The sequence below is a fragment of the Bacteroidia bacterium genome (genome assembly GCA_019695265.1).
Taxonomy (GTDB): domain Bacteria; phylum Bacteroidota; class Bacteroidia; order JAIBAJ01; family JAIBAJ01; genus JAIBAJ01.
On the sequence record JAIBAJ010000017.1, the window covers coordinates 1 to 45851 of the forward strand.

At 40.9% G+C, this 45851-nt stretch carries 41 protein-coding genes, 1 tRNA gene and 1 pseudogene; 33 read left to right on the top strand and 10 right to left on the bottom strand.

Translation table 11 applies throughout. From position 1 onward, the window contains the following. From K1X82_04440 to K1X82_04495, 12 genes and pseudogenes are all read left to right on the top strand, one after another. A partial coding sequence (locus tag K1X82_04440) for a hypothetical protein (protein ID MBX7181340.1) occupies positions 1-254 on the top strand: 254 nt, incomplete at its 5' end. Position 255: 1 nt separating this feature from the next. Then, positions 256-2145 (top strand): phytanoyl-CoA dioxygenase family protein, encoded by a 1890-nt coding sequence (locus K1X82_04445; GenBank protein MBX7181341.1) that lies wholly within the window; start codon positions 256-258, stop codon positions 2143-2145. 7 nt (positions 2146-2152) lie between these two features. Next, positions 2153-2545 (top strand): FdtA/QdtA family cupin domain-containing protein, encoded by a 393-nt coding sequence (locus K1X82_04450; protein MBX7181342.1) that lies wholly within the window; start codon positions 2153-2155, stop codon positions 2543-2545. 25 nt (positions 2546-2570) lie between these two features. After that, entirely contained in the window at positions 2571-3494 is a 924-nt protein-coding gene (locus K1X82_04455; GenBank protein MBX7181343.1) for a phytanoyl-CoA dioxygenase family protein, read from the top strand. A 1-nt stretch (position 3495) separates the two neighbouring features. Then, positions 3496-4422 (top strand): phytanoyl-CoA dioxygenase family protein, encoded by a 927-nt coding sequence (locus K1X82_04460; protein ID MBX7181344.1) that lies wholly within the window; start codon positions 3496-3498, stop codon positions 4420-4422. Then, positions 4422-5264, top strand: coding sequence for a phytanoyl-CoA dioxygenase family protein (locus K1X82_04465; protein MBX7181345.1), 843 nt, complete (start codon positions 4422-4424; stop codon positions 5262-5264). The genes K1X82_04460 and K1X82_04465 overlap by 1 nt, the downstream gene beginning before the upstream one ends. 608 nt (positions 5265-5872) lie before the next feature. Further along, positions 5873-6166, top strand: coding sequence for a nucleotidyltransferase domain-containing protein (locus K1X82_04470; protein MBX7181346.1), 294 nt, complete (start codon positions 5873-5875; stop codon positions 6164-6166). Continuing rightward, a pseudogene (locus K1X82_04475) lies at positions 6156-6518 on the top strand (DUF86 domain-containing protein). Before K1X82_04470 ends, K1X82_04475 begins: the two are co-directional and overlap by 11 nt. A 195-nt stretch (positions 6519-6713) precedes the next feature. Further along, entirely contained in the window at positions 6714-6956 is a 243-nt protein-coding gene (locus K1X82_04480; protein MBX7181347.1) for a hypothetical protein, read from the top strand. A 32-nt stretch (positions 6957-6988) separates the two neighbouring features. Then, positions 6989-7261 (top strand): type II toxin-antitoxin system RelE/ParE family toxin, encoded by a 273-nt coding sequence (locus K1X82_04485; protein ID MBX7181348.1) that lies wholly within the window; start codon positions 6989-6991, stop codon positions 7259-7261. 145 nt (positions 7262-7406) lie between these two features. After that, positions 7407-9836, top strand: a complete 2430-nt coding sequence (locus K1X82_04490) for a hypothetical protein (protein MBX7181349.1) — start codon at positions 7407-7409, stop codon at positions 9834-9836. Between the two features lie 790 nt (positions 9837-10626). Beyond that, positions 10627-11766, top strand: a complete 1140-nt coding sequence (locus K1X82_04495) for an acyl-CoA dehydrogenase (protein MBX7181350.1) — start codon at positions 10627-10629, stop codon at positions 11764-11766. Between the two features lie 130 nt (positions 11767-11896). Here the strand turns inward: K1X82_04495 and K1X82_04500 are convergent, their stop codons facing one another. Next, positions 11897-12775, bottom strand: a complete 879-nt coding sequence (locus K1X82_04500; protein MBX7181351.1) for a hypothetical protein — start codon at positions 12773-12775, stop codon at positions 11897-11899. Between the two features lie 65 nt (positions 12776-12840). On the opposite strand from K1X82_04500, the gene K1X82_04505 reads away from it, so the two are divergent. From K1X82_04505 to K1X82_04545, 9 genes are all read left to right on the top strand, one after another. Then, positions 12841-14073 carry an ABC transporter permease gene (locus tag K1X82_04505; GenBank protein MBX7181352.1) on the top strand — a complete coding sequence of 411 codons (1233 nt, stop codon included), beginning with the start codon at positions 12841-12843 and terminating at the stop codon, positions 14071-14073. 170 nt (positions 14074-14243) lie between these two features. Beyond that, a complete protein-coding gene (locus K1X82_04510) occupies positions 14244-15233 on the top strand; it encodes a MoxR family ATPase (protein MBX7181353.1) in 990 nt (329 codons plus the stop codon). Positions 15234-15286: 53 nt separating this feature from the next. Continuing rightward, complete coding sequence (locus K1X82_04515; protein MBX7181354.1) at positions 15287-16156, top strand: DUF58 domain-containing protein; 870 nt, start codon at positions 15287-15289, stop codon at positions 16154-16156. Further along, positions 16153-17103 carry a BatD family protein gene (locus tag K1X82_04520; GenBank protein ID MBX7181355.1) on the top strand — a complete coding sequence of 317 codons (951 nt, stop codon included), beginning with the start codon at positions 16153-16155 and terminating at the stop codon, positions 17101-17103. The genes K1X82_04515 and K1X82_04520 overlap by 4 nt, the downstream gene beginning before the upstream one ends. Then, on the top strand, positions 17096-18088 hold the full coding sequence (locus K1X82_04525; protein ID MBX7181356.1) for a VWA domain-containing protein: 993 nt from the start codon (positions 17096-17098) through the stop codon (positions 18086-18088). The genes K1X82_04520 and K1X82_04525 overlap by 8 nt, the downstream gene beginning before the upstream one ends. A 3-nt stretch (positions 18089-18091) precedes the next feature. Then, positions 18092-19120 (top strand): VWA domain-containing protein, encoded by a 1029-nt coding sequence (locus K1X82_04530; GenBank protein ID MBX7181357.1) that lies wholly within the window; start codon positions 18092-18094, stop codon positions 19118-19120. A 15-nt stretch (positions 19121-19135) separates the two neighbouring features. Beyond that, positions 19136-19900, top strand: coding sequence for a tetratricopeptide repeat protein (locus K1X82_04535; protein ID MBX7181358.1), 765 nt, complete (start codon positions 19136-19138; stop codon positions 19898-19900). 22 nt (positions 19901-19922) lie between these two features. Further along, entirely contained in the window at positions 19923-21806 is a 1884-nt protein-coding gene (locus K1X82_04540) for a BatD family protein (GenBank protein MBX7181359.1), read from the top strand. Between the two features lie 9 nt (positions 21807-21815). Continuing rightward, the gene (locus K1X82_04545; protein MBX7181360.1) at positions 21816-22574 is read left to right on the top strand and encodes a tetratricopeptide repeat protein; all 759 of its coding nucleotides are present in this window, start codon (positions 21816-21818) and stop codon (positions 22572-22574) included. Between the two features lie 928 nt (positions 22575-23502). Here the strand turns inward: K1X82_04545 and K1X82_04550 are convergent. Continuing rightward, positions 23503-24987, bottom strand: coding sequence for a hypothetical protein (locus K1X82_04550; GenBank protein ID MBX7181361.1), 1485 nt, complete (start codon positions 24985-24987; stop codon positions 23503-23505). Positions 24988-25479: 492 nt separating this feature from the next. Between K1X82_04550 and K1X82_04555 the strand changes: the two genes are divergently transcribed. Continuing rightward, a complete protein-coding gene (locus tag K1X82_04555; protein MBX7181362.1) occupies positions 25480-26448 on the top strand; it encodes a (2Fe-2S)-binding protein in 969 nt (322 codons plus the stop codon). Between the two features lie 19 nt (positions 26449-26467). Further along, positions 26468-27496 carry an NADH-quinone oxidoreductase subunit NuoH gene (gene nuoH / locus K1X82_04560; protein ID MBX7181363.1) on the top strand — a complete coding sequence of 343 codons (1029 nt, stop codon included), beginning with the start codon at positions 26468-26470 and terminating at the stop codon, positions 27494-27496. A 36-nt stretch (positions 27497-27532) separates the two neighbouring features. On the opposite strand, the gene K1X82_04565 is transcribed toward nuoH, so the two are convergent. Both K1X82_04565 and K1X82_04570 read right to left on the bottom strand, forming a co-directional pair. Then, positions 27533-28009: an RES family NAD+ phosphorylase gene (locus K1X82_04565; protein ID MBX7181364.1), complete on the bottom strand. Its 477-nt coding sequence runs from the start codon at positions 28007-28009 to the stop codon at positions 27533-27535. A gap of 22 nt (positions 28010-28031) precedes the next feature. Next, positions 28032-28532, bottom strand: a complete 501-nt coding sequence (locus K1X82_04570; GenBank protein ID MBX7181365.1) for an MbcA/ParS/Xre antitoxin family protein — start codon at positions 28530-28532, stop codon at positions 28032-28034. A 109-nt stretch (positions 28533-28641) separates the two neighbouring features. Between K1X82_04570 and pyrR the strand changes: the two genes are divergently transcribed. Continuing rightward, entirely contained in the window at positions 28642-29190 is a 549-nt protein-coding gene (gene pyrR, locus K1X82_04575) for a bifunctional pyr operon transcriptional regulator/uracil phosphoribosyltransferase PyrR (protein ID MBX7181366.1), read from the top strand. Beyond that, positions 29187-30113, top strand: coding sequence for an aspartate carbamoyltransferase catalytic subunit (locus tag K1X82_04580; protein ID MBX7181367.1), 927 nt, complete (start codon positions 29187-29189; stop codon positions 30111-30113). The genes pyrR and K1X82_04580 overlap by 4 nt, the downstream gene beginning before the upstream one ends. Here K1X82_04580 and K1X82_04585 read toward each other — a convergent pair. Genes K1X82_04585 through K1X82_04600 form a run of 4 tightly spaced genes read right to left on the bottom strand, consistent with a single transcriptional unit; the run spans position 30110 to position 33154 of the window. Beyond that, positions 30110-31498: a TlpA family protein disulfide reductase gene (locus K1X82_04585; protein ID MBX7181368.1), complete on the bottom strand. Its 1389-nt coding sequence runs from the start codon at positions 31496-31498 to the stop codon at positions 30110-30112. The two genes, K1X82_04580 and K1X82_04585, sit on opposite strands and share 4 nt — an antisense overlap. A gap of 14 nt (positions 31499-31512) precedes the next feature. Further along, positions 31513-31950 carry an arsenate reductase ArsC gene (locus K1X82_04590; protein MBX7181369.1) on the bottom strand — a complete coding sequence of 146 codons (438 nt, stop codon included), beginning with the start codon at positions 31948-31950 and terminating at the stop codon, positions 31513-31515. Positions 31951-31968: 18 nt separating this feature from the next. Beyond that, the gene (locus K1X82_04595; protein ID MBX7181370.1) at positions 31969-32805 is read right to left on the bottom strand and encodes an arsenite methyltransferase; all 837 of its coding nucleotides are present in this window, start codon (positions 32803-32805) and stop codon (positions 31969-31971) included. 16 nt (positions 32806-32821) lie between these two features. After that, entirely contained in the window at positions 32822-33154 is a 333-nt protein-coding gene (locus tag K1X82_04600; GenBank protein ID MBX7181371.1) for a metalloregulator ArsR/SmtB family transcription factor, read from the bottom strand. A gap of 122 nt (positions 33155-33276) precedes the next feature. Here K1X82_04600 and K1X82_04605 point away from each other — a divergent pair, with 122 nt between their 5' ends. Together K1X82_04605 and priA are read left to right on the top strand one after the other, a co-directional pair. Further along, complete coding sequence (locus K1X82_04605) at positions 33277-35511, top strand: T9SS type A sorting domain-containing protein (GenBank protein MBX7181372.1); 2235 nt, start codon at positions 33277-33279, stop codon at positions 35509-35511. Between the two features lie 17 nt (positions 35512-35528). Continuing rightward, on the top strand, positions 35529-37985 hold the full coding sequence (gene priA, locus K1X82_04610; protein MBX7181373.1) for a primosomal protein N': 2457 nt from the start codon (positions 35529-35531) through the stop codon (positions 37983-37985). A gap of 506 nt (positions 37986-38491) precedes the next feature. Here the strand turns inward: priA and K1X82_04615 are convergent. Further along, on the bottom strand, positions 38492-40318 hold the full coding sequence (locus K1X82_04615; GenBank protein MBX7181374.1) for a DUF885 domain-containing protein: 1827 nt from the start codon (positions 40316-40318) through the stop codon (positions 38492-38494). A 104-nt stretch (positions 40319-40422) separates the two neighbouring features. Between K1X82_04615 and K1X82_04620 the strand changes: the two genes are divergently transcribed. The 5 genes from K1X82_04620 to K1X82_04640 all read left to right on the top strand — a co-directional run bounded on the left by K1X82_04620 (position 40423) and on the right by K1X82_04640 (position 44736). After that, complete coding sequence (locus tag K1X82_04620) at positions 40423-41025, top strand: hypothetical protein (GenBank protein ID MBX7181375.1); 603 nt, start codon at positions 40423-40425, stop codon at positions 41023-41025. 79 nt (positions 41026-41104) lie between these two features. After that, entirely contained in the window at positions 41105-42094 is a 990-nt protein-coding gene (locus tag K1X82_04625) for a bifunctional phosphoglucose/phosphomannose isomerase (GenBank protein MBX7181376.1), read from the top strand. Between the two features lie 2 nt (positions 42095-42096). Next, complete coding sequence (lipB, locus tag K1X82_04630; GenBank protein MBX7181377.1) at positions 42097-42804, top strand: lipoyl(octanoyl) transferase LipB; 708 nt, start codon at positions 42097-42099, stop codon at positions 42802-42804. A gap of 289 nt (positions 42805-43093) precedes the next feature. Beyond that, positions 43094-44197 carry an AAA family ATPase gene (locus K1X82_04635; GenBank protein ID MBX7181378.1) on the top strand — a complete coding sequence of 368 codons (1104 nt, stop codon included), beginning with the start codon at positions 43094-43096 and terminating at the stop codon, positions 44195-44197. Further along, a complete protein-coding gene (locus K1X82_04640; protein ID MBX7181379.1) occupies positions 44194-44736 on the top strand; it encodes a hypothetical protein in 543 nt (180 codons plus the stop codon). Before K1X82_04635 ends, K1X82_04640 begins: the two co-directional genes overlap by 4 nt. Positions 44737-44962: 226 nt before the next feature. On the opposite strand, the gene K1X82_04645 is transcribed toward K1X82_04640, so the two are convergent. After that, complete coding sequence (locus K1X82_04645) at positions 44963-45547, bottom strand: nicotinate-nucleotide adenylyltransferase (GenBank protein MBX7181380.1); 585 nt, start codon at positions 45545-45547, stop codon at positions 44963-44965. Positions 45548-45630: 83 nt separating this feature from the next. On the opposite strand from K1X82_04645, the gene K1X82_04650 reads away from it, so the two are divergent. After that, positions 45631-45708 (top strand) — tRNA-Val (locus K1X82_04650). Positions 45709-45851 lie beyond the last annotated feature (143 nt).

The window sequence follows — 45851 nt, forward strand, 5'->3', positions numbered from 1 at the left end:
TCCCTTCCCTGCACCAGCACATGGACCCAAGCATCGACTCCTTTAAAGTGGAGGTTTTGGAAGTAGAACAAGACTTTTACATGGAGTTTAACCCCTGGAAAAAACCTGATAAACGTAAAATTGCCAAAACCTTTCAATTTAAACCCTTTCACCTCAACGAAAAGGAATTTAAAGACCGATTATATGCCAGACGATTCGATCAGGAACCCAATTTTATTGAAAAACTTAAAACCGGTTTTGGTCTGTTAAAATAATATGTTTTTCAAAGATCCTATATTACAAAAAGCCTTTGACACCGATGGCTTTGTTCGCTTTCCACTTTTAGACGAAAGTGAAGTACATGCCTTGAACGATCTTTATGACCATTCTTTTTCTTCTAACAATCCGGGCTTCTATTCCAGTAGCTTCCTTGCCGATGAATCCCAACGAGCACTCCTTAACAACCGTATAGAAGAACTGGTACAAACTAAAATTAATACCCTTTGCCTGCCTCATCAAAAACTGGGTGCCTGCTTCCTGACAAAAAATACCGGACCTCAAGGCGAAATGCCCCCTCACCAGGATTGGACCATTGTAGATGAATCCGGGTTCCATGCCATGACCATTTGGATTCCGTTGCAAGATGTTAATGCCGAAAACGGCGCCCTGCAAGTAGTTCCCGGTAGCCATAAATTTTCAAAAGCCTTGCGTGGACCAAGTCTGAAAGACCCTTTCAACGACCTGCATACCCAAATTAAAAAGGATGCTGTTTTGGTTCCCCTGAAAAAAGGTGAAGCCATCGCTTTCTCCCATGCCATCTTACACGCTTCCCCACCCAACCTAAGCCCAAAATTGCGCATCGCAGTAACCTATGGTCTTATACCCGAAAACGCTGAAATGTGCTTTTACCATCAGTCTTCGCCCGGTATGGTGGAAAAATATACCGTAAAACCAGACTTTTTTCACCGTTACAACACCATGATTGGTCAGGCACCTTCCTGGTTACAACCTTCCGAAACCTTCAACTACGTCGAAAAACCGGTAAGCCTCCAAGAATACAACCTGGCAAAACGAAACTATCTGAAACAAAAAACCATGGACTCTTACCGCATGAACCCCATTTTGAAGGATGCCAACCACCAACAATTTTTTGAAAAAAACGGTTATGTGGTTTTACCCATACTCGAACAAGATAAGGTTGAGCAACTGAAATCTTACTACAATAACTCAGCCATAGCAAGCGAAAAACACGAAGGTTTTCATGTGAGCATGGATAGTGCCGATAAAGATTTTTGCCGGGCAACCCGCGATTTTGTTTGGTCATTAGTGCTTCCTGAAATGGAAAAATATGTTAGCAATTTTAAACCCTTCGTTGCCAGCTATACCGCCAAAGAACCTTCTCCTCGTGGAATCGTTCCTCCTCATCAGGATTGGAGCTTTGCCGATGGTGAACAAGAAGGAAATTGTTCCATAACCTGTTGGATTGCCTTGGTAGACACAACCCTTGACAACGGTGCACTTGGGGTTATTCCCGGAACACATCGCCTCATGCAAAACCACCGCCCTTCCCCTTCCCCGCAAACACCGGTTCCTCTGGCTAACCACATGTTCGAACTATTCCCCTTTACTCAACTGGTGGAAATGAAAGCCGGCGAAATGCTAATGTTTGATAACCGTACCTTCCATGCATCCCCTCCTAATATTGCTCAAAATACCCGCTTAGCAGTTGGAATAGGTATTACCCAAAAGGATGCTCAATTAGTCCATTATTATCTTAAACCCAATGGAAAAAAGGATACCCTCCTGAAATACCAAGTCGACGAAGAGTTCTTTATCCAATACGATAATGCCAGACTCTCTAAAATGTACGAAAAAGGTGAACTAATTCAGGGATATGGCCAACCAATCGAACTGCCATACAGCTTCGAAAATTGGGATAAAACCACCATCCTGGAAGAAATTCAAGCCTTGGGAGCCACCATCAACCCTCCGCTCCAAGCCAGAATGAAAGAACTCTTCCCTTCCATGTACAACCAAACAAACCGGAATAACCCTGAACCTGAATTGGTTATGGACTCTACCCCACTCGATTCCAGAACCTTTTTCGAAAAATACACCCCTCTGAACATCTTTAGAGAAATTAAGTATAAATTAGGGTTGAATTAATTTGAACGTGAAAGTTGGATTCTATACCGTTGATACCAGACACTTTGAAGATGGAACCACCATCAACATTGTGGAACTTGGAAACCAATTACCCTTTGTGGTAAAACGGGTTTACAGCCTGGTATTAAACCAAGCCGGAGTGAAAAGAGGCGCTCATGCACACCTCAACCAAACCCAATTGCTTTACGCCCTATCCGGTCATTGCATTGCCAAGGTATGGAACCAATTCGGCCAAATGCAAAGCTTCGACCTTTCCAATTCCGGCCAAGGCCTCCTCTTACCCCAAAACCACTGGATTGAAATTGAAGCCCTTCAGCCCTCCGTTTTGGTTTGCCTGGCTTCCGAACACTATCAAAACCTTCAAACCCTGTATAACAAATCCCAATTCCTAAACCAATAATACTATGTTCGACTTTCCATCCTCCATGAAACCCATTTTTAAAGATGCCGCTTTACAGGCTGCCTTCGAAAAAGACGGGTTTGTAGTGGTCGATTTCTACTCACCCCAACAAGTTGAACAACTTATACAACTCTACCGTGACCTACACCCTAAAGATGAAGTAGGTTTCTTCCCCAGTACGTTCTCGTCCGACAAAAACTACCGCAAAAAGGCCGACCAAACCATCCGGGAAGTGGCTGCAAACAGAATGCAGGAAATTTTTACCGATTTTCAGGAAGTTTGTGGCTCTTTCATCGTTAAAAGCCCCAATCCACAAAGCGGTATGTGTGTGCACCAAGACATGAGTCTGGTAGACGAAAGCCGTTTTACCGGTGTCAATATTTGGGCTCCTTTAACCGATTTAACCATTCAAAACGGAGCTATTTTTGTATTACCCGGCAGCCACCGTTTCTTTCCTACCTACCGCGGTAGCAGCATACCCGAATTCTTCTCCCCTGTCATGAATGAAATTGTCGACTACCTCCAACCCGTGCTCATCTCTGCCGGGAAAGCAGTTGTTTTCGACCAAAGTATCATTCACTTCTCCCCGCCCAATTTGTCTGACCAAATCCGAATTGTAACCAATATCTTTATTACCAATGCCGACGCCGAGTTCAGAACCTATTTCTGGGACAAAAACCCGGAAAACAAAGTAGAAATTTATGCCCAGGAAAGTACATTCATGACTGATTTTGAGCAATTTGGACAAAACATTCACAACCGCCCCCGGGTAGGTTCTCTAATCCAAACCGAAGTATATAGTTTCCCTAAAATCAATGCCGGTTTCCTGGCAGAAAATTGCAAACCCACCCAAGCCAGAATATTAATCGAATCGGAATGGAAGGCCTACCAAGACGCTCATCAACCAACTCCATCCCCCAAAAAATGGTGGCAAAAAATAATTGGATAAAATGGCCGTACGAATTTTTAAAAACAGTGAACACCAGGCTTTGTTCGACAAGCAAGGCTTTATTGTTCTCCCCTTTCTTACCACTTCCGAAATTCAAGACCTGGAAGCCTTTTTTGACCAAACCCATCCCAACCTCCACAACAATGGCTTCTTTTCCGATAGTTATCACCCCGATTACAACTATAAAAAACTAGCCAGCGAAAAAATTGTCCACGTGTTTTCCCGGGCCTACGAATCCTACTTTACCAATTATACCCCTTTTGGTGGGGCCTTTTTATATAAAACCCCCGGACAACAAAGCGAATTGGCAGCACACCAGGATTGGACCATCGTTGACGAAACTCAACAAGTTGCACTCAATTGCTGGGTTCCACTTTGCGATATCAACGAAACAAACGGTTCTCTCATGATACTCCCCGGTAGCCATTTCCAAAACTATCCCTCTTTGCGTTGTCCTACCTTGCCCTTCTTTTTTTCCGGTCACGAAGATATTATCCACCAAAACCTAATTCCGTTTCACGTAAAAGCAGGAACCGCCATCATCCTCAACCAAAGTGTAATTCATTACTCCTTACCCAACCGTTCCAATGCTGTTCGTAAAGCCATTACAGCAGGCATCAAAAGCTTTGGAGCTCAAATGTATTTCCACTACAAAGTGCCTGACCTCGACCTTCTGGAAATATTTAAAGAAGAGGATTCCTTTTTAATACAATTCGAAAATTTCGCCACCGATATCATGGAACGCCCCAAACTCGGTGAAAAAGTTGGCGAAAAACCATATACAAGTCCCCGGTTTACCAAATCAGAAATAAATTCCCTCATTCAGTCCATGCGCCTAAAAGCAGGTTTCGATTTTGTTCCATTGCCCCCTACCCAGGCACCCGCTTCAAATCTGTTTTCACGTTTAAAAAACTGGATTGCTCGCTAATGGAAACAAATCCCATTTTACTTGATAAGGCCCTCGATGATGAGTTGAAACGAGAAGGGTATGTCGTTGTTCCTTTTTTATCTCCCCAACAAGTTATTGACTTAAAGACCTTTTTCATTCAAAACCACACCGACGCACTTCCAGGTTTCTACGCCACAGCGCATTCCCCAAACCTCGGGTTCCGAAAGGCAATGAACGACCGAATTATACAGGAGTTTAGCACTCCCATCCAAAGCCTGTTCAGTCATTGCAAACCTTTAGGAGGCTCTTTTGTTGTAAAAAACAACCAGGGTAGCGAGGTGTTACGTGCCCACCAGGATTGGAACATTGTGGATGAAACCAGGTTTCGTTCCTTTAATATTTGGGTTCCTTTAGTCGATCTTTCTTCTCAAAACGGAGCAATTACCGTACTCCCGGGTAGCCATGCATGGATTGAAAACTACCGTGGGCCTAACATTCCTGATGATTTCGAACAGGTAAACTCCCAACTTTGGGATCGCATGCTTACCTTAAACATGAAAGCCGGTCAGGCACTTATTTACGACCACCGATTGTTTCACGCATCGCATGCCAATACAAGCGATTTCCTGCGCATGGCATGTGTTTTTGGCATCATCCCCGAAAATGCCGAAATGCTTTATTATTATGGCAATGGCAACCAGGTAGAAGTTTACAAAAGCAGTGTCGATTTCTTTATGAATGGCAACATCCAGGAAGGCAACAAACAATTAGAAATGGTCAAAACCATCCCCAGGCCCATTCCCAATTTAGAAAAGTTAGGTTTCACCCTTTCGAAGCCTGCTTCAAGCAACTTTTGGTCCCGATTGTTTGGCAGGGGCTAGGTATAACCGGCAAAAGAGAGGTTTACTATCTGGTAATTGATGTTTAGGCGGGCCCCCTTCACGCCCCACCAACCGTCTGCAAATCTTCAGCGCTCCTGCATGGGCGTTCGGGTCACGCTATCGCCTGTAGTCCTCGTCCCCCTAGGCTTAAGGCCGTCGGGGTCCTGTGGGCTACCTGGCTCTATCGTTGCCCGGGGGTGCAAACCCAATCTGCTTACTTTATATCCATATTTATGAAGAATCAGGCTAAAAATTTTTTGAAATTTACAGTATCATTTGCCCATTCAAAAGCTGTTTAAGCAAAAAAACCACAGCCAATTTGGACCATTTTAAAATTTCAATCGCTAGAAATAGATAACAGAAAAAGGAAATAAATTAAGTTCTATCCTAATAATACAGTACAACAATATCCTACTTATTGGCACATAGCTTATTGAATATGAAATAAAGATAAACCAAGTAAAAACTATTTTTTTATTCCAAAAATATTTACATACTTGCACACTATTGGTTGGTTAGGAGAGAGAAAGGGAGAGGGAGGCGGTAGATAGGTGTAACGGCAAAAACAGACTACCATTCTATTATCATATTTTTTTTATATTTGCTTTATGAAATTAGAAGTAGAAAGAATCGATGCTATCAAAAATTACTTTTCTACAAAGCCAGTGTTAAATGCTTACCTATTTGGGTCATTTGCAAGAAACGAGGCGGATTATCAAAGTGATATTGACATACTTGTTGACTTGGATTACTCCCAAAAAATTGGATTACAGTTCATTCAAATGAAATTAGATTTAGAGAAGATATTAGGCAATAAAGTTGATTTGGTATCTTCCCAAGGACTTTCACCATATATCCGACCAATAATTGAAAATGAAAAGAAACTAATCTATGCGCGGTAAGCTTGGAGATAGTGTTAGGGTGCAGCACATTTATGAAGCAATCCTTGAAATTGAATCGTAGTTGTTGGACAAGGATTTTTCAGACTTTATGAATAATTCAATGATGAGATTTGCATGTATAAAGCAGATGGAAATAATTGGAGAAGCAAGCAATCATATATCTGAGACAACCAAATTAAATTTTTCATCAATAGAATGGGCTCAAATAGTTGGGATGAGAAATGTTTTTGTTCATGAGTATTTTGGGGTTGACTCGACTCTGGTTTGGGAAATAATAAAAAATGATCTTCCGGATTTAAAGGAGAAAATTAAACTAATTCTAAACAGTTTGACAGAAAGCCGCAGCACCTAACACGGTGCAAAAGCCATAAGCCGTTTTGTTCTTCGAATCGACATTTTTCTGTTGGCTGAATTTTGGGCTTCGCATAAACATTTATCTGCAAATTCGCTTACGGCTTCTGCAACGGGAACGTTGGGTGCAAAGGAATTGCCTAAAAACTAACCTTTTTTCCAAAAAAAAACTTAACTTTGGAATTAAATAATAAAAATGGACATTCAGGTAAGGAAATTAAATTTTGTACAAGAGTTCCTTAGGGTTGCAGATGAAGAACTGGTTTCTAAGTTAGAAAATATTCTACAGGTTGAAAGAAGAAAACAGTTAGAAAAGGATCCAGTTCCAATGACTATTGAAGAATTTAAGAGGAAGGTAGAGGAATCAGAAAATGATTTTTTGAATGGACGAGAGAACGATGCAAAGATTTTGCTTAAGCAAATAGATTCATGGAAATAAGAGTATAGTTGTCTGATACTTCTTTACGGCAATTGCAGGAAATTTTTGATTATTACACAATAAAAGCAGGAGAAAAAGTAGCTAAAAGGTTGGTAAAAGGAATTGTTGAACAATCTATTCAATTGGAAAGAAATCCATTGATTGGTCCTGCAGAACCATTATTAGAATCAAACCTATTTGAATATCGATATCTTGTAGTGGGAAATTATAAATTGATTTACAGGTACGAAAATCAAACAATTCGAGTTGTTTCAGTATTTGACTGCAGGCAAAATCCAACCAAACTAGAAGGAATTTCAGAATAGTCCCCAGCCCTAACACGGTGCAAAAGCCATAAGCGATTTTGTGCTTCGAAATTACTTTTATCTGTACATTCGCTTACGGCTCCTGCACAGGGTCCGTAGACACCAATTGTAAGACTACACCATAACAGACGAATTAAGACTATAAATGAAATATAAAAACATAAGAGAAGAAGAACTAAAAAATAAAGTCGGTGCGGACTGGTTCAAAACATTCGACACGACCGAAATAATAGGCAATATTGACTTTTCAGTTTTCCCTAAACAAGCCGACATTTTCGGCCGAACTCCCCTACTTTGGGCAGAAGCAAAGACGGGAATTTTTGACGTGCCGACAATGTTTGTGCAACTTATCTTGACAATAGGTAAAGCACGAACATTTGACAAAACAATACCACCTGCATTTTTGGGAGCTTTTGACTTTAAAAAAATTGCTTTTATTCCTTACATAAGCGTTCAAGACATTTTTTACCTAAATGACTTCAATTGGAATGTTACGCCAAGTAACCACGAAACAAAAGAGTTTAAGTTAATCGCAGAACGTATTGAGAAAACGATAAAACAAAGGACTTACGTTTACGACTACATTCAAGACGAAAAAGAACTCAAATTTTTCATTTCCAACAATGTTGCAAAAGCGACAGAAGTCAGCAAAATAAAAATTGACAAAAATAATTTCATTCCTATTTATCTGCGTTGGCTTGACATTGTAAAACCAATAATTGACGTAAATTGGGATGAACTTAAAAAGGCAAACATTTTAGACAGCGACTTTTATTTGGCAGATTTGTTTGTGGACGACAGAGATACGCAACATATTGCCGATGATGCAACCATTCGTGAAAACTTGTTTGTTATTTTTCAAAATCAAGGCTACAAAATTGCAAAAGAGAACATCAAGCAAATGTTTGATGCAACCATCAATATTAAAGTAAAAGAAACTTATCAGCATTTTTGGAAACGATACAAACGACCACCAATCAAGGAATTTCAAGAATACATAATAGAGCGTAGAGATTTACTTGTTCCGCAAGACATCAGAGAAAGAAAAGGTGCGTTTTTCACGCCACGAATTTGGGTTGAACTTTCACAAAAGTATTTGGCTGACTATTTAGGTGAAGATTGGCAAGAAGAATATTACATATGGGACTGTGCCTGCGGCACAGGCAATCTTCTTGCAGGTTTAACAAACAAATACAATATCTGGGCATCAACGCTTGACCAAGCAGACGTTAGTGTAATTCACGAACGTATTAAACACGGTGCAAACTTGCTTGATAATCACGTTTTTCAATTCGACTTTTTGAATGATGATTTCACCAAACTTCCACAAGGTTTACAAGCCATTATAAATGACGAGAAGAAACGTAAAAAGCTAATAATTTACATAAATCCGCCATACGCAGAAGCTGACAACAGGCGTGGAGATGGACGAACAGGCGTAGCGATTTCTCAAATCCATAAAAAGTATTCCGACTTAATGGGTTACACAAAACGAGAGTTGTATGTGCAGTTTTTAACAAGAATTTATTGCGAAATACCTCAAGTGGTGCTTGCAAATTTTTCAAAGTTGAAAAATTTGCAAGCACCAATGTTCTCGGATTTCCGGACGTTTTTTCGAGCGAAGCTCGAAAAATTATTTTTGACACCTGCGGACACATTCGACAACGTGAAAGGGCAATTTCCAATTGGTTTTTTCATCTGGAATACAGACAAGAAAGAAGTTTTTGAACACATTGAAGCGGACATTTACGATAAAAACCAAACTTTTATCGGAATTAAAAACATTTATGCTTATGACAAACTAAAATTTATAAACGATTGGGTAAAAACTTTTAGAAATACAAAATCCGAATCAATTGCAACAATTATAGGCGTAGGTAGCGATTTTCAAAATCAAAGATTGGTGCGTTTTGGCGAACCATTTATGAAAGTTCCTGCTTCAAATCATAATTGGCAAACTACCAAAGAAAATTTAATTGAAACATCAATTTATTACACAGTTCGTCACATTATTGAAGCAAATTGGTTAAATGACAGAGACCAGTTTTTATTTCCAAACGAAAATTGGAAAATTGATTTAGAATTTCAAAATGATTGCTTAGCTTATACTCTATTCAGTAACAATATTTCGAGCAGTTTTGGAATTAATCATTGGATACCTTTCGCAGAAAGCGAAGTAAACTCGATGGAAAAGTTTGAAAGTAACTTTATGACAAACTTCATTAACGGAAAACTAAAAACTGAAAAGGAGTCTGACGGTGTTCTATTTGACGATAAGATCAAAATTGGTATTTATGACAATAAACCAAGAGAGTTTTCAGAACAAGCAAAAACTGTTTTTAAATCAGGTCAAGAACTTTGGAAATACTACCATTCACACAAAGACATTAACATAAACGCAAGTTTATATGACATACGTGAATACTTTCAAGGACGTAACAACAAAGGCAGAATGAACTCACGAAGCGATAACGAAATTTACACAAAACTAATAGCAGAATTGCGAGACAAATTAGATTTACTTGCGGACAAAATAACACCGAAAATTTATGAATACGAATTTTTAAAACAATGAAGAGAGAAGAACAATTGGTAATAACATATAAAAGCTTAACCGAATGGCAGCGCAGCTGAACTATTGTCACAAAGGTAGGAGCAATTTCGGTTTAAGCCTGTGTAGAGAGCAGTGTGTCCAGTTTGATAAATCTATGTTGATTCTAAATTTTACCTGTAAGTTTTCCAAGGATTTACACAATTGGAAAATGTTACCTGAACTGTTTTTATGGAATTACCGACCATTTTAACGGGTTAAATCTGGTTGCTTTTTTTGAAGTTCTTTTTGAACTAAATTTTATGCAGTTTTTTTAGTCAAAAAAAAATCTGCCATTGAATGGATAATGTGGCACAGACAAAAGAAATGGGCTTTCCCAAAAACTGGTTAGACGAAGAACTATGGAAATAACACCTAACTTTAATCGTCTAGCTCGCCCTGCCAAAAGATAAAGAAAGGGAGAGACTCCCAACTTAGCATGGCATTCTTTTGAATACCTATAAAAAACTAAACTATCCATTCAAACCCCAGCTTAGGTAAGGTTCATGCTGATACCACCATCCAATGGTTTGGAGTTGCACCCTCGGGCAACGATAGAGGCAAGTAGCCCACAGGACACCGACGGCGTTAGCCTAGGGGGACGAGGACTACAGCCGATAGCGTGACCCGAAGCCCGTTGCAGGAAGCCGGAATTAATTACCGCCTCCTCGTTGGGCGAAGGGGGCCCGCATACAAGCTATTAGAATAATTTTAAGGCAGTCTTCCAAACTCCATTCATAAGTGCTACTTTTGCCCGATTTTAATACCCACCACCATGCTTTTCGAACTTACCGAAGAACAAAAAATGATTAAACAAGCCGCCAGGGATTTTGCTCAAAATGAGCTGCTACCCGGGGTTATTGAGCGAGACGAGAAAATGCTTTTCGCCCATGAACAAATTAAAAAAATGGGAGAACTGGGTTTTCTGGGCCTGATGGTGGATCCAAAATACGGAGGTGCAGGAATGGATACCATGTCATATGTGCTGGCTATGGAAGAAATATCGAAAGTAGATAACTCAGCCAGTGTATGCATGAGCGTTAACAACTCCTTGGTTTGCTGGGGTCTTGAAACCTACGGAACTGAAGAACAAAAACAAAAATACCTGACCCGCCTGGCTAAAGGTGAAATTATTGGTGCGTTTTGCCTAAGTGAACCGGAGGCTGGTAGCGATGCCACCTCTCAACGTACTACAGCCGTGGATATGGGCGATTATTACCTCGTTAATGGTACAAAAAACTGGATTACCAACGGAGGAAATGCTTCGGTTTACCTGGTTATTGCTCAAACTTATCCTGAAAAAGGACATAAAGGAATTAATGCACTTATTGTTGAAAAAGGACAGGAAGGTTTTATTATTGGTGCTAAAGAAAATAAATTGGGCATTCGATCTTCAGACACGCACACCTTGATGTTTCAGGATGTGAAGGTTCCTAAATCGAACCGTATTGGTGAAGATGGCTTTGGTTTTACATTCGCCATGAAAACCCTTGCCGGCGGACGTATCGGTATTGCAGCTCAAGCACTTGGTATTGCAGCCGGAGCCTACGAACTTGCCCTGGCCTACTCCAAAGAACGCAAAGCATTCGGAAAACCTATCTCCGAACATCAGGCCGTTTCGTTTAAACTGGCTGATATGGCCACCGAAATTGAAGCTGCACGCCTTTTGGTTTACAAAGCTGCGTGGCATAAAGATCAACACCTGAACTATGACCAAAGTGGAGCAATGGCCAAATTGTATGCATCAACCGTTGCTATGCGCCATACAGTAGAAGCCGTTCAAATCCACGGCGGATATGGCTTTGTAAAAGAGTATCATGTTGAACGTTTAATGCGTGATGCAAAAATTACTCAAATCTACGAAGGCACTTCTGAAGTACAGAAAATTGTAATTTCCAGATCGGTTCTGAAATAAAACCGATTAGGTAAGGTTCAATTTTGGGCTTGGCTATTCCTTAATAAAATGGCCTTTCCTAAGGTAAACCCGGTAACCTAGTTTGGATTAAAAAACATTTGAAATAAAGCAAGTCACCCGTTGATTTGCTCTATTTTTCATTTCGGGCATCAACGTCTTCGTACATCACCCATTTACCTGCTTTCCAGCGCAAGGCATCAACACTTAAATCGGGACCGTAAAACTGAAATTGTCCAACCAAGGAAGGGGAAGAAGGAGATAAGTGTGGAACCAGAATAGCCGATTGTCCTACATCGTAATTTAACTTCATCTGGATTCCAAATTTATATTCGAAAATCCACCTGGCTTTTAGCAAATTACGCTTTCCTGAACCATAATTCACTTTAGGCATTCCCGGATCCTGGTTACCTGCCTTTACCTTTTGCTTTTTATGGTATTGCTGAAAATAATTGCCCCCAAACGTAGGAACACCTGCCGGGTTAACCGTGAGAACCTCTACCACCTTTTTGGAAGTATAATTATTACCTAGTTCCCAACCCAATAAGGTATACACTTTTTTACGCCCGGAACCTGTTTCAAGTAGGTTGTAATACAGGCATCCAAACCATTTATCAGGACTTAAAACCGCTCGTTCAGGCTTATCCATTCCTTTGGATTTGTCGACCAGCTTGAAATACATGTATTTTTTAAATTTAGCATTGTACACCTGTATAAAGCCATAATACTTTTGTCCACCGGTGTCAATAGGCGAATTCCAGGTAATCACCCTGACCTTTTTATCTTTGGAAAGCAATACCCCGCAGTTGGGAAGGTCAGATAAATCGGTTTGCAATTGAAGGTCTGACTTCAGCAAGGATTCCAAGGAAGCAGACAGACTTTTATTGATTACGTCCCTGCAACTATCCGTTTCGCAGGACTTAAGTTGTTGGAATAAGGAAATGATTTCCCCTTTTTGTGCCAAGAGGCCAAAGGGAAGGATAATGAATACAAAAACTAGATAAGGTTTCAAGGCAAAAAAGCAGAATGTGTCAAAGGTAGAAGGAATTTGGGTTATTTTGCTGCTTGAAACGTAGGATGAAGCGACGATATTTTGCAAACCGACTCTTGTTTAGCTCTTCCGGCAATGGCCAGGGAGTAGAAGGCAGCCCCATTTTGGTCAGGATTGCGCGGATTGGGATTGCAATTGGACTTGCGGTAATGCTGATTTCTGTTTCGGTTGTAACCGGATTTCAACATGCTATCCGAGACAAGGTAACAGGGTTTGGTTCCCATTTGGTTATTTCCAATTTTGACAGCAATGAATCGCTCGAGGCCATTCCTATTCCGGCTAATCCACCGTATTTGGCACAGCTCAAAGCCCATCCGGACGTAAGTCATGTTCAGGCCATTGCTACCAAGGCCGGAATAATTCGGGTAAAGGACAATATTGAAGGCATTGTGGTAAAAGGAATTGGGGCCGATTTTGATTGGAGCTTTTTTCAAAACAACCTGGTGGAAGGTAAAGTATTTGAAACCTCTGATACGGCCAAATCGAGAAATTTACTGGTTTCCCAAGCTCTATGCCAACGCCTGAACCTGCATTTAGGCGATGCGGTAAAGGTGTTCTTCATCCAGAAAAATGATCGATTAGAACGTAAATTCACCATAACAGGAATTTATAAAACCGGATACAGTGATTTTGATAAAATCTATGTTTTGGCAAACATTGCCCATATTCGTAAACTGAACGAATGGGACTCTAATCAGGCTAGTTTTCTGGAAGTGACAGTTAAAGACTTTGATCGTTTAGCCACGGTGGCCGACGAATTGGAAGAACTCATTGGTTATGACCAAAAAGCTACCACCATTGAAGAAGAAAGGCCCTGGATTTTCGATTGGCTCCATATGCTCGATTTAAACGCCATCATTATTCTGGCACTCATGCTGGTCGTTTCCTGTATAATTATGGTATCAGCTATGTTGGCCTTGATTTTGGAAAAGACTCAGGTGATAGGAACTCTTAAAACAATAGGCATGAACAATGCTGATTTAAGAGGGATTTTTATGCTGGTTGGTATCAGAATTGCCTCCATTGGATTCTTATGGGGTAATTTGGTTGGAATAGGTCTGCTCCTACTCCAATACTTTACCCACCTCATCCAACTGGATGAAACCCATTACTATGTTTCCTTTGTTCCGGTTAATCTGGACTTTCGCAATTTTTTGTTGGTTAACCTCCTGAGCTCAGGTATGCTATTCCTCAGCATCTTTATTCCTCTATTCATCCTGTATTCCATTAGCCCATTGAAAGCCATTCGGTACAAATAGCCTTTTGACTTTAATCCTTTATTTCGCCTAAAACCTGCTTCGTTGTAAGCATTCCGGAGCAAATCCTACTCCAAATAATTCCTTGGAAGGCTAATGCTTAACATTTCTTAACACGGGTTGGGATTTGTTAAAAAAAGGGGAGGGTAATTTTGTTCCCCCAAAAATTTAATATGGTTACAGATATACGCGAATTGAATGAAAGGATCCAAAAAGAAAGTGCATTTGTGGATCTGATTACCATGGAAATGGAAAAGACCATTGTTGGTCAAAAGTACATGGTAGAAAGGCTGTTGATTGGTTTGCTATCCAACGGTCATATTTTATTAGAAGGAGTACCCGGATTGGCGAAAACCCTGGCAATTAAATCCTTGGCCAGTACCATCCATGGCAACTTCAGTCGTATTCAGTTTACCCCTGATTTACTTCCTGCGGATTTGATTGGAACCCTTATATACAATCAAAAAAAGGAGGAGTTTCACATTCGGAAAGGACCGGTATTTGCCAATTTCGTGTTGGCAGATGAAATTAACCGTGCCCCGGCTAAAGTGCAATCGGCCCTGCTTGAAGCCATGCAAGAAAGACAGGTAACCATTGGAGATGAAACTTTTGTTTTGCCGGAACCATTCTTGGTATTGGCCACCCAAAATCCGGTGGAACAAGAAGGAACCTACCCTTTACCGGAGGCCCAGGTAGATCGCTTTATGTTAAAAATTGTGGTGGGCTACCCACAACGGGAAGAGGAAAAAAGAATTATTCGTCAAAATGTATTGGGTGACTTTCCAAAACCCAACCCCATTATGCATCCGGAAGATATCATCAAGGCCAGATCGGTGGTTCGGGATGTTTACATGGATGAAAAGATTGAAAATTACATCGTCGATATTGTGTTTGCCAGTCGTTTTCCCGATCAATATAAACTAGGCAAATTTAAAAACCTGATTAGTTTTGGTGGTTCACCAAGGGCAAGTATTAACCTGGCCCTGGCAGCCAAAGCCTATGCCTTCATCAAACGCAGAGGATACGTAATTCCCGAAGACGTAAGAGCCGTTTGTAACGACGTGCTTCGTCACCGTATTGGATTAACCTACGAAGCAGAAGCAGAAAATATCAGTACCGAGGAAATCATTGCTGAAATCCTCAACACCGTGGAAGTGCCTTAAAACCGGAAATCGTTTCCTTGTTTTATTAACCTTTAAATGCCTTCGTTTCTTGAATGGAAACCAATGAACTTCTTTCCAAAGTAAGGAAGATAGAGATTAAAACACGGGGTTTAAGCAACCAGGTGTTTTCAGGCGAATACCATTCGGTGTTTAAAGGGCGGGGTATGGCCTTTTCGGAAGTAAGAGAATACACCCCGGGCGACGATATTAGAACCATCGATTGGAATGTAACCGCCCGTTTTGGTCACCCATATGTAAAAGTATTTGAGGAAGAAAGAGAATTAACTGTTATGCTCCTGGCCGACATGAGCGCTTCCGGCTTGTTTGGAACCCAATCCAGGCAAAAACAAGATATGATGACCGAAATAGCCGCCGTTCTTGCCTTTTCTGCCATCCAAAACAACGATAAAGTCGGTATCATCTTTTTTACCGACCGCATCGAAAAATACATACCGCCCAAAAAAGGCAAAAGCCATATTCTGCGTATCATCCGTGAATTGATCGATTTCAAACCCATAGGTTCGAAAACCGATTTAGGCCTAACGCTGAAATATTTCACCAACGTGATGAAAAAACGTTGTACAGCCTTCGTTATTTCTGACTTTATTTCTCCCGATTTTACTGATTCCCTAAAAATTGCCAACCGAAAACACGATGTTATCGCTCTTCGCCTTTACGACAAACGTGAAAAGGAAATGCCGGCCATCGGATTAGTGCGGTTACAAGATCAAGAAAGCGGAAAATCGCAATGGGTCGATTTTTCCGTTGAAGAAAACAGAAAGCAATATGTCATTAATGCCTTGAGAAGGGAAGAAAAACTGAAGGAAATATTTAACCGAAGCGGTGTTGATTTCGCCAATATCGCCACCCATGAAAACTATGTTAATCCGTTGATGAACCTTTTTAAACGCAGGGAAAAATGAAAAGGATTAACTTGTTTCTAACCTACCTGATTGCATTTACATGGCCCTTAAACCTTGTTCAAGGCCAATCCATTCGTACCTCCGTGGATACCAATTCCATTCTAATTGGAAATCCCATTCAGCTCCATATCCGGGTAGAAGTTCCGGAAAAAACCAACATCCGAATGCCTTCTGTCCACGACTCGGTTTTTACAGGTTTGGAGATCGTAGAAACGGGAAAAATTGACACCATTCGTTCCAACGAAAAACCAGGTTTTACCTTGCAACAAACGGTGGTTCTTACCGCATACGATAGCGGAAAGTTCTTTATACCCCAATTCACCATTCTGGTCAATTCCGATTCTGCTCAACCTTTATTCTCCCAGGTTATTCCAATCTCTGTTAATTTCCCCAAGGTGTTGATGGAGAAAGAAATTAAAGATATTAAACCACCCTTGATTCCTCCTTTCGACTGGCTTTTTTGGTCTTTAACAATCCTGGGAATCTTAATCGGATCGATTGCTGCTTGGTTTGCCTATCAATTCTATCAAAAAAGGCAAAACCCATTCAAACAAATCTTTCAGGAAAAACCCCTGCCTCCCGATGAATTAGCCATTAAAAAACTCAATGAACTAAAGCAAAAGAAATTATGGCAAAATGGTATGGAAAAACAATACCATGTTGAATTGTCCGAAATTATCAGGGAATACATCGAAGGCAGATTTAAAGTTAAAGCCCTGGAACAAGTTACCGACCAAACCTTATCGGAATTACGCTTTCTTGTTTCAACAGAACTTTTGGCGGTTTTAAAACAAATCCTAAGCCTAAGCGATTTGGTAAAATTTGCAAAACTTCAGGCACAACAGGGCGAAAATGAACTTAGCCTCACCAATGCCTATGAATTTGTAAACCAAACCAAACCCCTATTGCAAGATCAATCCATGGAAAAGGAGGGCCGCCATGACTAATTTCATCTGGGCCAGTCCATGGTTTTTTTGCCTTTTTGCTACACTTCCCTTGCTTATTTGGTGGTATTGGAAACAATTGGAACCTAACCAACCTTCCATGCACATTTCCTCTTCCCAGGCTTTTGAAGGTATTGTGCCATCGGCAAGAGTTAAATTCCGCCACCTTCCCTTTGTGCTTCGAATTTTAGGACTTAGCTCCTTTTTTATTGCTTTGGCACGACCACAAAGCAGTTCATCCTGGCAAAACTCTACCACCGAAGGAATTGACATCATTCTGTCAATGGATATTTCTCCGTCTATGTTGGCTGAAGATTTCAAACCCAACCGATTGGAAGCAGCCAAAAAAGTAGTGTTGGATTTTATCGACAAAAGACCCGATGACCGAATGGGTCTGGTAGTATTCTCCGGCGAAGCTTTTACCCAGGTTCCTATTACTTCCGACCATGCCGTTATTAAAAACATCCTCGACGACGTAAAAAGCGGATTACTCACCGATGGAACCGCTTTGGGAAATGGATTGGCCTTAGCTGTTAAACGACTGCTCAGTAGTAAAGCAAAAAGCAGAGTCATCATCCTTTTAACCGATGGAATCAACAATTCGGGAGAAATTGCACCCCTCACCGCCGGTGAAATAGCGAAAACTTTTGGTATTCGGGTTTATACCATAGGTGTTGGAACCTATGGTACAGCTCCATATCCTGTGCAAACACCCTGGGGAATTCAATACCAGCAAATGGAAGTTAAAATTGATGAAAAATTGATGAAGCAAATTGCCACTATGACCAAAGGACAATACTTCAGAGCTACCAATAACAAAAATTTAAAAGATGTTTACAATACCATCGATAAACTGGAGAAATCAAAAATAGAAACTACCGAATTCAGAAAAAGAAAAGAAGAATACCTCCTCTTTGCCCTCCTGGGTTTAGGCTTTTTACTCTGCGAATTATTACTTAGAAACACCTGGCTAAGAAGCATCCCTTAAACCATGTTCCGTTTTGCACATACCGAATATTTGTGGGCACTTTTAGTAGTGGTTCCCTTGGTGTTCCTTGCCTTCTGGAACCTTTACCAACGCAATTTACGACTGAAAGAACTCGGCGATCCTGATTTAGTGAAACAATTACTAGGCGAGTTTTCTGAAAAAGGCCGCACCTGGAAACATATTTTATCCATCTCAGCCCTCGTTTTTGCCATTTTCGCCGTTGCCAACCCACAAATTGGCAGCAAATACGAAGAAGTTAAACGGGAAGGCGTTGAATTGGTGGTTTGTCTGGATGTTTCCAATTCCATGTTGGCCGAAGATATTCAACCCAATCGCCTGGAACGATCCAAACAAGCTTTATCTAAACTGCTGGACGAACTCGGTAACGACAAAATAGGTTTGGTGGTTTTTGCCGGCGATGCATACACCCAATTACCTCTAACAACCGATTACGGGGCAGCAAAATTATTCCTCTCCTCAGTAGGTACCGATGCCGTGCCCGTGCAAGGAACAGCCATCGGAGCAGCCATTGAAAAAGCAATAAATTGCTATGGTAAAAATGAAGCCGGAAATCGGGCAATTATTGTCATATCAGATGGTGAAAACCACGAAGACAATGCTTTGGAACAAGCCAAAATTGCCCATGAAAAAGGTATAAAAGTGCATACCATCGGAATGGGATCCCCTCAAGGTGCACCCATTCCAAACCTGGTAAGAGGTAAAATGACCGGATACAAAACCGATGAAAGTGGTGAAACCGTCCTGTCGAAAATGAACGAATCTATGTTGTCGGAAATAGCCTCGGCAGGAGGTGGAAGTTATACCCGAGCCACCAATTCAGACGTGGGACTCAACGAACTTCTTTCCCAAATAAGTAAGATGGAAAAAAAGGAAATTGGTAAAAAAATGTTCACCGACTTCGAAGACCGTTTCCAATATTTCCTGGCAGTAGCTGTATTGCTCCTGCTCATTGAACTGGCACTGCCCGAACTAAAATGGTCGGCTTGGAACAAATTTAAAGGAAACAAATAACCCATGGTAAAGCGAATGAACACTTTTTTCCTCAGCCTTTATTTTGGTTTATTCCTGCTCTTGGGAATAGGTAACCCGGCTTTTGCCCAATCTCGGGAAACCAATAAATTGATCAAAAAAGGAAACGATTTCTACAACAACAAAAAATTTAACGATGCCGAAGTAGAATACCGAAAAGCCCTGGAAAAAAACAAATCCAGCTTTGCAGGTAAGTTCAACCTGGCCGACGCCCTCTACAAACAAGGAAAATTCGAAGACGCTGCCAAAATTTTTAAAGAACTTAGCAATTCTACCCAAAACAAAGAAGAACTGGCTAAAGTGAATTATAACCTGGGAAACTCCTACCTAAAACAAGAAAAATACAGGGAAAGTGTGGAGTCTTACAAAAAAGCGTTGAAACTGAATCCCAAAGATGAAGATGCCCGATACAACCTGGCATATGCCCTTAAAATGATCCAAAAACAACAACAAAACCAGCAAAACCAAGACCAACAAAACAAGGATCAACAAAAACAAAACCAGCAAAACCAAAATCAACAGAATCAAGACCAACAAAACAAGAACCAAGATAATAAAGACCAAGAGCAACAGAACCAACAAAACCAACAACAACAACAAAATCAGGAAAATAAAAGTCAAAAGCAAAATTCCAACCAATTGAGCGAAGAACAAGCCAAACAAATGTTGGAAGCAATTGGACAAAATGAAAAGGAAGCAAAGGATAAACTGAAAAAAGTTCCCATTCGTGCTAAATCAGGTAAACCAAGCAAAGACTGGTAATTAAACAACGGAGGAGTGTACCATGAGAAAAAGTCAGCATGTTTTATATCGTTTGTTATTCCTGGTAGGAATACTATTTTTATTACCTGCCCGGACCTGGGCTGTAGAGATAAAATTTGTTGCCAACGGACCTAAACAAGTCAGCAACGGTGAGCAGTTTCAGGTTACCTATACCATCAATGCAAACCCTACACACCTTATTTCACCCAATTTCCCCGACTTTGATTTACTCGGTGGCCCAAGTCAAAGCTCAAATACCAGCTACATTAATGGAACAGTAAACCAAAGCATGAGCTTTACTTACTACCTCCGGGCAAAAAAAGAAGGCACCTTCTCCATTAAACCCGCTAAAGTCAAAGTAAATGGGGTGGAAATTGAAAGTAATACCTTAACAATAACCGTTACTAAAGCAGACCCCGCCGCAGTCCAACGTCGTCAACAACAACAACAACGTTACAATTCCTGGGATCCATTTGCCGACCCCTTCGGATTTCCGGAAGATAACTCCGCCAACCAAAACCAACCCCAGGAAAAAGTAAAAGCCAATGGACAAGATATCTTTGTCCGTATTGTGCTCGATAAGAAAAAGGTAAGCCAAGGAGAACCTATCCTGGCCACTTTGAAAATCTATACCCGCATCGACTTGGTTGGTTTCCACGACATTAAATTCCCCGAGTTTAATGGATTTTGGAAAGAAGAAATACCTAGCGGCGCTCAAATAAGTTTCAAACCTGAAGTAATTGATGGCATTCAATACCAGGTGGGAACCTTTAAACAATTGGTACTTACCCCTCAAAAATCAGGATCTATCACCATCGAACCCTTTGAAGTGGAAGCTGTAATCAGGCAAAGATCTCAACGCAGATCCAGAAGCCTTTTCGACCAGTTCTTCGGCTCCTATGAAGATGTAATCGTTAAACTTAAAAGCCAGGCTTTTAAAGTAGATGTTACCCCATACCCCGCTAATCCTCCTTCCGATTTTACCGGAATTTCCGGCAAACTAAAAATGTCGGTGAGTCTCGATAAAACTAATACAAAATCAAACCAGGCCGTTAATCTAAAACTCACCATCGGTGGAACCGGAAACCTCAAGTTACTCGAAGCACCTAAACTCAGCTTCCCACCCGACATTGAAGCCTATGACCCCAAAACCGTTGATAAAATCAATGTTAATCAGGCAGGTATTTCCGGAAGCCGTTCCTTCGAATACTTACTCATTCCCAGATATGCAGGCGATTTCAAACTTGGACCATTTTCCATTACTTACTTCGATCTCGATAAAAAATCCTACGTAACTCTTACTCAACCCGAATTAAACCTCCATGTTGAAAAAGGTGAAGGCCAGGAAGAAGCCCATGCAATTGTCGGCGGTAGTAACAAAGAAGACCTCAAAATCATTGGAAAAGACATTCGCTTTATCAAAACCAATCTGCCCGATTTTCAAATTCATGGCGAAAATTTCTACGGCTCCGAGCTTCATGTGCTTGGTATAGTGGCGCCTTCTTCCCTATTCGGCATTTTTCTCCTGTTTCTTCATATCCGCCGCCGCAAAAACTCCGACCTTTCCTATGTAAAAAATCGCAGAGCTACCAAATTGGCTAAAAAACGCTTGGCAACTGCAGAAAAACTACTTAAACAAAACAAAACCAATGAATTCTACGAAGAAATTGCCCGTGGCCTTTGGGGCTATGTTGGCGATAAATTGTTGTTGGAAGTTTCAAGCCTTACCAAAGACAATGTAAAAGATAAACTGCTGGCAAATGGAACTTCCCCCGAACTCATCGACCGATTCATCAAAGTACTTAACGACGCCGAATTTGCCCGCTATGCCCCTTCCGCCTTGGGAATTTCACCGGAGCAAATCTTAAACGATTCAGTAAAAATTATTGTGGAATTAGAAGCCTAGACCAAAATCATGAAAAAACTAATTTCATTTATCGTCCTACTTAGCTGTTGCTTTCAGGCTTTCTCTTTTGATGCTGCTTCATCCTACTCCAAGGCCAATAAGCTTTATCAAGAATCCAAATTTGAGGAGGCAGCTAAAACCTACGAAGCTGTTTTACTCTCCGGAAATGAGTCTGCCGAACTGTACTTCAACCTGGGTAACGCATATTTTAAACAATCCAAATTTCCTCAGGCTATTCTCAACTTTGAACGGGCCCTCCGACTTGCGCCCGGCGATGAAGATATACGCTTCAACATTCAGGTGGCTAATCTTAGAATTGTTGACAAAATTGAACCCATGCCCGAAATCTTTTATAACCGCTGGATCAATGACCTAAAATCCTTGTTTTCTGCCGATGGCTGGGGACGTTCCAGCATCTATTTCCTGCTTCTGTCCATCGCCGCCGGTATCTTTTATTCATTGTCGGAAGGACTTGGAATTATTCGCAAAATCAGTTTCTATTTAGCCTCTTTTGCCTTAGCTATTTCCCTACTGGCGCTTGCGTTTGGCTACAACGAGTACCAGCAAATTAAGGAAGCAAAATCGGCCATTGTTTTCACCCCTACCTTGCATGTTAAAAGTTCTCCAAACGAAAATGGCAACAATATTTTTGTAGTTCACGAGGGCACTAAAGTCGAACTTCTGGACCGGGTTAATAATTGGGTTAAAATTCGCTTAGCCGACGGAAATATCGGTTGGGTACCTGAGCATCATGTGGTGGTAATTTAGCCCAAAAAACTCTTTCCCCGCTATTGGCTATATTTTAGTTTTTTTGGCGGGCCCCCTTCACGCCTGCCAACTCCCTGCCAACCCAAAAGTAATGCAATAGGCGTTCGGGTCACGCTATCGCCCGTAGTCCTCGTCCCCCGAGGCTAACGCCGTCGGGGTCCTGTGGGCTACTTGGCTCTATCGTTGCCCGATGGTGCAAGCCCCAATTTAAACCAATTTTAATTTTTTTTAATAGTCCGAAGGCTTTTATAAATTTAGATTGGTAAGTACCGAGGATACAAAATGTTATACCACTGTTATTTAAAAAATAGTCCAAAACTATTTTGAGAATTATACCGAGAGGAAAAATAATATGATTCCAGTTCGCTTAGGCCTCCTGGAATCATTTATTTTTATCCTCGGCATTTGCAACATTGGTAAATGCCGATGCATAAGCTGTTTAGTCCAATTATGGCTTAGCCTAATTGGACTATTACAGATTTGCAAACGGTGTTAGTCCGATTTTTTCAAGAAAATTTAAGCATAAAATTGGACTATACATTTTGTCCATTCGGTATACATGCCGAGGATACAAAATGTTAGTCCGATTTTTTCAAGAAAATTTAAGCATAAAATTGGACTATACATTTTGTCCATTCGGTATACATGCCGAGGATACAGAATGTTAGGCCAATTTTCTCAATAAAAATTAATACCTAAAATTAGACTAAACATAATGTACATTCGGTATTACGCATCGGGCAACGATAGAGCCAAGTAGCTCCGTGCCAACGCAGCTTTTAAGCGGAGTTGGCACGGACTACAGGCGATAGCGTGACCCGAACGCCTGTACCAGAAAGCCGGTGGTTTGCACGAAACCCGGCAGGCGTGTAGGGGGCCCGCCAAATCATAAATCACCTCAATTAAACAAGTATCAAAAATATTTCCATTATTCAGCCAATTTCCCTTCCAGCCAGTGTTCAAGACAAATATAATACAGCTTGGAACCCTTAATTTCCTGGACTAACTCAGCAGCTACTTCTCGAACCAAATCAGGTTTTTTCTTATCCAATCCTATGGCAATTTGCTGAAAACCATTGGCCACATTAACTAATATTTGTATTGGTAATTTGTTCTTTTCTGCATAAATAATAGCATTTTTTGTCAAAATTTTAACTATTTCAAAATGCTTTAATTCAATATGACAAACCAGGCTTAACCAATGTGCATACATAGTTAAATCCTTTCTGGCTTCAATATTAGAGTTTATTATTTGATTAGAAACTTGTAGTGCTTTTGAATAATTCTGAATCTCGATTAAGGCCATTAATTCCAGCATCCAAAATGTAATTTGGTCCTCTTCTTCAAACACAATAACATGATCTTTGACCAATCTTTTCAGCACTTCTACATTCTCTAGCGACTGTTGGAACTTACCGGAATATAAAGCGATAATGATTCGATGAAAAAGCACAATTTTCTTCAATCTGAATTCATACAGCTTTGAAATGGTGTTATTATGTCGTAAAATGAGTAAATCAGCGTAATCGACCAACCTGGAAACCTCGTCGAGACGTCGTCTTTCGATGTTCAAACTTATAAGACGGTTCACGAGGGGGAAAAATTTATGCAGAGGCAAGTCTTCACCAAATTGTCCGGCCTCCAGTCCGTGAATGGTTTGGGACAACAATTCGATGCACTCTTCCGACTTATTAGTAATCCAATACAGCCGCGAAAGCACCTCTACCCGTTGAAGTTTAGCCAGTCCGGAAAGGGCAGCCTCCGGATGAGCGATCAATGGATCTTGCGAAAGCAGGTCAATCTCTTGCTTTCGTTCTTCGGGCAAGGCATCGCCAAAATTCTGATGCGCCCAAACCAACCTGTTTCGCCCATAGTAATAACTTAGTAAATTATCGTATTGGCTTAAGGCATTCTTTCTTAACTCCGAAATTTCCGCGTTACGTTCCGACAATTCCTTAATTCGAATGCTTTGCAGCAGCAGATACTCTTCCATTTCTATCCATTCCAGCAAATGGGTTATTCTTTCATTTTTCAATGCCAGTTGCTTTTCCTTTTGTATTTTTTTGTCGGCAGTATCAAACATCCACCGGCCAATCATGATGTGAGTATCGGCCATGGCCAAAATATTCTCAAGATAGGGAAGCTTATCTTCGTAGTAATTGCGGAGGGAACGAACAATTAAATTCTTCAGGTATAACTTAGTTACCCCCAGTTGCTTAACAAACTTCTCTTTTCTAAACTTGTTTTTAATTTCCTGCTCATCATACACCTCCAACTTATCAATAGCATCAAAGAGTTTAGTATAATTTCCATTCGCAGAATCGCTATGCAATTTCGAGAATCTTCTAAAATACCGTTTCTCACTGGTTGACAAAGACTTAATGAGAATAAATAATTCGTCGTTCTTTTTCATGAAATTTCAGACTACAAAACTAAAAACAATAAGCATTCATCTATAAATTAATCCGATTTGGTCTTTAATTTTTTTACGCTCATCTGAAATATAACCATCTGAAAAACAAAGCACTGTCTATGCAACAACTTAAAATCGCTTAGTTTAGATTTTTAATCGACTAATTTGAAATTTTTATTTATTTAACCAACCTAAATGAATTCTAATATATCTTTGACCTGCAATTAATTTTGTGATTGGTAGGGTAACCTACGTTCCGAGTGGACGTTTCCCCAACTATTATAGCCGCTTTGGGGTAGAATTGCGGCTTGGGGAAACAACCTCGGCACTTCTTTCAACCATGTTTTAGGCAAATTCAAGATTTAAGGCAAGATTAGCTTTATGGGAAAATATTCCCGGAAAAATCACGGTTGAATTCTTTCGTGTTATTCCAATAATTTGCTGTTACACTCTTGGTATTTTACCTATTTTCGCACCCGCAAAATATTCTGAATGGCTAAAGTTACCATAGACGGAAAAGAAATAGAAGTTCCAGACGGAACCACCATTTTAAATGCTGCAAGAATGATTGGTGGAGAGGTTGTACCTCCTGCCATGTGTTATTACAGCAAATTAAAAAACAGTGGAGGGAAATGCCGTACCTGCATCGTAAAAGTATCTCAAGGTTCAGCAAAAGATCCGCGTCCAATGCCAAAACCGGTTGCCTCATGCCGCACAACCGTAATGGATGGAATGGTTGTAGAGAACATTAGCTCACCTGAGCTTCTGGAAGCCAGAAAAGGAGTGGTGGAAATGCTTTTGATTAATCACCCGTTGGATTGTCCAATTTGTGACCAGGCAGGAGAGTGCGATTTGCAAGATTTGGCATTTGCCCACGGATCCTCCAAAACCCGATACGAAGAAAAACGCCGCACCTACGAGAAAATTGATATTGGGCCTTACATCCAACTTCATATGAATCGCTGCATCCTTTGTTACCGCTGCGTATTTACAGCCGATCAGCTTACAGACAAACGTGTGCATGGCGTACTTAACCGGGGCGATCACGCTGAAATTTCAACCTATATCCAAAACTCAATCGACAACGATTTCTCAGGAAACATGATTGATGTTTGTCCGGTTGGAGCCCTCACCGATAAAACCTTCCGCTTCAAAAGCCGTGTATGGTTTCTAAACCCGATGGACGCCCACCGCGATTGTCCAAAATGCAAAGGAAATGTGGTTCTTTGGATGCATGGAAAAGAAGTTTACCGGGTTACCGGTCGCAAAGACAAATACGGTGAGGTGGAAGACTTTATCTGCAACACCTGCCGCTTCGATAAAAAAGATGCCAACGATTGGATCATTGAAGGCCCAAGAAAAATCGAAAAAGATTCGGTTATTTCAGCTAACCATTACACGCTTTTGAATAAAACCAAAGCCCAATTGAAAGCAGCTCAAAAAGCACAATTAGAAAAATAAGCATTCCCTGAACAATACAATGGATTTACTCATTTTCAAAATCATTCTAATCGCAGTTATCCTCGGTGTTACCCTGGTAGTTGCCATGTATAGCACCTATGCCGAACGCAAAGTGGCCGGTTTCATGCAAGACAGGCTTGGTCCAAATCGGGCCGGACCATTCGGTTTGCTGCAACCCCTTGCCGATGGTATTAAAATGTTCATGAAAGAGGAAATTATCCCGGATGTTTCCAACAAAGCCCTTTTTATTCTCGGTCCTTGTATTGCAATGACAACTGCTTTAATGACCGGTGTGGTTATTCCATGGGGCCCTGATTTGGTATTTGATGGAAAACATTTCCCATTGCAAATTACTGATGTAAACATTGGCGTTCTGTACGTTTTTGGAGTAGTTTCCATCGGGGTTTATGGCATAATGATTGGTGGCTGGGCTTCGAATAACAAATATTCATTGCTGGGCGCCATTCGGGCTTCTTCCCAAATGATTAGCTATGAGGTCGCTATGGGACTTTCCATGATTGCTATTATTATGATGTCTGGAACCCTTAGCCTTCGCGAAATTGTTGAACAACAATCCGGTGGCAATTGGAACATCTTATATCAACCCTTAGCATTTATCATTTTCATTGTATGCGCCTTCGCCGAATGTAACCGTACCCCCTTCGACCTTCCCGAGTGCGAAACCGAATTGATTGGTGGTTACCATACCGAATATAGCTCCATGAAACTGGGATTCTACCTTTTCGCTGAATATATCAATATGTTCATCAGCTCAGCTATCATTTCCTGCGTTTTCTTCGGTGGTTACAACTTCCCTTTCATTGATGGTTTAGGATTAGACCAAAACCTACTTTCAGCCCTACACGTTATGGTGCTGTTCGGTAAAATCTTCTTCTTCATCTTCTTCTTTATGTGGGTGCGTTGGACCATCCCCCGGTTCCGCTACGATCAATTGATGAATTTAGGGTGGAAAGGTTTATTGCCTTTATCCATGCTGAACATCATCATTACCGGTATTGTGATGGCGGTTACTGGAAAGTTGGGATAAGCTTTTTTATTAAGACTTAAACTAAAGGATCAGGGATTAAATTTCCTGGTCCTTTATTCTTTTATCGAATTCCATTTTCCAAGTTTGTACCACTTTAATTTCAGCAGCATCCGGATGATTAGGATTGATAAGGAAATTGTATTCAAACGGAACAATTGCACTTGGGACTTTTAGAACGGCTGCTTCATTTCTACTTACAAAGGTATCCCCAATTTTTTGAGAAACCGTGCCGGGCGGCTTAGAATCCCATCCCAAAGGAAGATCCAATCTGTTAAGTTCCAAAATCAAGAGTTTATCCGGAATATCAAGTTCAACATAATAACGATCGTTAGGCAAATCTTCACTTAAATCCAAATGAACAGTTACCTCCACAGTCGCCAAAGCCCTGCTTTCGGAAGTATAAACCATGCGGGTGTGAAGCCCATTCCATCTAAAACCGGAAGATAAAGAAGCACCCAAACCAAGCAAAGTGGCAGAAAGATGCTTTTCACGTTCAATTCTAAATACTCGCATAAAGGCTATTCCAATATGGTGATTAAGCTAATGCACCAAATTCCAAACGATCCAAACAAGATTTGACTTCCTCCAAACCGGAAACAGTGTCCATTAATTCAATGGGAGATTGCCCTTGTAAGGAAAGATTTGGTTTTCCTAACCAACGAAGGAATTTATCCTCCTCTCGGTTAAATACCTCCGTTCCATAATCCAGTAACTCGATGATAAGTAACACCAATTCCGTATTCCGGCTATCCAGGAAGGAGTGTTCACTTTTCCTTTTGTTGTAGGTAGTTTGAGGCATTCCTACTAACCCAAGAATAGCTTTTATTGGACGATTCATGCGATCGCCTAAAACCTCAATGCTGGAAACAGGAACCCCTTTGCGAATTAGGTTAATACGTTCTGATCGGGTTTGCCAGGAATAGGTGTTACCCTCTGATTTAAAAAGAGATTTTCGGTAATAGGCCTTTGCAAAGCCAATATCCTCAACAACCGGCTCTGAATTACCATCTTCAATTTTATAGGACTTTATCGGCATTGCAGCAATCTTGCTCCAAATATACAACAATTTTGCTTGTCTTTTCTATTTTCAATAAATTTTACCTTCCTTGTCTATCTTTTTTACAAAAGCCCTACTTTTGTTGCACATGTCAAAGCTGGTATTACTTTCTTCTGTTCAGCTACGTCACACGATTTCTCGTCTTTCTTATCAGCTTATTGAAAACCACGGAAATTTTGAAGACTCAGTAATTGTTGGACTTCAGCCTCGTGGGGTTGTCTTTTCAAAACGAATTGTGGCAGAAGTTGAATCCATCCTAGGTCATTCTATTACATCGGGCACCTTGGATGCAACCTTTTACCGCGACGATTTCAGACACCATAAAGGTCCAATTATACCCAAAACCTCTGATCTAAACTTCCCTATCGAAAACAAAAAGGTAATTCTCGTAGATGACGTACTTTTTACCGGCCGCACCATACGAGCCGGAATGGATGCCCTCCTCGACTTTGGCCGTCCTTCCTTGGTGGAACTAGTGGTACTTATCGATCGAAGGTATGCAAGGCAGGTTCCGGTACAACCCGATTTTACCGGACGAGTAATTGATACCATTTCTTCCGAAAAGGTAAAGGTGGAATGGAAAGAATCTGAAGGTATTGATCAAGTAATTTTATTTTCACAGGACATTACAGAATGAGCAACCTAAGCCAAAAACATCTGCTAGGAATAAAGTATATCACCAAGGAAGATATTGACCTTATTTTTCAAACAGCAGATGGTTTCAAAGAGGTCATTAATCGTCCCATTAAAAAAGTACCTTCCCTCCGCGATATTACCATTGCTAACCTATTTTTCGAAAACTCCACCCGTACCAAACTCTCCTTCGAACTAGCCGAAAAACGCCTTGGAGCTGACGTAATCAGTTTTGCAGCTTCTTCATCTTCCGTAAAAAAAGGAGAAACCCTTATTGATACGGTAAATAATATCCTGGCTATGAAAGTTGATATGGTGGTGATGCGACATTCCAGTCCGGGAGCAGCCGTTTTCCTTTCTCAAAAAGTCAATTCCATCATTGTTAACGCCGGCGACGGGGCACATGAACATCCAACACAGGGTTTACTCGATGCCTATTCCATCCGTGAAAAACTCGGTAGCGTTGAAGGAAAAAAAGTAGCTATCATCGGTGATATCCTCCATTCCAGGGTAGCACTAAGCAATATCTTCACCCTGCAAAAATTAGGTGCCGAAGTCATGGTTTGCGGCCCCACCACACTCCTGCCTAAATACATTGAAAGTTTAGGCGTAAAAGTGGAAACCAATCTCAAAAAAGCCCTGGATTGGTGCGATGTTGCTAATATGCTTCGTATTCAACTGGAAAGACAAGACATTAAGTTTTTTCCTAGCATCCGGGAATATGTTATGCTTTATGGCCTTAACCGTGAAATTCTGGATAATCTCAATAAACAAATCGTAATAATGCATCCGGGACCTATCAACCGGGGGGTTGAAATAAGTTCTGATGTTGCAGACGGTGAGCATTCCATCATCCTACAGCAAGTTGAAAACGGAGTTGCTATCCGAATGGCAGTCCTATTCCTTTTAGCAGGAAATCGTTCCTAAGGAATTAGCTTTTCTAATTTATTACCCAATTCACTTAATGGAAATTCCTTTTCCAAAATGAGTTGTTGACCATCCAATAAATAAGCAGTTGGGGTTTTATGAACCATGTAAAGTTGTGCCACCTGGGATTTCCAACCTCCCAAATCGCTCCAATTTAACCATACCAACTTCTTCTCCTGAATAAATTTCAGCCAGGTGCTGTAGTCCTTATCCAACGAAATAGCAATAATTTCAAATCCTTTGCTTCGATACTTGGCATACAAATCCAATAATTCCGGCACATCCGCCTGACAGTGAGAGCAGGTTGAAGACCAAAACAACAACAGCGTGGCCTTTTTGCCAAGATTTTTCGACAATTCCTGAGCCTGCATACTGATGTCGGGCGCCTTAAAATCCGGTGCTTTATTCCCCACCGATAACACCTTGAGTTTACTCACCTTGTCGGCAGTTTGGGGCTTTAACAAAGACTCACAGCTCGAAGCATAATTCTCAGCCAGATAGGATAACATCTCTTGAGGCCCCTTTTCTGCAAACAAATCCATTAAATAGGTAAGTACCAATTGTCGGGAATCTTCATTGGGGCCTACCAATTGCAATACATGATTTACACCAAACTTAAAACCGGCCAAATCCAATTGAACATAACGCAACAAATACTGAAATATAAAGTCTTCCCATTTGGGATTTTGCAGGTAACGCGGATCTTTAAAATTTACCAAATCGAAATAATGCAAATGCAAGTAAGCAGTTTCAGTGTCGTACTCTTTATTGGTCTCCTTGCTGGATTCCTTCAATGAAAACAGGTAAAAATTTGCTAAAACTTCCGAAACATAGGTATTGGGAAATTCCTGCTTGAGCTTGGCAATTTTCGAGTTAAATTTCAATTTCAATTCTGCTACATCCGCCTCTTGCTTATTCATTTTAGAACGATAGCGAGGATCAAATTCATCAAAGATGGATGATTTCATCAGGCTATCCATTTGGCGTTCAAACTTCAGCTTCAATTCTTCCAAACCTGCCCAAGCCTCCATTTCTTTGTTCTGCAAAGCAAAGCCCGTTTGGAAAACCTGCTCATAGCTTGCTTCCAACTTATTTAAAGGCTGTGGACCTAAAATTAGGGTGGTTTTTACCCCAAGCTTCAATCCCAATTTATAAAACCCTTGAGGATAGTCCTTGGGAAACTTGAAATTCCCATCCTTGTCCAATGCCACACTATCCACCAATTTCTCTTGCTTTCCTTGTTGAGACCACAAATACAACCAAGGAAACTTAGCCGCTTGTCCATGTTTAACAGTTCCTTGAATCAAGCCCGACTGCGCTTGGGTTTCCAAACGAAAAAGTGAAAAAAAACCGACTAAGAAAGCAGCCGAAACAAGGTATTTCATTAGCAGAAAATTTTTCAAAGATGGGTAGGATTAAATGAATTGGCAAATTTCTTACAAAATTCCCGAATTTCATTTCTAACCCTCCTAAACTCAGATTTAATTTCCTCTTCTGTACCAATTAATTTCGACGGGTCCGCAAAATTGCAATGGATGCGATCTGCTCTGTTTGGAAAAACCGGACAACGTTCATTGGCATGATCACATACCGTAATAACCGTAGAAAAATGTATACCAATATATTCGTCCACCAAATTAGAGGTTTGTTTGGAAATATCCACCCCATCCTCCAACATAACCCAAACAGCCATGGGATTTACACCATGCTTTTCAACCCCTGCACTAAAAACCCTGGCCTTATCCCCAAGAAACTTCCTTAAATACCCTTCTGCCAACTGACTTCTGCAACTATTCCCTGTACATAAAACCAATACATTGGGCAAGTCTTCTTTCATTAAATACTCAAATTAAAATTAACAACAGCTTGGTCCACAACCACATGGTTTTGGCTTTTCACCATAAACGGAAATACTAAAAATCCCGTTTTTGCTTTTTTGCAACTCCTTCATTTCCTCCTTACTAAGGTATTTCTCCAAAATATCAGTTGGAATATTTATTTCCTTTTCCTTTTGTATTCTTACATTTTCAAATCCGGCCGCTTGAATAAAATTCAGGTATTTTTCTTTAGAAATTGCACCTGAAACACAGCCGGCATACATTTCCATATCAGACTCTAAGGATTTTGGTAAGTCACCTACCAATACCACATCTGAAATGCTAAAATGTCCGCCCGGTTTCAATATCCGGAACATCTCTTGAAAAACCTTTTCTTTGTTTGGCACCAAATTCAACACACAGTTACTTACTACCACATCGGCACGATTAGATGCCAGAGGAATATCTTCAATATCACCTAAACGAAACTCTACATTTCGATAGCCTAACTTGTCTGCATTTTCCCATGCTTTATCAATCATAGCAGGTGTAAAATCAATTCCAATTACTCTACCATCTTGTCCAACCTGATTTCGGGCTACAAATACATCATTTCCGGCTCCACTACCTAAGTCCACAACCAAATCTCCGGGCTTAATCTGTGCAAATTGAGTTGGCAAACCACATCCCAACCCTAAATCCGCCTCGGAATGATAACCTTCCAAACCTTCATAATTATCGGTCATAATATTGTATACTTCGGTAGAGCAGCCTCCACTTCCACAGCAGGATGACTGATTAGCATCCTTTGACTGGCCGGCTATTTCACTATATTTTTGCCTAACCATTTCTTTTAACATTTCCGGATTTTCCATTGATTCAACTATTAATTTAACAACAAGTATTATTTTGCTGAGAACTCTTATTCATCACTTCCTTCAAAAACACATTCAATTCTTGTAAGGTTTCAAAATCTGCACAATAGCAAATGGAATTACCACTGATACGACCCTTTATCAATCCGGCATTTTTCATTTCCTTCAAATGCTGAGAAACGGTTGGTTGTGCCAAGGGTAAATCGTCAACAATATCTCCACAAATGCAAGAATCGGATTGCAAAACTCTTTCCAAAATGGCTACTCTGGCCGGATGACTCAAGGCTTTGGCCATGGCTGCCAGGCGATTGTGCCTACTCGAAAAATGATCTGATTTAGAAGCTCCCATATTTTTATATTGCAATATTACGATAAATAAATAAACAAACACTTCATATTAACATTTTTTTCTTGTTAACCTTCCTTGGAACCTCTCCATATTATTGCTTACTTTTGAAAATCAATTTCATTATGAAACCCCGTATTTACTTATATATGCTTGAACTCCGCCTGACATTTCTTCTTATTATTCTTTCTTCGGCTATTGTATCCTCTCAACCCTTTTTCCATTTTAACGATAGTGTTACCGTTACTAAAAACGGCCAAACCCTCGCCAATCCTTGGGCGGGGGGACTTAACTTTGTCCAATTCTCCGAAATTGACCTCAACCTCGACGGAAAACTAGACCTTCTAGCCTTCGATCGAAGCGGGTTCCGTATCAATACCTTTATCAACCAAGGAAATGCCGGACAAACCAATTACAGGTTTAATCCTTTCTATTCCTACTTCTTCCCAAAAGCTGAAAGCTGGATGCTTCTTCGCGACTACAACAACGATCAAAAAGCGGATATCTTTACCTACCGGGTTGGTGCCGGTGCCATAACCATTTGGAAAAATACAAGCACCTCCGATACACCCACCTTCGATATTGCTGTTCCCCTGCTCCGCTCCAACTACCTGCCTAATATGCTCAACCTCTATGTAAATGCAGTAGACATCCCCACCATCGACGACCTGGATTACGATGGGGATTTAGACATTCTCACATTCAATGTACTCGGAGGATTCATGGAACACCATAAAAACCTTAGTGTCGATAGTTTTGGAACACCCGATTCCCTGTCCTTCCGTCTTCAAACTTCGTGCTGGGGAAAAATGATGGAAAACGCAACCGGAAACTCCGTCCACCTCGATACTTGCAGCTTCCTTGACTTTTCCCAAATCCCCGAAGACCCAAATCCACTTTTCCGACATTCCGGCAGCACCAGTTTTGCCATCGATGCCGACCAGGATGGACTTAAAGATTTGGTCATCGGCGACCTCTCCTTTAATACCCTAACCATTCTCTATAACGATGGAACCCTCGATACCGCCCATATCTATTCCCAAAACCCCGCCTTTCCAACCTCGAATCCCGTAAACCTGGAAGTTTTTCCTGCCGGATTCTACCTCGACCTCACCAACGATGGAATTAAAGACCTCGTTGTTAGTCCAAACGTTACTTCCCTTGGTGCCAACATCGAAAACAATTGGTTCTACAAAAACAACGGCTCCAACGATTTACCCAACCTCTCCCTCCAATCTAAATCTTTTCTGAACGGTGGTATGATTGAAGTGGGTGAAGGTGCTTACCCGGTTCTGGTTGACCTGGATCAAGATGGCCTTACTGACCTGGTAATAGGGAACAGGGGCTATAAGAGAACCGGCGAAGATTACGTTGGAAAAATTGCCTATTACAGAAACATCGGTAATGCCGAACAACCATCCTTCGACCTGGTAACCGACGACCTCGCTAACCTCGGCCTGTTTGGATATGCCAATCCTTATCCGGCTTTCACCGACCTGGATGGTGATAGCGACTTGGATATGCTGGTTGGCCGTTACCAAGGCACCTTCGACTATTATGAAAACTCCGCTCAACCCGGAAACCCTCCCCAATTTACCTACCTCGCCGGAAATTACCAAAACCTCTTTGTCGGACAAAACTCCTTTGCGGCACCCCAATTCTTTGATGTAGATAAAGATGGATTAGTAGATCTCCTGGTAGGTGAATACAATGGTAACCTTAACTATTTCCACAACAACGGAACCCCTACCAACCCTCAATTTTCCCTTGTTTCGGATTTCTTCGGACAAATTAAAACCAATAGTTTATACACCTCTCTGGGTTATTCAACACCATGTATGTTCCGAACCAATGGAGTAACTAAACTCTTTTGCGGAAGCGAAGACGGAACCATTTACTACTACGACCAAATTGACGGAAACCTGGAAGGAACCTTCCATACGATTTCAAAATCTTACCAAAACATCGATGAAGGGACCCGAACAGCCATTAGCCTGGCCTACCTCAACAACGATACCTTATTAGACATGGTTATTGGAAATTATGCCGGTGGAGTAAGTTTGTATTTCGGCACCTCCGATAGCCTGGGAATCCCCTATTCTACCCCAACTACCCCATATAGCCTGGCCGGATTACAAATCTATCCAAACCCGGCACATGAAAGCATTCAAATCAAATCACCCGAAGAAAGCCCTACCTTCTCCTACCAAATTTTCGACGTCATGGGTAAGCAACTTTCCCAAGGCTTGGTGAAAGGCAATCAAGAAGCCATTTCCATCCAAAACCTTACCCCCGGCATTTACTTTCTTTCGCTATCTAAAGGAAATGCCTGCAAAAACCTGAAACTGGTTGTAAATTAACCCCATCAACCTCTTGCATGGAAGCCCTGTTCGCCGATGTAATTATGCCTCTGTCTATTCCAAGGTTGCTCACCTACCGGGTGCCTAAGGAAATGTGGAACGAAGTGTTTCCGGGCAGCAGAGTCATTGTTCAGGTGAAACGAAAACTCTATACCGGTATCGTTCGAAACTTACACCATCAAGTGCCCGAAGGTTGGGAAGCCCTCTACCTGGTCTCCGTTCTCGACATAGCTCCAATTCTAAACCCCATCCAACTTGAGTTCTGGGATTGGCTCTCCTCTTATTACCTCTGCTCTCCCGGCGATATACTCAACGCCTCCCTCCCCGGACACCTTCGCCTAAACAGTGATAGCATGGTGGTTCTTAGCGCCGAAAACACCTCCCTACCTGAAAACCTCAGCCCCAAAGAAGAAGCTATCTTCATCGCTCTTCATGAAAAAGGTAGTCTACCCATTTCAGAAGTTGAAAAACTACTGAATCAGGTTACGGTCATGCAACATATTAAAAAGCTGATGGACAAAGGTTTGGTAACTATCAAGGAAGAAATTAAGGAGAGCTATAAACCCAAAATGGAAGGCTTCGTCTCCCTGAATGAAGCCATTGACCAGGAACAACTCGGACTTTTACTTGATAATCTGGAAAAAAAAGCCCCTAAACAGGTCGATGTTTTAATGCGCTTCCTGCAAAAAGGACAACCCTTTTCGAAAAACAAACAGGAAGTTTCTAAATCCGATTTAATTAAAGGTCTCGATGGTGCCGATACCGCCCTTAAAGCACTCGAAAAAAAAGGGATATTGCTCCTGTATGAAAAAGAAGTTGGTCGGTTTGGTTTTGTAGCTGAAATCCAAGCTATTTCAGAGTTATCGCCGGTTCAGGAAGAAAAATTAAACGAAATACACCAACTTTATCAAAACAAATCGGTAGTGCTTTTGAAAGGTGTAACCTCCTCCGGCAAAACAGAAATCTACATCAGGCTAATCGAACACGTTCTTCAATCCAGAAACGAAATTCTCTACCTTCTCCCTGAAATTGCCATCACCGCCCAAATCATTTCCCGACTACGTAAAGTCTTCGGTCACCAGGTTTTAGTTTACCACAGCCGACTCTCTCAAAACGAACGGGTCGACGTTTGGCGGGAATTGATACAACGTCAACAAAAAAATGAAAAATTGGTCATAGTTGGTCCCCGGTCTTCCCTGCTTTTGCCATTTTACGACCTGGGATTAGTTATCGTTGATGAAGAACACGACCCCAATTTTAAACAGCAGGAAAATCCAAGGTATCATGCCCGTGATGCTTCCATCTGGTTGGCCCTCAAACATAAGGCTAAAGTGTTGCTTGGAAGCGCTACACCTTCCATCGAAAGTTGGTACAACGCCCAAACCGGAAAATATGGCTTGGTAGAACTTAATACCCGATTCGGGGGGGTGGCTTTGCCCGAATTTAAGGTCGCCGATTTAAAAGACCTGAACAAGAAAAAACAAATGAAATCCATCTTTTCTCCCGAACTGCTGGAAGCCATTAAAACCACTACCGAAAAAGGAAAACAAGTAATGCTGTTCCAAAATCGCCGGGGATTTTCACCCAGTGTGGAATGCCAAAGCTGTAGCTGGATGCCTCAATGCACCAATTGCGATGTTACTCTTACCTACCATAAAAACAGCGGACAACTTCGCTGCCATTACTGCGGCTATAGTTCCGTTGTGCCTACTGTTTGCTCCAACTGTGGCGATACTCAAATAAAAACCGTGGGCTTTGGTACCGAAAAAGTAGAAGAAGAATTATCCATCTTTTTTCCCAATTTGAAATTAGGCCGTATGGACTTGGACACCACTAGAAGTAGGGCGGCATACGACCGGATTTTCTCGGCCTTCTCATCAGGAGACACCCAAATTCTTGTCGGCACACAAATGATTTCCAAGGGTTTAGACTTTGCTAATGTAGGCCTTGTAGGTATCCTAAATGCCGATGCCATGTTGGGTTTCCCCGATTTCAGATCCTTCGAACGAGCTTACCAAATGTTGGTGCAGGTAAGTGGTAGAGCAGGTCGCCGTAAAGAGGCCGGACAGGTCATTATTCAAACCAAAAATAAAAACCATCCCGTGCTAAAATGGGTCATGGAACAAGATTTCACTTCCTTGGTGCAGCACGAGTTTATGGAAAGACAAAAATTTTCCTATCCTCCTTATTGTCACTTAATTAGCCTCAGTTTGCGCCATGTCGACAACCGTTTGTTGGATAGGGCCGCTTTCCAATTTTCAAAAGATCTCCGTCAGTTTTTTGGTGAACGCGTGCTGGGTCCGGCCTATCCGGTGATTCCCCGTATTCGTAATCAGTACCAAAATTGCATTATGCTGAAGATCGAAAAAAACGCATCCTATGCCCAGGCCAAAACCATTTTGCGCAATTGTATAGACAAGTTTAAAGCCTCCGAATTTAGGGCGGTTCAGGTCAGTATCGATGTGGATGCCTAAGCAACCTATTCTGGTTTTTATTTCTTTATTCTTAATACCTATTTGGCGGGCCCCCTTCCGCCACCAACCGGCTAAAAACAACCCTTCTAAAGTGCAAGTGGCGTTCGGGTCACGCTTTCCGCAGTACTCCTCGCCCCAAAAGGGTTTGGGGCTGTGGGGTACTTGCTCCAATCGTTGCCCGGGAGAGCCGTGCAAGTTCGGTTTGGAGATGGAAATCATAGCATTTTCTTTTAACCCAAAATCAATAAAACCATACGTTAATCCCGAATTCCACAAGAAGTTAAACTTCTTTTGGAATTTGGGTTAATACCTGCTTTTTGCCGCTTGCATGGTCTGCATTTCGGGTAGGGATAGTAGCGGAAAGCCCACAGACGACCGCGGCGCTAGCCAAGGAAGGCGAGGACTTGCAGCGGATAGCCCGACCAGCCGCATAGACTAAACCCTTATCTTATGCAATACTCCAGGGCGGCTGGGACCCGCCAAAAAATTCTAAAAAATAAAAACCATTATGCTGCCTTTTTCTTAGCAACCCACTCTTTTACAACCTCTTCCAATAAATTCAAAGGCAAGGCACCATTGGTTAACACTACATCGTGGTACTCCCGAATATCGAATTTATTGCCTAGCTCCTTCTTTGACATCTCCCTTAGTTCCAAAATTTTAAGCATCCCAATTTTATATCCGGTAGCCTGACCGGGCCAAACAATGTAACGCTCAATTTCCTTTCTGCAATCCTCTGCCGGATTAGGAATATTTTCCATGAAATACTTCAAGGCATCCTCACGGGTCCATTTAAAATAATGAATGCCGGTATCAACAACCAATCGGGCAGCCCTAAAAATCTCCATCGACAATCGGCCAAAATCGCTGTAAGGGTCAGAATAAAATCCTAACTCCTTTGGAATAAGCTCGCTGTAAAGTCCCCAACCTTCTATATAGGCTGTGTAAGAACCCATTTTTCGAAACATCGGTATTCCTTGCAATTCCTGAGCAATACTTAGCTGCATGTGATGACCTGGAATACCTTCGTGATAAGCCAAAGCCTCCATTTGGTAAATAGGTTGATCGGCCATGCTATACAAATTAATATAGTAAATTCCTGGTCGGGAGCCATCCAAGGCCGGATCTTGGTAAAAAGCTCCACCAGCCGATTTCTCGCGGAAAGGCTCCACCGCTTTTACCACCATTTTTGCATTGGGCTTGGTAATAAACAAGGCATCCAGCTTGGTTCGCATCGCATCAACAATAGCTGTTGCTTTGTCTTTATATGCTTGCTTCCCTTGGGCAGTATTAGGAAAATAAAACTGTTTATCCTCCCGCATGAAGGTGTAAAAGTCCTGAAGATTATCGTTTTTAAAATTCACTTTCTTCATTATTTCCTTCATTTCAGTTTGAATTCGGGCCACTTCCTTTTTACCCAACTCATGAATTTGTTCGGCACTTAAGTCAGTGGTGGTGGTGTTTTTCAAAGCTGCATTGTAAAAGTCCTTGCCTTCGGGAAATTTCCACGCACCATCATCGGTTGTGGCCTTCTTTTCCAATTCGGTAAGGTAGGCAACCAAACGCTGATATGCCGGCTTCACTTTTTCAATCAAGGCCTTTTCTGCCTTGGCTTTCAAAGCAATCTTTTCCTCGGGCTTCATATCTTTCAAACTATCAATTTTTGTGCAGATATCCTGATAAATGGCATTGTTTTCCTTGGATTGATCGAATGGTTTACCCGACAAAATATTCTTGCAATCGTTGAGCACCTGAGGAAAAACAAACTTGGGAGGTATAATCTTCTTCACCTCCCTAATTTTCAGGTTAATCAACTCTTGTTCAAACACTTCAGGTATAGCTTCCAAGCGGGAAACATAACATTCGGCATCCTTCTTTTCGGAAACAGTGTGGATATTAATCAGAAAGGAAGGCATTTCGGAATGGAAACCACCCATTTGATTAATGGGATAGTTGTGGAAGCGCCATTTATTATTGGCCACTGCGTTGTTTACATTCAATTCATAAATACGGTAGCTCAGTTTGGTTTGAGCATCCAGGGCGTCAAAATCAATACTATCCTTGAGCTTTTGCAAATTTTCTTGTGATATTTTTAATTCGGTTTGTCCGAAAGCATCACTGCGATTGTTCCATTTGTCATAATCATATTTATAACCCAGGTAGCTTTGATACTCAGGGCTTCGCTCTACCGATTCAACAAACCAACGTTCGAACAAGGCATTGGCCTTTTTACTTTCAGCGGCAATTTCTTCGGCCGTATAGGTTTTGGGGCCGCTATTACAGGCTCCTAAAAACAATGAAACGATTAAAACAATAAATGGAAACTTTTTCATCAAATAAGGAAAAGAAAGTTAGAAGGGCAAAAATAGAGTATTCGGAATAGGATAGGTAACAAAATAAAACTTGTTCAAAAACCGACAATCTTTACCTTTATCCCATGATTTCAAAAGGTAGTACGATCCTGTTTTTAGTCTTGTTAAACCTGAGTTTTTCACTGGTTTCACAAAACCCTGTGAATTTAGATCAATATAACCTGGAACGTAAGCAAATCGGTTCGGCATCGATGGCCGTATTAGGCGGATTTGCATTGGGAAACCTGGCGATTGGAATTCCAAATGCCATTCAGCTAAGCGGAAAAGACAAGTACTTCAACGAAATGAATTGCTATTGGAATGTGGTAAACTTAGGCATTGGTATCGGTGGCTACCTCAGCAATCAACGAAAAGCAACCCAAGGATTAAATCTTGACCAAAGTATTGCCGAAGAACGCAAAACCATGAAAATATATGGAATTAACGCCGGATTGGATGTGCTTTACATGGGATCAGGTTGGGCCTTGATGGCATTTGCAAACAAAGCTCCTAAGGCAGAACAACGCTTGTTAGGATATGGTGAAAGTTTATTGGTGCAAGGTGGTTTCTTATTGCTGTACGACTCCACCATGTTGCTCCTGCATGGTTTACACGGAAAAAAACTGCAAAAAAAAGATTCCGGACTTTCCCTTTCCTACCAAGGGATTGGAGTGCAATATAGGTTTTGAACCGGGTCATGTGAAACAATATTTTGTAAATGAAGTTTCAAGCCCAATACCTTTGGTCCGAAAATTTGTGAATTAAACTATGAATATGAAAGAATTGGTGGAGCGTTTTCCCACCCAACTGAAAGAGGCGCTGGCAATTGCACAATCCAAATCATTTAAACCAAGTAATAACCCCATTCAACAGGTGGTTGTTTCCGGACTGGGTGGTTCGGGAATTGGAGGAACAATTGTAGCCGAGATACTAGCCAATTCCTTACGTGTTCCTGTTTACATAAATAAAGATTATGCCATTCCTGCTTTTGTTGGTAAAAACACCTTGTTTGTAGCCTCCAGCTATTCCGGAAATACCGAAGAAACCTTGGAAGCTTTAGAGAAGGCTATACAGGCCGGGGCTGAAATTGCCTGCATCACCTCAGGCGGGAAATTACTCGATATTGCAGTACAATCCGGCTATAACTACCTCCAGGTGCCGGGAGGAATGCCACCCCGCAGTTGCCTTGGGTATTCCATGGTGCAACTGATGGGTGTATTTTCCAAATACCAACTCAGCGATTACCCCTCTCTGGAAAAAGTAGATGCAAGCATTAGACTATTAGAGTCGCAAAAACAAACCATACAAGAACAGGCCATGCAAATGACCGAGTTCTTAATGAACAAAACCCCGATTATTTATACCTCTTCCGGCTTTGAAGGCGTTGCTATTCGCTTGCGTCAACAACTGAATGAAAATGCAAAAGTGTTATGTTGGCATCATATTATTCCGGAAATGAACCACAACGAATTGGTAGGTTGGACCGTTCCGAACGATCAATTGGCCGTAGTTTACCTTCGAAGCGGAAATGAATATTCACGAACAGCCGAACGTATTGCCTTTTTGCAAAATGTAATTTCCAACTACACTCCCCATCAGTTATCCATTGTTTCTCAAGGGGCATCGGCTATTGAGGAAGCATTCTACCTTATTCATGTCAGCGATTGGGCTTCCGTTTATTTGGCCGACAAACGCCAGGTTGACGCCATGGATATAGATATTATTTACAAACTTAAAGACCATTTATCCACTTTTTAAGTATGCAACAAGCCACCGTTCACAGGCTAGGCTTAATCGACTATCAAGAGGCCTGGGATTACCAGTTGGCTTTGTTCAAGGCTACCATCGACCGTAAACTAATAAACCGAGATTTACCGAAAGAGCAGCAGGTTCCAACCGAAAACCATTTCGTTTTTTGTCAACACCCACATACCTATACCTTGGGCAAAAGTGGCGACGATAAGCATTTACTGGCCAATGAAGCCTTGTTGCAGAACATCGGAGCCAAATTTTACCACATCAACCGGGGCGGCGATATAACTTACCACGGTCCCGGTCAACTGGTAGGATATCCCATTTTTGATTTAGATAATTTTTTTACCGACATACACAAATTTATGCGTTTGATGGAAGAAGCAATCATTCGATTTTTAGCCAAATACGGCTTAAAAGGCGAACGTTGGGAAGGCTTTACCGGGGTGTGGCTGGATGTAGATAAACCTTCCCGTTGCCGAAAAATTTGCGCCATGGGTGTCCATACAAGTCGCTGGGTTACTATGCATGGCTTTGCCTTGAATGTGAGCACGGATTTAAGCTATTTCGACTATATCATTCCATGCGGCATTGAAAACCGGGGTGTTACTTCCCTGGAGAAGGAATTGGGACAAAAGTTTGATTGGGAGCAAGTGCGTTTGGAGGTTTTGAAAGAGTTTGAGGAAGTATTTGAATTTGAAGGGGTAAATCAATAATATTTTTTTGGAAACGTAGCGTTCATCTTTCAAGCCAATCTGTGGCCCCGCTTTCCATTGCAAGTCCGGCCAGCCCACTTGCCATCGCATTCGGGCTTTTCATTGCAATCGGGTTTAGACCCGTAGCTTTTTCGCTTTCAAAGGGGGGAGGGGTATTTAAGCCCTTGCATAATCAAGCTCTTTGGGCAATTTTTATTAAAAAATGAAATCAGGCTTTCCAAATTATAAATTAGGCCATTCAATATAAATTATCTGTTTTAGGTAAAAACATCAGACTTACATTTGCTTTATGGAAAAGCCATTATTGGAAAACCTTCACATTAAAAATTTTAAATCTATAAATGATTTAAAAATTGATGGTTTCAAACGAATAAACCTATTCTTAGGAAAACCAAATGTTGGAAAATCCAATATCCTAGAAGCTTTGGGTTTGTTGGCTCCTCATTACTATCAATCGAGTGGAATTGTTGATTTCAACAACCTCGTACGATGTGATTCTTTAGGATCTCTATTTCATTTTGGAAACATAAAAAAGGAAATTTCAATTATTGCAAATAATAACGATTTCGCCTATTATGGGGAACTAAAGGATTATGGTGTTGTTTTTGATGGATTTTACAGAAATTTAGACAAATATTCTGAAGATTTACTTCTAAAGTTCCCAAATATAAAAAATACACTTCCATATGAAATACCAGTAAACGGCATTTGGTTGGCAATTGGAGATAAACTTCAAATAGATTCTTGGGGACGTGGAATATTTAATATCGACTTAAAAGAATATTTCCCCTCCATTAAACGCTACAAGTTTAGTAATTCTGAAACATTTTCATCAGGAGAAAAATACAAAGAGAACTTCTTAATGCCACCTTTTGGTAAAAACATTCTTTCTATGAATGTGAATTTTCCTGAATTAAGGAAGGAAACCATTTCACTTTTTAATGAATACAAAATTGAGGTTGTTTTCGACCAGGCTTCTAATGCATTAAGAATTCAAAAACGTTTGAATGAAAACGAGGTATTTGGAATGTCATTTGGGATGATTTCTGACACATTAAAGAGGCTTATTTTCCACCTAGCAGCCATTAAATCTAACAAAAACAGCTTATTAATTTTTGAAGAGCCGGAAGCCCATTCATTTCCACCTTACATGATTAAGTTCGCCCAGGAAGTAATTAATAGTGAAACTAATCAATTTGCAATTGCCACTCATAGTCCCTATGTAATTACTGATTTTTTGGAGGACGCCTTCAGCGATACAGCCATTTTTGTTGTTTATTATGAAAACAATCAAACAAAAGTAAAACAGCTTACAGATGCAGAGATGCATGATGCCTTGCAACATGGCGTTGATATTCTATTAAATATTGAGAATTACATTCCTCAATCATGAGTAGTGATTTATATATCATTCCTGAATGTTATGCTGATACTTTATTGGTAGAATCCTTAGCTCATCCAAAACAAGGATACAATCACCAAAAAGGCAGTGGTACTGTAGGTAGGAAAATGCAAACAGTTTTCCAAAATCAATTTGCCTTAGGTATAATTGACAAGGATGAAAAAACATTAGATTATTTGAAAAACCATTTTAAGTTGGTTATTCAAGGTAATGAAATTCAACTTTGGCGTCACAAAGAAGATACAATTCATCAATGGATCATTCAAATTTGCCCGGAATTAGAGCCTTGGCTTTTAAAGAGGGCAACAGAATCCGGATTAACTGAAACTAACTTTTCATTTTTAACAAATAGAAAGTCTATTGATAAAAGACTTAAATCACTTACTAGTAAGAGAGACCAAGAAATTCGTAATTTTTACAATGAATTGATAAGAAGAAATAATCCTATCATTCTAAAACTTCAATCTTGGATCATCTATTTGAAACAAAAACAATACCTGGCAATTATAGAAGATATTGAGAGATTTTGACTTTTTCTAAACTTGGTTCTATTAACTCAAGCAACTTTGAAAAGTACAACTTAGAATTCATTTTTTGCTGATTATGTAATCACCTTAATTTATTAATGCCGACAAAAACAGGAATTAACTACCTAGAAATAATCAAGCTAACCATTGCAAATCCCAGAACAATGCAAATTGAAACACCGCCTTTCAATTTGCACAATTTTAACTACGGTAAAGACTCTCTTTTGCTTTACTTCTCATAAAAATGCATTTCCTTCAGGTACTCCCAAACGGCCGGTGAAAGAAAGTGGCGCACATCCTTTTTATCATGAATGGCTTGTCGGATAAAAGAAGATGAAATCTCAACCTCAGGAGCCTGGACCAGGGAAAAATTAGGGTTATTGAGCAAGGCGTGCCCCTGGAACCCGTTTCTGGGATATACTAAAATGTGGTAATGTTCGATAATGGCCTCGTAATTTTTCCATTTATGAAAATTCTCCAAGTTATCACTGCCCATGATGAGGGAAAAGCGATACTGAGGATATTTTTCGCTTAGGTGAGCCAGGGTGGTTACAGTGTAGGAAGGGGTAGGAAGATCAAATTCAATGGTAGAGGCTTTGAGTTTGGAATAATCACCAATAGCCAGCTGAACAAGTTGAAGGCGGTGGTGGTTAGACAACAGGCTTTCTTTGGATTTAAACGGGTTTTGGGGAGAAATTACCAACCATACTTCATCCACCGGACCAAACTCAGCGATGTAATTGGCAACCACTAAATGTCCCACATGCACCGGATTAAACGAACCGAAGTACAAACCTATTTTCTTGTTTTTCAAGCCCTTCTAAAATTTTCTACAAAAATATTTACTTTTTGGTAGCACGAATCATTTTCTATATATATTTGCACCCCCAAAACAATGGGAGCTTAGCTCAGCTGGTTCAGAGCATCTGCCTTACAAGCAGAGGGTCACTGGTTCGAACCCAGTAGCTCCCACCAATAAAATCAAGGGTTTCAGAAGGTAACACAACTGAGGCCTTTTTTATTTGCGCATTATTTGCGCATTATTCCTTCATTTTTACATTAATAGGAAGATTATTCAAACAAGTAAAACATATTACTCCAAAGTTTGTATTAATTAA

What these genes read in the sequence shown, in the direction of transcription:
- K1X82_04445 (MBX7181341.1), top strand. Translation starts at nt 256, where the DNA reads ATGTTTTTCAAAGATCCTATATTACAAAAAGCCTTTGACACCGATGGC.
- K1X82_04455 (MBX7181343.1), top strand. Translation starts at nt 2,571, where the DNA reads ATGAAACCCATTTTTAAAGATGCCGCTTTACAGGCTGCCTTCGAAAAA.
- K1X82_04460 (MBX7181344.1), top strand. Translation starts at nt 3,496, where the DNA reads ATGGCCGTACGAATTTTTAAAAACAGTGAACACCAGGCTTTGTTCGAC.
- K1X82_04465 (MBX7181345.1), top strand. Translation starts at nt 4,422, where the DNA reads ATGGAAACAAATCCCATTTTACTTGATAAGGCCCTCGATGATGAGTTG.
- K1X82_04470 (MBX7181346.1), top strand. Translation starts at nt 5,873, where the DNA reads ATGAAATTAGAAGTAGAAAGAATCGATGCTATCAAAAATTACTTTTCT.
- K1X82_04480 (MBX7181347.1), top strand. Translation starts at nt 6,714, where the DNA reads ATGGACATTCAGGTAAGGAAATTAAATTTTGTACAAGAGTTCCTTAGG.
- K1X82_04490 (MBX7181349.1), top strand. Translation starts at nt 7,407, where the DNA reads ATGAAATATAAAAACATAAGAGAAGAAGAACTAAAAAATAAAGTCGGT.
- K1X82_04495 (MBX7181350.1), top strand. Translation starts at nt 10,627, where the DNA reads ATGCTTTTCGAACTTACCGAAGAACAAAAAATGATTAAACAAGCCGCC.
- K1X82_04505 (MBX7181352.1), top strand. Translation starts at nt 12,841, where the DNA reads ATGAAGCGACGATATTTTGCAAACCGACTCTTGTTTAGCTCTTCCGGC.
- K1X82_04510 (MBX7181353.1), top strand. Translation starts at nt 14,244, where the DNA reads ATGGTTACAGATATACGCGAATTGAATGAAAGGATCCAAAAAGAAAGT.
- K1X82_04515 (MBX7181354.1), top strand. Translation starts at nt 15,287, where the DNA reads ATGGAAACCAATGAACTTCTTTCCAAAGTAAGGAAGATAGAGATTAAA.
- K1X82_04520 (MBX7181355.1), top strand. Translation starts at nt 16,153, where the DNA reads ATGAAAAGGATTAACTTGTTTCTAACCTACCTGATTGCATTTACATGG.
- K1X82_04525 (MBX7181356.1), top strand. Translation starts at nt 17,096, where the DNA reads ATGACTAATTTCATCTGGGCCAGTCCATGGTTTTTTTGCCTTTTTGCT.
- K1X82_04530 (MBX7181357.1), top strand. Translation starts at nt 18,092, where the DNA reads ATGTTCCGTTTTGCACATACCGAATATTTGTGGGCACTTTTAGTAGTG.
- K1X82_04535 (MBX7181358.1), top strand. Translation starts at nt 19,136, where the DNA reads ATGAACACTTTTTTCCTCAGCCTTTATTTTGGTTTATTCCTGCTCTTG.
- K1X82_04540 (MBX7181359.1), top strand. Translation starts at nt 19,923, where the DNA reads ATGAGAAAAAGTCAGCATGTTTTATATCGTTTGTTATTCCTGGTAGGA.
- K1X82_04545 (MBX7181360.1), top strand. Translation starts at nt 21,816, where the DNA reads ATGAAAAAACTAATTTCATTTATCGTCCTACTTAGCTGTTGCTTTCAG.
- K1X82_04550 (MBX7181361.1), bottom strand. Translation starts at nt 24,987, where the DNA reads ATGAAAAAGAACGACGAATTATTTATTCTCATTAAGTCTTTGTCAACC.
- K1X82_04555 (MBX7181362.1), top strand. Translation starts at nt 25,480, where the DNA reads ATGGCTAAAGTTACCATAGACGGAAAAGAAATAGAAGTTCCAGACGGA.
- nuoH (MBX7181363.1), top strand. Translation starts at nt 26,468, where the DNA reads ATGGATTTACTCATTTTCAAAATCATTCTAATCGCAGTTATCCTCGGT.
- K1X82_04565 (MBX7181364.1), bottom strand. Translation starts at nt 28,009, where the DNA reads ATGCGAGTATTTAGAATTGAACGTGAAAAGCATCTTTCTGCCACTTTG.
- K1X82_04570 (MBX7181365.1), bottom strand. Translation starts at nt 28,532, where the DNA reads ATGCCGATAAAGTCCTATAAAATTGAAGATGGTAATTCAGAGCCGGTT.
- pyrR (MBX7181366.1), top strand. Translation starts at nt 28,642, where the DNA reads ATGTCAAAGCTGGTATTACTTTCTTCTGTTCAGCTACGTCACACGATT.
- K1X82_04580 (MBX7181367.1), top strand. Translation starts at nt 29,187, where the DNA reads ATGAGCAACCTAAGCCAAAAACATCTGCTAGGAATAAAGTATATCACC.
- K1X82_04585 (MBX7181368.1), bottom strand. Translation starts at nt 31,498, where the DNA reads ATGAAATACCTTGTTTCGGCTGCTTTCTTAGTCGGTTTTTTTTCACTT.
- K1X82_04590 (MBX7181369.1), bottom strand. Translation starts at nt 31,950, where the DNA reads ATGAAAGAAGACTTGCCCAATGTATTGGTTTTATGTACAGGGAATAGT.
- K1X82_04595 (MBX7181370.1), bottom strand. Translation starts at nt 32,805, where the DNA reads ATGGAAAATCCGGAAATGTTAAAAGAAATGGTTAGGCAAAAATATAGT.
- K1X82_04600 (MBX7181371.1), bottom strand. Translation starts at nt 33,154, where the DNA reads ATGGGAGCTTCTAAATCAGATCATTTTTCGAGTAGGCACAATCGCCTG.
- K1X82_04605 (MBX7181372.1), top strand. Translation starts at nt 33,277, where the DNA reads ATGAAACCCCGTATTTACTTATATATGCTTGAACTCCGCCTGACATTT.
- priA (MBX7181373.1), top strand. Translation starts at nt 35,529, where the DNA reads ATGGAAGCCCTGTTCGCCGATGTAATTATGCCTCTGTCTATTCCAAGG.
- K1X82_04615 (MBX7181374.1), bottom strand. Translation starts at nt 40,318, where the DNA reads ATGAAAAAGTTTCCATTTATTGTTTTAATCGTTTCATTGTTTTTAGGA.
- K1X82_04620 (MBX7181375.1), top strand. Translation starts at nt 40,423, where the DNA reads ATGATTTCAAAAGGTAGTACGATCCTGTTTTTAGTCTTGTTAAACCTG.
- K1X82_04625 (MBX7181376.1), top strand. Translation starts at nt 41,105, where the DNA reads ATGAATATGAAAGAATTGGTGGAGCGTTTTCCCACCCAACTGAAAGAG.
- lipB (MBX7181377.1), top strand. Translation starts at nt 42,097, where the DNA reads ATGCAACAAGCCACCGTTCACAGGCTAGGCTTAATCGACTATCAAGAG.
- K1X82_04635 (MBX7181378.1), top strand. Translation starts at nt 43,094, where the DNA reads ATGGAAAAGCCATTATTGGAAAACCTTCACATTAAAAATTTTAAATCT.
- K1X82_04640 (MBX7181379.1), top strand. Translation starts at nt 44,194, where the DNA reads ATGAGTAGTGATTTATATATCATTCCTGAATGTTATGCTGATACTTTA.